A 56,941-nucleotide genomic window follows, 5' to 3' on the forward strand; every position below is an offset into this window, starting at 1 on the left:
ACCGGCAAGGAGAGCTTTCCAGGTAGACTCTACGGTATTGCCGACAGGAGACAACATGCCCAGTCCGGTCACAACTACACGACGCTTAGACACGGTTGTCCTCCAGGGAGGGAAAATAATTCAAGTGGGATAAAAAGATAAAACTCAGGCGGTCGAATGACCGCCTGGAGATGTTCACTTACGCCTGGTGGCCGTTGATGTAATCAATGGCAGCCTGAACGGTAGTGATTTTCTCAGCTTCTTCGTCCGGAATCTCAGTATCAAACTCTTCTTCCAGAGCCATTACCAGCTCAACGGTGTCAAGAGAATCTGCGCCCAGGTCTTCAACGAAGGAAGCATTGTTGGTTACTTCTTCCTGCTTAACGCCCAGCTGTTCGCCGATAATTTTCTTAACGCGTTCTTCGATAGTGCTCATACTCTTAAATTTCCTATCAAAACTCGCTTTCGCGATGGTTTTCGTAGTGTATAAAATGTTGAAAAATTTGCAACTAAATCCCGGCAGGTCTTACCACGATTTTACGTTATTTTGAGGCCAAGACCTACAATAACGCAAATATTTTTCATCGTGGTTAAACCATGTACATCCCGCCGTTGACGTGCAAAGTCTCACCTGTGATGTAACTTGCTTCGTCAGAAGCTAAAAATGCAACCGCACTGGCGATTTCCTGAGCGCCACCGAGGCGACCCGCAGGAACCTGCGCCAGAATACCCGCACGCTGATCATCAGACAGCGCACGCGTCATGTCCGTTTCAATAAAGCCCGGAGCAACAACGTTTACAGTAATGCCACGAGACGCAACTTCGCGCGCCAGTGATTTACTGAAGCCGATCAGACCCGCTTTCGCCGCAGCGTAGTTAGCCTGACCCGCATTTCCCATGGTACCAACCACAGAACCGATAGTGATAATACGCCCATGACGCTTTTTCATCATAGCTCGCATTACCGCTTTTGACAGACGGAAAACAGATGACAGGTTGGTTTCGATGATATCGTTCCACTCGTCATCTTTCATGCGCATTAACAGGTTATCACGAGTAATCCCGGCATTATTGACCAGGATATCGACTTCACCAAATTCTGCGCGAATATTTTCCAGAACAGATTCGATAGATGCCGGATCGGTCACATTCAACATCAGACCTTTACCATTTGCACCTAAGTAATCGCTAATGGCCTGCGCGCCGCTTTCGCTGGTAGCAGTACCGATAACTTTCGCGCCACGGGCAACAAGTGTCTCAGCAATTGCGCGGCCAATGCCACGGCTTGCACCGGTAACCAGCGCGATTTTTCCTTCAAAACTCATGGTCTTCCTCTTTTATTGCTCTAGCGCCGCAGACAATGCCGCCGGCTCATTCAGTGCCGAAGCAGTCAGGGTGTCAACAATACGTTTCGTCAGACCGGTCAGAACTTTACCCGGACCGACTTCATACAGGTGCTCTACGCCCTGGGATGCCATAAATTCAACGGTTTTAGTCCACTGAACCGGGCTATACAGCTGACGAACCAGCGCATCGCGAATTGCGTCTGCCGTGGTCTCGCACTTCACGTCGACGTTGTTCACAACCGGAACAGTCGGCGCGTTAAAGGTGATTTTCTGCAGCTCAACGGCCAGTTTCTCAGCGGCAGGCTTCATCAGCGCGCAGTGAGAAGGAACGCTGACCGGCAGCGGCAGCGCACGCTTAGCGCCCGCGGCTTTACAGGCAGCACCAGCACGTTCTACGGCTTCTTTATGCCCGGCAATAACCACCTGACCCGGTGAGTTAAAGTTTACCGGTGAAACCACCTGGCCTTCGGCAGACTCTTCGCACGCTTTAGCGATAGCAGCATCGTCCAGACCGATAATAGCAGACATGCCGCCAGTGCCTTCCGGAACCGCTTCCTGCATGAATTTGCCACGCAGTTCAACCAGACGTACGGCATCGGCAAAACTGATAACACCCGCACATACCAGCGCAGAATATTCGCCCAGGCTGTGACCCGCCATCATCGCAGGTGTTTTACCCCCCTGCTGCTGCCATACGCGATAAAGCGCAACGGATGCGGTCAACAGCGCGGGCTGCGTCTGCCAGGTTTTATTCAGTTCTTCAGCCGGACCTTGCTGAGTCAACGCCCACAGATCATAGCCCAGTGCAGCTGATGCTTCAGCAAATGTTTCTTCAACAATTGGGTAGTTTGCTGCCATTTCAGACAACATCCCAACGGTCTGGGAACCCTGCCCCGGAAACACAAATGCAAATTGCGTCATGTTTAAATCCTTATACTAGAAACGAACCAGCGCGGAGCCCCAGGTGAATCCACCCCCGAAGGCTTCAAGCAATATCAACTGCCCAGCTTTAATACGCCCGTCGCGGACGGCTTCGTCCAGCGCGCACGGTACGGAGGCAGCAGAGGTATTACCATGTCTGTCGAGCGTCACGACAACATTATCCATCGACATACCCAGCTTTTTAGCTGTCGCGCTGATAATGCGCAGGTTAGCCTGATGCGGCACCAGCCAGTCCAGCGCAGAACGGTCGAGATTATTGGCTTCCAGCGTTTCATCAACGATGTGCGCAAGCTCGGTCACCGCGACTTTAAATACTTCGTTACCCGCCATCGTCAGGTGGATCGGGTTTTCCGGGTTCACGCGATCGGCGTTAGGCAGCGTCAACAGTTCGCCGTAGCGACCGTCAGCGTGCAGATGCGTGGAGAGAATGCCTGGCTCTTCTGATGCGCTCAATACAACCGCACCAGCCCCATCACCGAAAATGATGATCGTTCCGCGATCGGTTGGATCGCAGGTACGGGCCAGGACATCGGAGCCAACGACCAGAGCATGCTTAACTGCGCCAGATTTAACGTACTGGTCGGCAACGCTCAGGGCGTAAGTGAAGCCAGCACAAGCGGCTGCAACGTCAAACGCCGGACAGCCTTTGATCCCCAGCATACTTTGGATCTGGCACGCCGCGCTTGGAAATGCGTGAGTGGATGATGTGGTAGCAACCACAATCAGACCAATTTGTTCTTTGTCGATGCCCGCCATTTCAATCGCACGGTTTGCGGCGGCAAAGCCCATCGTCGCAACTGTTTCATTTGGCGCTGCAATATGGCGTTCACGGATACCTGTACGAGTGACGATCCACTCATCAGACGTCTCAACCATTTTTTCCAAATCGGCGTTAGTACGCACTTGTTCAGGCAGATAGCTGCCAGTACCAATAATCTTCGTATACATGTACGCTCAGTCACTTTTTGGTTATATACCGCTACGAGCAAATCGCTGATACGGTGGCCACATTCACAAACGCACCGTTATCTGTGTGCTCGTGATTTTGCGCTTTCGCCACCGTCCAGCAGTTCGAATCCAGCTGGGTATACAGATTCCAGGCGAGCGGCAATTCGCTGAGGAACTTGTCGCTGCACCGCCTGCACTGCCTGTTCAATCGCGACTTCAAATGCTCGCTGATTGGCCGCACCATGACTCTTAATCACCGTGCCGCGCAATCCTAACAGACAGGCGCCATTATACTGGTCGGGGTTGAGGTGACTAAATCGCCTTGTCAGGCTTTTTTGTAACCAACGTTTTAATAACAGAAGCCACCACGACCGTTTTTTGCCCTCACCCTGAGATTTCAGCAGTGAAAGGAACATTCTGACAACACCTTCCATCGTCTTTAATGTGACATTACCTGTAAAACCGTCACAGACCAACACATCGGTTTTGCCAGTCAGTAACTCATTGGCTTCAAGATAGCCGATATAATTAATGGAAGGGATTGTTTTTAGCACAGCTGAAGCATCTCGAATACTGTCGAGACCTTTCGTTTCTTCTTCGCCGATGTTGAGTAACGCTACGCGAGGATTGGCAATGCCAACAACCTCTTCTGCCAGCACGGAACCCATGACGGCAAATTGCACCAACATCGTGCTATCACAATCTACGTTGGCGCCCAAATCCAGCACCACCGTTTTGCCCTTTTGCTGATGGGGTAACACCGTCACCAACGCAGGACGCTCAATCCCCTCAAGAGGTTTGAGCAATAACTTCGCAAGTCCCATGAGTGCGCCCGTATTACCGGCGCTGACACAAGCTTGTGCCTGACCTTCTTTCACGAGCTCCAGGGCAACACGCATTGAGCTTCCACGACTGGCGCGAATAGCTTGCGAGGGCCGGGCATCACTGGCAATAACTGACTGAGCAGGGATAATCTGCAGACGCGAACGTTGTTCGAAGTCAGCTTTGGCAAGTAATGGCGTGATTGTATCGGGATCCCCGACTAAAAGAAGTGTGAGTTGCGAATTAGAATTCAGTGCCTGCAATGCTGCAGGCACTGTCACGGTAGGGCCAAAATCTCCCCCCATGACATCTAACGCCAGGGTTAGACGTGTCAAGGTATCGTCGCTGCCCGGTTAGGTGTTTCCCCAGTCACCCGGGGAAAGCCTCACTAAGCTTCATCACGCGTTCACTCTTTGTCTTTCTCACCAGAAGTGGGAAAGCCATTGAGTCATGCGTGATTACTTAGCGATTACCTTACGGCCACGGTAGAAACCGTCGGCAGTGATGTGGTGACGCAGGTGTTGTTCACCAGAAGTTTTGTCTACAGACAGGCTGGTGACTGCGGTCAGAGCGTCATGAGAACGACGCATGCCACGTTTGGAACGGGTTGGTTTATTCTGTTGTACGGCCATGGACCTTACTCCTCAATTACTTACGCTTTAAGCTGGCTAATACGGCAAATGGGTTTGGTTTTTGCGCTTCATCAGGCAATTCGCCAAAGACCATGTCCGCCTCGGACACTTCACAGTGTTCAGAATCATGCACCGGAACTACCGGCAAGGAGAGGATAATCTCATCTTCAACCATTGCAAGCAGATCGATTTCACCGAATTCGTTAACCTCAATCGGCTCATACGCTTCCGGGAGTGCTTCAGCCTGCTCGTCAGAACGGACAGGACTAAAACAATATGTTGTGTGAACATGAAGTGGGAACGGTTTCCCGCAACGCTGACATTCGAGCGTAACCGATACCTTCGCATCACCGGTTATAACGGCGAGACGCTGGTTATCGATAGCGAACGACATGGAGCATTCCACATCACTGTCCACACTGACTACAGAATCGGCGACGCGCTCAACCAGATCAGAAGTATAGATACCTTCATAATCGAGGCGTTTTTGAGCCGTACGAACCGGATCAAGAGTCAGGGGTAATTTTACCTTTTGCATAGGGCGCGCATATTAACTTTGTAACGTCATATAGTCAAAGAAAAAGGCAGCCTGTGGTTGCCTTTTGCCAATAATTCGCACACATTGCGGGTCATCGACTTAAAATCGCTCAAGACAAGCCACTACAGCCAGCTTGTAGGTCGAAGTCCATAGTTTAAAATGGCTCTCATCAATACGCTATATGCGAGGGAAAAAATATGCCTCAACTTATTCTTGCTTCTACCTCCCCCTGGCGTCGCGCTTTACTCGAAAAACTGGCAATCCCGTTTGAATGCGCTGCGCCAGAGGTTGATGAAACGCCGTTGCCCGGCGAGACACCACGCCATTTAGTCTTGCGACTGGCGCAGAAAAAAGCGCAATCTCTCGCCCACCGTTACCCATCGCATCTGATTATTGGCTCCGATCAAATTTGTGTTCTTGATGGTGAAATAACCGGCAAACCATTAACTGAAGAAAATGCCCGCCAACAATTACTCAAAGCCCGTGGCAATATTGTGACGTTTTACACCGGACTGGCGCTGTATAATTCTGCGACCGGACATTTACAAACTGAAGTAGAACCTTTTGACGTCCATTTCCGTCATTTAAGCGAGGCGGAAATTGATGATTATCTGCGTAAAGAGCGCCCGCTCCATTGTGCAGGTAGCTTCAAAAGTGAAGGGTTAGGTATTGCACTCTTTGAACGCCTGGAGGGTCGTGACCCAAATACCCTGATCGGTTTGCCGCTTATCGCGTTGTGTCAAATGCTGCGGCGGGAAGAGATGAACCCGTTGAATGCCTGATTGATCTGCCTGATGGCGACGCGATGCGTCTTATCAGGCCTACGGTGCATCACACGATTGTAGGCCTGATAAGCAACGCGCATCAGGCTTTACTGCGTAAAACCTCGAGGCAGCGCTTCAATTGCTTATCCATCGGCGCCTCAATACGCATCACTTCACCCGTTCCCGGATGGGTAAATTTCAACGCTGCGGCGTGCAGGAAAAGTCGATTCAACCCCGTATCCGCCAGTTGCTTATCGAACTCACGGTCACCGTAGCGATCGTCAAAAGCAATTGGATGACCGGCATACTGGGTATGCACACGAATCTGGTGCGTACGTCCAGTCACCGGGCTACAGCGCACAAGCGTGGCAAACGCATAGCGCTCTTCCACTTTAAAACGTGTTTCTGACGGTTTGCCTTCCTGGTTCACCCGCACGATACGCTCGCCACTTTGCAGAATGTTCTTTAACAGCGGCGCCTGCACGGTTTTGACATGCGACTGCCATTGGCCTCGAACCAGCGCGAGATAGTCTTTCTGCATGCCTTTTTCACGCAGTTGTTCATGCAATGAACGCAAGGCTGAGCGTTTTTTAGCAACCAGCAGCACGCCGGAGGTATCCCGGTCGAGGCGATGCACCAGTTCAAGGAAACGCGCTTCCGGGCGCAGTGCTCGTAATCCTTCAATGACGCCAAAGCTTAACCCGCTTCCGCCATGTACGGCCGTACCTGAAGGTTTGTTAAGCACCAGAATGTGGTCATCTTCATATAAAATGACGTCGGTCAGCGCCGCGACCTTTTGCAGGTTCGGTGAAATGGCCTCTTCTTCACGTTCAGCGACACGCACAGGTGGAATACGCACAATATCCCCGTCTTCGAGTTTGTACTCGGGTTTAATGCGTTTTTTATTCACCCGCACTTCGCCTTTACGCAAAATGCGATAAATCATACTTTTCGGCACGCCCTTAAGCTGGGTGCGCAAAAAGTTATCGATGCGTTGCCCTGCTTCGTCGGCAGTAATGGCAACTGTTTTTACGGCTGGAGTCTCTGTTTTCATGGGGGCCGATTTTAAATAGCCATCAAGATTCGCGCCACACATTTTTCTATGCTTATATTAACTGCTATACCCTATTACTTAAGTTTGACATGGCCGATTTGGTGGTTATTAAAGCAATCACTACGCGGAAGTGAAAAAACTGTGAGTAACCGGGTGATAAATGGCAAAAGTCATCTTGCTATAACAAGGTTAGCAGTGGAATAATGAGGTTGTTTCCGTGTTGAATCTTGTTAAAACAAGAACTTTTCCGGAATGACCCAATTTTGCCCGACCGATCATCAACGCAGCAATGGCGTAAGACGTATTGATCTTTCAGGCAGTTAGCGGGCTGCGGGTTGCAGTCCTTACCGGTAATATGGAAGCTTTTCTGGAGAGTAACACCCAGACTGTTCCCCTGATAATTGCGCTGTGTTTCCGTATGAAATGCAGGCAACCGACACTCTGCGCCTCTTTGAGCTGACGATAACCGTGAGGTTGGCGACGCGAATAGACACGAGGCCATCGGTTCACACCCGGAAAGGCATTACTCTGCCCGCAGCTTAGTCGTCAATGTAAGAATAATGAGTAAGTTACGATGAAAAGAATGTTAATTAACGCAACTCAGCAGGAAGAGTTGCGTGTCGCCCTTGTAGATGGGCAACGTCTGTACGATCTGGATATCGAAAGTCCTGGACACGAACAGAAAAAAGCCAACATCTATAAAGGCAAAATTACCCGTATTGAACCGAGTCTGGAAGCTGCTTTTGTTGATTACGGCGCTGAACGTCACGGTTTCCTCCCGTTAAAAGAAATTGCCCGCGAATACTTCCCCGCTAACTACAACTCCCATGGTCGTCCCAACATTAAAGACGTGTTGCGCGAAGGTCAGGAAGTCATCGTTCAGATCGATAAAGAAGAACGCGGCAATAAAGGCGCTGCGCTGACTACCTTTATCAGCCTGGCGGGTAGTTATCTGGTTCTGATGCCGAACAACCCGCGCGCGGGCGGTATCTCCCGCCGCATTGAAGGCGACGACCGTACCGAATTAAAAGAAGCGCTGGCAAGCCTGGAACTGCCTGATGGCATGGGCCTTATCGTGCGTACCGCAGGGGTCGGCAAATCCGCCGAAGCGCTGCAGTGGGACCTGAGCTTCCGCCTGAAGCACTGGGAAGCGATTCAAAAAGCCGCTGACAGCCGCCCTGCTCCGTTCCTGATCCACCAGGAAAGCAACGTTATCGTTCGCGCTTTCCGTGACTACTTACGTCAGGACATCGGCGAAATCCTTATCGATAATCCGAAAGTGATGGAGATGGCGCGTCAGCACATCGCCGCGCTGGGTCGTCCGGATTTCAGCAGCAAAATCAAACTGTACACCGGCGAAATCCCGCTGTTCAGCCACTATCAGATCGAGTCTCAGATTGAATCCGCGTTCCAGCGCGAAGTGCGCCTGCCGTCCGGCGGCTCAATCGTTATTGACAGCACAGAGGCCCTGACCGCTATCGATATCAACTCCGCGCGTGCAACTCGCGGCGGCGACATCGAAGAAACTGCGTTCAACACTAACCTTGAAGCAGCCGATGAAATTGCCCGTCAGCTACGTCTGCGCGACCTCGGCGGTCTGATTGTAATCGACTTCATTGATATGACGCCGGTTCGCCACCAGCGCGCGGTTGAAAACCGTCTGCGCGAGGCCGTACGCCAGGACAGAGCGCGTATTCAGATCAGCCATATTTCTCGCTTCGGTCTGCTTGAGATGTCTCGTCAGCGTCTGAGCCCGTCTCTGGGTGAATCCAGCCATCACGTGTGCCCGCGCTGTTCCGGCACCGGTACCGTACGTGATAACGAATCACTGTCGCTGTCTATTCTGCGTCTGATCGAAGAAGAAGCACTGAAAGAAAATACGCAAGAAGTTCATGCTATTGTTCCTGTGCCAATCGCCTCTTACCTGCTTAACGAAAAACGTACCGCGGTTAATGCTATCGAAACGCGTCAGAATGGCGTGCGCTGTGTGATCGTGCCAAACGATCAGATGGAAACCCCGCACTATTCTGTGCTGCGCGTACGTAAAGGGGAAGAAACACCGACCCTGAGCTACCTGCTGCCGAAACTGCATGAAGAGGCAATGGCATTGCCGACGGAAGAAGAGTACGTCGAGCGTAAACAGCCTGAGCAACCGGCGCTGGCCACCTTCGCCATGCCAGACGTTCCGCCAGCCCCTGCTCTGCAGGAACCTGCCGCGAAAGCCACCGCGCCTAAAGCTGCAGCAGCAACCGCAGCCGTTGCCGCACAACCCGGTTTGATTAGCCGTTTCTTTGGCGCACTGAAGTCCATCTTCGGTGGTAGCGAAGAAGTGAAACCGGTTGAACAACCTGCGCCGAAAGCTGAAGAGAAAACCGAACGCCAGCAGGATCGTCGTAAACCGCGTCAGAACAATCGTCGCGACCGTAACGATCGTCGTGATAACCGTGATAATCGCGGTGACCGCGACAACCGTAGCGAACGTTCAGAAAACGGCGAAAACCGTGAAGATAACCGCCGTAACCGTCGTCAGTCCCAGCAGCAAAATGCGGAAGCTCGCGATAACCGCCAGCAAACCACTGATGTTGCAGACAAAGCGAAATCCGGTGATGAACAGCAGGCGCCGCGTCGCGAACGCAACCGCCGTCGTAACGATGACAAGCGTCAGGCTCAGCAGGAAGTTAAAGAGCTGAACCAGGCTGAACAACCTGTGCAGGATACTGAGCAGGAAGAGCGAGTACGTCAGCCTCAAACCCGCCGCAAACAGCGTCAGTTGACTCAGAAAGTTCGTTTCACAGACAGCCCGGCGGTTGAAGCCGAAGTGGCTACTGTTGCTGCAATCGCTGAAACTGCTGTTGCTCAACCAACAGAACAGCCGGTACCGTCACAGCGCACCGAACTGGCGAAAGTTGATCTGCCAGCCGTCGTTGCGACTGAGCAGGAAGACAACAGCGAAGCTCGTGACTCCAACGGTATGCCGCGTCGTTCTCGCCGCTCTCCTCGCCATCTGCGCGTTAGTGGACAGCGTCGTCGTCGTTACCGTGACGAGCGTTATCCGGTTCAGTCGCCGATGCCGTTAACGGTCGCCTGCGCATCTCCTGAATTAGCGTCCGGTAAAGTTTGGATCCGCTACCCTGTCGCACGTCCTCAGGATCAGCAGGTTGAAGAACAGCGTGAACAGGAAATGGTCCAGCAGCAAGCTGCACCTGTCGCCGTAGAGCCTCAGGTTGCTGCCGCTGCCGTTGAACACATTGTGGATACCCCTGCGCCGGTTGAAGCCGTGCAACCAGAGGTTGTCGTAGCTGAGCCTCAGGCCGCCGTTGTTGAAACCACACAGGTTGAAACCACGCATCCGGAAGTGATTGCGACCCCTGTCGAGGAACAACCGCAAATTATCGCTGCATCTGATGCGCCCGTAGCAGAAGAAATCGCCGCTGAAGCCGAACCTGTGGCTGACGTTGTGACTGCACCGGTTACCGAAGAGCCTGCAGAGGTGGTTATTCCCCAGCCAGAAGTGGTTGAAGAGATTGCTGAAGTTGTGGAAACAGCGCCAGCTGTTGAAGAGGTTGCAGCGCCGAAAGTCGTTGTTGCCGCGCCTGTCGTCGAAACTGAAGTCGTTAAGGCTGAAGTTGTCGCAGCCAGCGCTGATGCTGAACACCTGCATAGCCATGCAACCGCGCCAATGACCCGCGCTCCGGCACCGGAATATGTGCCAGAAGCGCCGCGTCATAGCGACTGGCAGCGTCCGGCATTCGCCTTTGAAGGCAAAGGTGCCGCAGGTGGACATAGCGCAACGCATCAAGCGACTGCGCCAGCAACACGTCCACAGCCTGTTGAGTAAGCCATAATCAATATCACAGCCGGCCTTCGGGTCGGCTTTTTTATATCTGATCTACGCCTTTCATCCCCGTCAGCTGCGGCATAACATCCTTCATTAGGGCCAGAAACTTGCGTAAGCGGGTCGGATAGTAACGCGCCCACGGATAAACCAAATGTACAGGCAACGGCGCCGCATGCCACTCAGGTAGCAACGCAACCAGACGTCCGTCGGCAATATCCTCCGCCACCATCCAGCTTGAAACAATAGTCACTCCCAACCCCGCCAGCGCGGCATTTCTTGCGACATAAATACTGTCTGTGCTTAATCTGGGTGAAATATTCAGCGTGACTGGCTCATTACGCAATTGGTGCAACAACGAAACGCTATGCTGATAAAACGTGTTCACTGCAATCCAGGGCAGCGCTGATAACTGCTCAGGATGAGAAAGCTCGCCATATTGCTCCAGCAGTCCTGGACTCACCACCATACTACGGGGAACTTCAGCCAGTAAGACGGAAACCGTGGCCGGATCCACCTCAGCACCAACCCTGATCGCGCAATCAATATTATCGCTCAGAAAATCAACGGTTTTATCGTTGAGCATCCACTCTACTGCCAACTGGGGATAGCGCGAAAGAAACTGCAAAAGCGGCTCAAGTAGTTGTTGTTGCCCGAAGGCATGCGGTGCGCGGACTCGCAACGTCCCCACCGGTTCATCTTCTGTGACATTAAGTCCATCTTCCAGCGCCAGCCAGGCATCAATAATCTTCTTAGCATGCTGATAGCCTCTTTCGCCGTCGTCGGTCAATTTCATCGCATGCGTGGTACGCATAAGCAGTTTCACACCCAGCAGCGTCTCCAGCGATTGCAGCCGTCGGCTTACGGTCGCCTGCGTCGTCCCTATCTGTTTTGCCGCTGCCGAAAGCGATCCTGCTTCTACGATACGCACAAACGTGCGCATCAGCTCCACCCTGTCTATACGTTCAGTTTTTATCATTATCAGTTTCTTCATACGTCTGGCGTATAACTGTTTTACCACTGCGCTCGCTACCGCACCACCCGCAGAAGGATAAAAATAGCCGCACATCCTGTGATTGAGGAATCATTTGTGAACACACATACCGCACTTTCCCGTTGGGTCATTTTTGTTCTGGCAATGGGCGCCGGATTCAGCGTGGCCGCTATCTACTACGCCCAGCCTCTTCTGCCTTTAATGGGTCAGGATCTGGCCTTAAGTCTCACCGGTATGGGGTTGGTCCCGACGCTGACCCAGGCGGGATATGCGTTAGGTATATTGTTTTTATTGCCATTAGGCGATCGTTATGACCGCCGGACATTAATCCTGCTGAAAAGCATCTCTCTTGCCGCGCTGCTGCTGGCCTGTAGCTTTACCGGTCAGTTGCATTCGCTATTACTGGTGAGCCTGCTGATGGGAATGGCGGCAACCATGGCACAAGATATCGTTCCCGCGGCGGCTATTCTGGCGCCGGAAGGCAAGCAGGGAAAAACGGTGGGCACTGTGATGACGGGCCTTCTGCTGGGGATTTTACTCTCACGTACCGTCAGTGGAGTGGTGGGCGAAGCGTTTGGCTGGCGCGAGATGTATCAACTCGCTGCCGTCAGCATTGCCATAATTACCGCGATTATGTGGAAAGTACTGCCTCGCTTTACGGTCCATTCCACGTTGAGCTATCCATCATTAATGTTCTCAATGGCGCAACTTTGGCAACGATATTCCACCTTGCGCCGCGCAGCACTGGCACAAGGCTTTCTGTCCATTGCTTTTAGCGCCTTCTGGTCTACGCTGGCGGTAATGTTATCTGAGCATTACCACATGGGTAGCGCTATAGCGGGTGCTTTTGGTATCGCGGGGGCAGCCGGAGCGCTTGCCGCACCGTTGGCGGGTCATCTTGCCGATAAAGTGGGTGCGGCAAAAGTAACGCAATTGGGTGCTTTGCTGGTAACGGCATCTTTCGCTCTGATGTTTTTGTTACCCGCCCTGCCCGTTCAGGGGCAATGGCTGCTCATCGCCCTTTCGGCGGTAGGTTTTGATCTCGGATTGCAATCCAGCCTGGTTGCCCACCAGAATCTGGTCTATAGCCTGGAGCCTCTGGCACGAGGACGATTGAACGCTCTGCTGTTTACGATGGTGTTCATTGGTATGGCGCTGGGTTCGGTTCTCGGAAGTCAGGTCTACGCCCTGGCAAATTGGGAAGGTGTTGTTGCGTTGGCTACCTTCAGCAGTGCAATTGCGTTGGTCATAAGACTGACGGGGACCCCGTCGCTTAGTAAGACGTCGGTTGCCTAAAAAAATGCCCGCTCCGGGGTGTTAAAGGAGCGGGCAGACAAACATACCCAGTTTCAAGATATGTTTCAAAACGAGGCGTTAACGATTGAGCTGGAACAACGACATTCCCTGCATATCGGTAAACGCTTTATAGGATGCCTGTAGCGCAGCCTGCTGCATGACATAAGACGAGATCGCGGCGTTCCAGTCGACATCCACCAGATTACTCATCTGCTGAGTTTGGCCTAATGCACGATCGGCACCCAGTGAATCCAGCGAGCTTAATTCACTCAGCTGCGTACCTAATTCTGCACGGACGCTCAAAACATTATTGAGTGAATTCTTTAAACCACGGTTGGTTTTATCAATGGCAGCAGCGGCGGTAGCTTTTGCAACGTCATCACCCTCAATAGGGGTTTTGAGCGCATCAATAGCAGTATCCAGCATTTTAAACAGGTTCTTTTCCTGAGTACCGCCACCAGGTTCCGGTACGGCGTTGCTTGTCAGGTTGGCGAATACTTTATCGCCAGTATGACCAATCACCATGGTTCGGGAGGCATCGACCTGTTGGGTAACGTTTGTTGTACCACCGCTGTAAGCGCCATCTGCCTGGGCAAACGGTGCAGATTCTGTTTTATATCCACCGAAAATATAGCGACCATTACCGTCGGTACTGTTTGCCAGGTTCATCAGCTGATCGCGGATCCCCTGTAGGTCGGTGGCCAGCGATGCACGGTCATCATCACTTAACGTTCCGTTCCCGGCATAAACGATTTTTTCCTGTGCAGCCTGAATTGCCGTCGTCACCTGGCTCAGAACATTCTCTTCCAGCGACACCTTTTGCGTCGCGAATGAGCGTGCCAGCGTATATTGGCTGTTCTGCGCCTGAGCCTGAGAAAGTACCACGGCCTGCGAGGCGGCAATCGGATCGTCTGATGGGTTGATCACGCGTTTGCCCGTTGACATCTGCTCGCCGAACTTCATCCATTCAGCCTGAGAGTTAGTGATGCCACGCATATTCTGCTGGTACATCATCTGGGTGCTGATACGCATTGTGTCCCTCTCCCTTAGCGGATATTAATCAGTGCATCAAACAACGCATTCGCGGTCTGCAGCACTTGCGCGTTAGCCAGGTAATACTGCTGAAAACGCTGTAAATTACCGTACTCTTCGTCGAGGTTTACGCCGGAAATAGATTGTTGCTGCCGGTAAAGCTGTGTCACCACGTTGTTCTGGGTGGTGGCACTGGTTTTCAGCGTAGCGGTTTTGTTCCCGACATCGCTTACCAGCGTGGCATATGCATCGTTGAAGGTCTTATTGCCGACAGTCGCTTTGGTTTGCAGATCTAACAGTTTCTGACCGTTACGGTTGTCGCTCTTGCCTTTATCGATGGTGGGGTCCGTATCATTTTTAGACACTTGAGCCATGGCGATTTTCGACTCATCGGTCACCTTGACTTTCATATCAACGATGACGTTCTCTACCGGCTTCAGAATAAAACTGTCATTTTCTTGAGGCCCGGGCTTGGTGGGATCAATAGTCACCGTCACTTTCAGACCATCAATATCCAGTTTTCCGTCCTTATCAGGTTTAGCTTCAAACGTTGTGTTATCTGCCAGACGCGTCACCTGCCACTTACCGCCACTGAACACAACCTTATAGTCGGTAGCCTGTACTTTCGAACTGTCACCAACTTCTGCAGTTAATTCCGCTTTGCCAATGTTATTCTTATTACTCAAAACTGACGGGCTGCCGATATCGAAGAAATTCTCACCTTTAACGCCGTTGGCATCAAAACCTTCTTTATGCTGGGCGTTAAATGCACTGGCAAATGCAAGCGCCAGTTGACCGAGGGTATTACGCGTCTGATCCAGCTCCTGAGAACGGAAGGTGAGCAGTCCGCCCAGTGAACCGGTATTCAGCAGTTTCTCCGGAATTTCAACAGCTCCGGCAACGCCATCAACGTAGGCCACGGTTGTACGATTAGGATCATCGCTGGAAGGCACTGCCGCCAGTTGACGTGCATTGCTGCCCTGTACCAGCGAATAGCCGTTGGCCATGGTCAGGTTGTAAGTGCCACCATCCTGAACGCTGACTTCAACACCGACAATCTGATTCAATTCACTGACCAGCTGATCGCGCTGGTCAAGCAGGTCGTTAGGAGACGCACCTGCGCCGACGCCTGTCATACGAGAAATCTGGTCGTTGAGGCTGGCAATTTGTTTCGAATAGTTGTTGATCTGATCAACGCTGGCTTTAATCGCGGTATTGACCTGCTTATCCTGATCGCGCAGATACTGGTCGGTCGTTTTAAACTGATTTACCAATCCATCAGCTTTACCGATTAGCGCCTGGCGTGCCGCCGGATCTTCGGCGTTGCTGACCAGCGTTTGCAGGCTGGTAAAAAAGTCCTGCATGGAGGTCGAAATAGAACTGGTTTTGCTGGAGAGCAGATTGTCGATTTTTGACATTTGCTCATAACGTGTCGTCAGACCGCTGCTCTGGTTCTGCGCTGCTCGCAACTGGTTAGTGATAAAGGAGTCATATTCACGTTGTACACCAGAAACATAGACACCATTGCCTACCCAGCCCCCCGCACCCAGCGTGCTGTTCGCTTGCGCCATAATTGTCGTCTGTCGGGTATATCCGGCAACGTTATAGCTGGAGATGTTGTTACTGGCAGTATTCAACGCGGCCTGCGCTGCGCTGAGTCCACTCATCGCGTTATTAATCAAGCTGGACATGGAGGTTCCTTGTAATCCTTCAATACTCGTTATTATCGGCAGCAGGTCGGTAGACTTGAGCTATTTAAAAGAGATTATCGATGTTCGTGCTGTAGGTTTTGCTCACTTTTTCACTCATCGATTTCAACTGCTGGATCATGCTGGTTAATTTTCGCGCATAGTTAGGGTCCGTGGCGTAACCCGCATTTTGCAATGCCTGCGCCCCTTGCTCGGCGGTCGAGGCAGCGGTCACTGCTGCATAGCGCGGGTTACGGGATATCAGACCGACATAATCCGACAACGCCTCAAGGTAAGAGCTATAGACGCGGAATCTGGCTTTCACCTTTTTCGCCTCACCGTTTTCATATTCAGTCGTGGTGATTTCAGTGGTTGGACCTTTCCAGCTTCCCGAAGCCTTCACGCCAAAAATGTTGAAGCTCGGTTCACCGTTCTCACGGCGAATTTGTCGCTGCCCCCATCCGGATTCCAGCGCCGCCTGTGCCAGAATCAGATGATGCGGGACGCCGCTTTGCTGGCTGGCCAGCTTAGCCGGCAGCGATAGCTGGGCGAGGAAGTCTTTACTGTCACCTGACAGCGGCTCATCATTGCTTTCTGTCGCCCGGGGGATGGCTTTGCGGACCAGTTGCGTCAATGCCTGATTTTGATAGCTGGTCACCGTTTCCAGTGAAAACTTCATCGGCACCTGCGGCGCGTCATCCGCAGGTTGCGCTTGCCCTTCAGTCATCTGCTTGACCATCATTTCAGCCAACCCCAGACCTTTGCCTGCGGTCATTTGCTGCGCAATTTGTTGGTCATACATACTGGTATACAAGCGCGTTGAATCGCTGCTAAACACGCCATCTTTCGGCAGCGCTTCACGCATGCTTTTCAGCATCATCTGCACGAACATCCCTTCAACCTGACGGGCGACCGGACGGATATTCGCCGCCGGGTCCTGGCCCGCTTTCGCTTTCAGTTCGTTCAGTGATTGCGCATCCCAGGCAGCGCTGGTCAACAGTTTGCTGTCACCAATCATTAGATGATTTCCAGTTTGGCGCGTAAGCAACCCGCGCTCTGCATCGATTGCAGAATGGACATCAGATCCATCGGCGTTGCCCCCAGCGCATTCAGCGCACGTACCACATTGTTCAGGTTGGCGCTGGAACGCACGCTTTGCAACGAACCACCGCTCTGGCGCAGGTCAATCTGGGTTTGTGGCGTCACCACGGTTTGTCCACCGCCAAATGGTGTGTCCGGCTGGCTGACGTTCGCCTGGCGGTTTACCGTAATCGACAAGTTGCCTTGTGCCACAGCACAGCTATCCAGCGTCACTTCGCGGTTCATGACGACAGATCCGGTGCGCGAGTTGATAATCACTTTCGCATCCTGCGGCGTGACGTTCACCTCAATATTCTGGATATCAGCGAGGAAACGCACCTGCGAGCTGTTACCGCTTGGCACGCGCACCTGAATGGTTCGGGCATCCAATGCTGTTGCGCTACCAAAGCCACGCGAGCGGTTGATGGTGTCGGTAATCTGCTGCGCCATCGTGAAATCTTCATTATTGAGCTGCAGATTAATGGTGTTACCACCGCCGAACTGGCTGGGTAATTCACGTTCGATAATCGCGCCGTTGGTAATGCGTCCACCATTGAGCTGGTTAACCTGCACGCTACTGCCACCTGCAGCCGCACCCGCACCGCCCACCAAAATATTCCCCTGAGCCAGCGCATATACCTGACTATCAACCCCTTTTAACGGGGTCATCAGCAGCGTACCGCCGCGCAGGCTTTTGGCATTCCCCATAGAGGAAACCACTACGTCGATGGTTTGTCCCTGACGACCGAATGCAGGAAACGACGCGGTAACCATCACCGCCGCCACATTTTTCAGCTGCATATTGGTACCAGTTGGCACGGTTATCCCCAACTGCGAAAGCATGTTATTGAGCGTTTGCGTCGTAAACGGCGTCTGTGTGGTCTGGTCACCCGTTCCATCCAGACCGACTACCAGCCCATAACCTATCAACGAGTTTTCCCGCACCCCCTGAACGCTGGTCAGGTCACGAATACGGTCAGCATGCGCAAAGGTGGTTATCAGCACCAGTACCATTCCAACAAAAGATTTAAACACTGGGTACCTCGCTTACATCGGCGACAAGTTAAGGAAGAAACGCTGCAACCAGCCCATATTCTGCGCTTCATTGATGTAGCCGTTGCCGACGTACTCAATACGCGCATCCGCAACCTGGGTTGACGGTACGGAGTTGCTGCCACTGATGGTGCGCGGGTTAACAACCCCGGAGAAGCGGATGAATTCAGTGCCCTGATTTATAGCGATCTGTTTTTCACCCACGACATGTAAGTTGCCATTCACCAGTACCTGATCGACCGTTACGGTCAGCGTACCGCTGAAGGTATTTCTGGCGTTCGCGCCGCCTTTACCGTTAAAGGAGTTACCGCCGGAGGCTTCTACGTCTGCACGTTCGTTACCGAACAATCCTTCCAGATAGCGCGGTACGGTATCAAAGCCAAAGTTTGTCTTGCCGTCGCGACTGGCGTTCGCCGAAGAGCTTTTGCTCGCGCTGACGTTTTCCTGCAATACGATGGTCAGCGTATCGCCAATATTGCGTGGACGACGATCTTCAAAGAGTGGCTGATAACCATAGTTAATCGGTTGTGCCGACTGGAAGATTGAGCCATTCGCCACCGGCGTTGGACCTGGAACTGGCTGGGCAGACGTTGCGCCCTGCACGAGCGGCGTGGCCGGGATCCAGGCACATCCTGTTAGTGAAACCACCAGCAGGGCTAAAATTGGGTATGGGTGAAGCGCGTATTTTCGCATTGCGGTCATCTTCAAAATCAGTGTGCCGGTGAGGTTTTCACCCCACCGGGCTCCACTTTAGAGTTGCGTCAGTTTTTGCAGCATCTGATCGGTGGTCGATACCGCTTTACTGTTGATTTCGTAAGCGCGCTGAACCTGGATCATGTTTACCAGCTCTTCCGCCACGTTGACGTTAGAGGTTTCAACATAGCCCTGATACAGCAGACCCGCGCCGTTCAGCCCTGGCGTGCTCTCATTCGGCGCACCGGATGACTGCGTTTCGGTGTACAGATTCTCACCAATGCTTTCCAGACCGGTATCGTTCATGAAGGTTGTCAGGTTAAGCTGCCCGACCTGAACAGGCGCCGCCTGCCCCTGTTGGGTCACGCTGACAATACCGTCACGTCCAATGGTGATACTGAGCGAGTTAGCCGGAATGGTGATGGCAGGCTGAACCTGAAAACCACCCGCCGTCACCAACTGACCGTTCTGATCCACCTGGAAAGAACCGTCGCGGGTATAAGCGGACGTACCATCGGGCAACATGACCTGGAAAAAGCCCTGGCCTTTAATCGCCACATCTTTACTGTTGTTGGTCTGCGACAGGTTACCCTGGCTGTGTAAACGCTCGGTCGCAACCGGACGTACGCCGGTACCAATCTGCAAACCAGACGGCAGTGTGGTCTGTTCAGAAGACTGTGCGCCAGGCTGACGAATCGTCTGGTACAACAGATCTTCAAATACGGCACGTTGGCGCTTAAATCCGTTGGTGCTGACGTTTGCCAGGTTGTTGGCAATCACATCCATGTTGGTTTGCTGCGCATCCAGGCCGGTTTTGGCGATCCATAATGAACTGATCATAAAATGTCCTGTATTAACTCATCGACAGCAGTTGGTTGGCGCGGCCCGCGTTATCATCCACGCTACTGATAATTTTCATCTGCATTTCAAAGCGGCGGGCGTTGGCGATCATGTCGCTCATCGCAGCAACCGGTTTAACGTTACTGCCTTCCAGCACGCCCGACATCACGCGAATGCTGGGGTCAGCCTGTAACGTCGCACCACGGGTGGCCTGTGCGGCCTGGGTCAGACGGAACATACCGTCATCGCCACGTTGCACTTCAAGCCCTGTAGCCTTCACCAGCTTCAACCGCCCCACTGGCGCGACCGTATTAGCCGGATCGCCAGGGTTAAGTGCAGAAATGGTCCCGTCCGCCGCAATGGTGACTTCCGAGCCTTCTGGTACGGCGATCGGTCCGGCTTCGCCAATTACCGGGTGTCCCTGAATAGTCAGTTCACCCGTTGGGCTCACCTGAATAGCACCGTTACGGGTATATCCTTCGCTACCGTCAGCGGTCTGCACAGCCAACCAGCCATCCTGTTGCAGCGCCACATCCAGCGGGCGGGAGGTATAGTCCATCTGACCGGGCGTCATATCGGCCCCCGGCGTGGAGGCCACGACCAGCGTACGCGTCGGTAAAGACAATCCTTCTACAGGAACCGCGCGCAGTGCATTGAGCTGCGCACGAAACCCTGGCGTGGAGGCGTTTGCCAGGTTGCTGGCCGTCACCGCCTGTTGATTCAGCGTCTGACTGGCCGCGCCCATGGCGGTATAAATTGCGTGATCCATTAAGCCATCCCGTCAGGCGCTTAGCGCAGGTTGACCAGCGTGTTGAGGATCTGATCCTGGGTTTTGATGGTCTGCGCGTTCGACTGATAGTTACGCTGGGCGACAATCATATTCACCAGTTCTTTACTCAAATCCACGTTTGACGCTTCCAGCGCGCCGTTGGTCAGCTTGCCGAAGTTACCTTCGCCTGCGGTACCCAGCAGCGCCACGCCAGAAGACTGAGTCGCCGCCCAGACGTTGTCGCCCTGAGACGCCAGACCTTCGTTGTTGGCAAAGTTTGCCAGCACGATCTGCCCCAGAACCTGTTGCTGTTCGTTGGAGTAGTTACCGACCACGGTACCGTCATTGTTAATCTGGTAGCTCACCAGATCGCCCGGCTTGTAGCCGTTCTGATTCGTGGCGACGATGTTGTTGGCACCGGTGTTCTGCTGCATGGAGTTCAGGAAGCTCAGGGAGAAGTTCGCCGGAACTGCGCCATTGATCGGACCGGTTGTAATTTTGATATCCTTTGGCCAGACGGCTGGAGCCGTCGGTGGTACTTCGGCTGCCGTGGCGCTAATACCTAAAAACAAACCATTATTATCAAAACGCATAAACCCTGCCGATTTCTCAGCATCCCCAGTAGAAGCATCTTGAGTGAAGACTTCCCAGGTGTTGCTCTGCGCGTTTTTGACATAAAAAATGTTCATGTCATGAGCGTTACCCTGGCTATCGAAAACGGTAACGCTGCCTTTTTTGTTGTAGGAATCGGCATCGCTTGGGTTAAACGGGGTCTTGGTAGGAACCTTGTCAGTGGAGTTCAGGTTGACCTGCATTGACGCAGTGGTGGTTGATTTAGCCGCCATCAGCGTATTCGGGATAGTGATCGGTGCCGGGTTCGCACCCTGCTGAACTGTTGGCGGTGTACCGGTAGCCGGATAGCCCGTCAGCTGCAGCCCCTGCATGTTAACGATATTGCGGTTTTCATCGAGCTTGAACTGACCGTTACGGCTGTAGAAAACGGAACCGTTGCTGTCTACCATACGGAAAAAACCGTTCTGGCTGATAGCAACATCCAGCCCACGTCCGGTGTTTGTGGTAGTACCGTCGGTAAAGTCCTGAGTAATACCCGCAACTTTAACGCCCAAACCGACTTTCGAACCGGCAAACATATCGGCAAAAGATGCCGTGCCAGATTTAAAACCGTAGGTGGCGGAGTTGGCGATGTTGTTACCAATGACATCGAGGTTGGTCGCTGCAGCGTTCAGACCGCTGACCGCTTGAGAAAAGGCCATGACTTACTCCTGATAAGTGTGAAGGCTTAAATTATCTGCCGTACTTCGTCGAGGGTGGTGGTTCCATAAGTGCCCAGATCCAGCGTATTACCGCCGTTACTGCGAATAACGCCCTGCACCAGCGCAAACTGAAGCGGCTGTGCCACCAGTTGCGTTCCGCCATTACTGGCAGCAATTGACACGTTGTAAGAACCGCTTGGTGCATCCGTGCCATCGGTCATGGTGCCGTCCCAGGTAAAGGTATGAACGCCCGCTTTCAATCCACCAATGTCAATGGTGCGTACCACTTTGCCGTCTTTATCGGTAATGGTTGCGGTAACCTTATCTGCCGGTTGCTGCAGCTCAATTCCAAATGGTGTTGTCGTGGTTTTGGCACCCTCTTCTGTCCCTTTACCGGTCAGGATGGTGGTACCCGGGATCATGACCCCGTGGCCAATCAGCGTACTGGCCTGCAGCGACTGACTGTTGTCGATCTGCCCGGAGATCGACCCTAACGTGGTGTTCAGCTTCTCAATCCCGCTCACGGTACTGATTTGCGCCAACTGGGTAGTCAGTTCGTTGTTTTGCAGCGGGTTGGTAGGGTCCTGGTTTTTCAGTTGTGCAACCAGCAGCGTAAGAAAGCTGCTTTGCAGGTCAGCGGCGTTGCTGCCCGTCAGGGAGCTGTTCCCCGTGGCGGCATTAACCCCCGTCGTGCTCGGGTCATTCATTTTTACAGCAATAGACATGTGCGCCTCCTTTACTGGCCTAGCGTCAGCGTTTTAAGCATCAAGCTTTTCACGGTGTTGAGCACTTCGACGTTTGCCTGATAGCTACGTGAGGCAGACATGGTGTTGACCATCTCGCCAACAACGTCCACATTCGGCATTTTTACGTAGCCGTTCGCATCGGCCAGCGGATTACCGGGTTCATAAACCAGCTTATCCGGCGCCTGACTCTCAATGACGTCAGCGACTTTTACGCCACCGGTTGCCGCACCTGGCGCAGCATCTACCTGAAAAACAACCTGCTTCGCGCGATACGGCTGACCGTCGGGTCCGCTGACGCTATCCGCATTCGCCATGTTGCTGGCCGCGACGTTCAGGCGTTTAGACTGAGCCGTCAGCGCAGAACCTGCGATATCAAAAATATTTAACAGCGCCACGAATTAGTTCCCTCCTTGCAGTACGTTCATCATGCCTTTGATTTGTCCACCCAGCGCCGTCAGCCCCATTTGATATTTGAGGCTGTTGTCTGCAAATTGCGTGCGCTCCCGGTCCATATCTACCGTGTTGCCATCAAGAGATGGCTGGTCAGGAATACGGTAGAGCAGCTCCGTAGACGGCGCAGAAACGGTCTGGGCCGGAATGTGTTGTGCAGAGGTCAGCGTCAACGAAACGCCGCCGGTTTCTTCCCGTCCTCGCACCATGACTTTTTTTAATTCACTGGCGAAATCCAGATCGCGCGCCTGGTACCCCGGCGTGTCGGCATTGGCAATGTTGGCCGCCAATATTTCCTGGCGTTGGGCGCGCAAATTCAGCGCTTCCTGTTGAAAACGTAAGGCGGCGTCGAGCTTATCGAGCATATCTCCTCCGCAAATGACAAAATTCAGCCGACAGCTTAAATCCCATTACGCGCGCGTTATCGCCGGAATAAACGCAAAATGCGTCGCTATTTGTTGCGTTGATGACTGCGTCACACAGGTAAAATCCTGCCACTACCTGAAAAAGCGCGAGGTTTTGATGCAAACGTTTAAACGTGGAATAGTCGTGGCAGCACTGCTGTTCAGCCCTATGACGCTGGCACAAGACCTGAATTCGCAGCTAACGGCATGGTTTTCCCAGCGCCTGGCCGGATTTAGCGATGAGGTGGTAGTCACTATCCGAACGTCACCAAACTTATTGCCCAACTGCGAACAACCGGCATTAAGCGTGTCAGGTAGCGCAAAACTGTGGGGCAATGTGAATGTGCTGGCCCGCTGTGCCAACGAAAAACGTTATCTGCAAGTGAACGTGCAGGCGACGGGAAACTACGTTGTTGCCGCTGCATCCGTAGCGCGAGGTAGCCCCCTGACCCCAGCCAGCGTAACGCTGAAACGTGGTCGACTGGACCAACTACCGCCGCGCGCGGTGCTGGATATGAGTCAGGTGCAGGATGCAGTGAGCCTGCGCGATCTGGTGCCGGGCCAACCGATACAGCTTTCGATGTTGCGCCAGGCATGGCGGATCAAGGCCGGTCAGCGCGTACTGGTTATTGCCAACGGAGATGGCTTTCGGGTCAATGCCGAAGGTAAAGCGCTGAACAACGCCGCTGTCGCACAGAATGCGCGAGTGCGGATGATTTCAGGCCAGGTGGTGAGCGGCGTCGTCGATTCTGATGGGAATATTCTTATTAACCTATAATAGGTTAAAGATTTTTTAGCGTGTGCCGATAGATAAACAACCAATGATTACAGCGGGCCGCTATAGCGTAACCCCTCGATGAGGAAAAATAAAATGAGCATTGATCGTACCTCACCATTGAAGCCAGTAAGCACCGTTCAGCCGCGTGAAACCAGCGATGCGCCGGTACAAAAAGCGCGGAAGGAAAAAACCACCGCGACCACCAGCACCAGCGTCATGCTGAGCGACGCCCAGGCCAAACTGATGCAGCCCGGCAGCAATGACATCAATATGGAACGCGTGGAAGCACTGAAAACCGCAATCCGTAACGGTGAATTGAAAATGGATACCGGAAAAATTGCCGACTCGCTGATTCGCGAGGCGCAGAGCTACCTACAGAGTAAATAAAGTATGACTCGTTTGTCAGAAATACTTGACCAGATGACGACCGTCCTCAATGACCTGAAAACGGTAATGGATGCTGAACAGCAGCAGCTTTCCGCAGGGCATATCAACGGCAGCCAGCTACAGCGTATTACAGAAGAAAAAAGCTCCTTGCTGGCAACCCTTGATTATCTTGAGCAGCAGCGCCGCCTGGAACATGACGCCACGCGCAGCGCCAATGATGAGATTGCTGAACGCTGGCAGACTATCACCAAGAAAACACAGCATTTACGCGACCTCAACCAGCACAACGGTTGGCTGCTGGAAGGGCAGATCGAGCGTAATCAACAAGCAATACAAGTGCTGAAACCGCACCAGGAACCAGCGTTGTATGGCGCAAACGGTCAAACCTCTGCTGCGCACCGCGGCGGGAAAAAATTCTCTATTTGATGTCAGCCTGATAACGTTTTGCTTATCAGGCCTACGCCTTTTGTAGGCCGGATACGGCGTTATGCCGCCATCCGGCATTGATCCTTTACGCCGTCCGACGCACAAACTCTTTTACTTTAAAGCCCAGTACGGCGAGTGCTGCGAAGTAAGCGGCAATACCTGCCACCACGACCGCCATCAGACGCAGCAGACGCCACAACATCGTTCCCTGCGACCAATCCGGCATGATGTAGAGCATCCCAACCAGCACCGCAGACATCACCAGCACGGAAATCACCAGACGCGCCAGGAACCAGCTCCAGCCCGGTTGTGGGGTAAAGATTTTCTGTTTCCGCAGTTGCCAGTACAGCAGTGAAGCGTTCAGACATGCCGCCAGACCAATCGACAGCGACAATCCGGCATGCTTTAACGGCCCGATAAACGCCAGGTTCATCACCTGGGTCATAATCAGCGTCACAATGGCAATCTTCACTGGCGTTTTAATATCCTGGCGCGAGTAAAAGCCCGGAGCCAACACTTTCACCACGATCAAGCCAATCAAACCTACCGAGTACGCCACCAGCGCACGCTGGGTCATCGCGGCATCAAAGGCGGTAAATTTACCGTACTGGAACAGAGACACCGTCAGCGGTTTGGCCAGAATACCCAACGCTACGGCACTCGGTAATGCCAACAGGAAACACAAGCGCAGGCCCCAGTCCATCAGGCGACAATATTCATCATGATTACCGCTGGAAAAGCTTTTGGACAGCGATGGCAGCAGGATAGTCCCCAGCGCCACGCCCAGAACACCGGACGGAAACTCCATCAGACGGTCGGCATAATACATCCATGAAACTGAGCCAGAGGCCAGAAACGAGGCGAAAATCGTATTGATGATCAGTGAAATCTGGCTGACAGATACCCCCAGGATCGCCGGGCCCATTTGCTTGACGACACGCATCGCCCCCGCATCACGGAAGTTCACGCGCGGCAGCACCAGCATGCCAATTTTCTTCAAGTGCGGAAGCTGATAAATCAGCTGTAGCACGCCGCCAACCGTAACGGCCCACGCCAGCGCCAGCACCGGCGGGTTAAAATAGGGTGCCGCAAATAGCGCGAAGCCGATCATGCTGATATTCAGAAAGGTCGGGGCAAACGCAGGAATGGAAAAGCGGTTCCAGGTATTAAGGATCGCACCAACCAGTGAGGCCAGTGAAATCAGTAGAATATAGGGAAAAGTGATCCGCAGCAGTTGAGTGGTCAGCGCAAATTTATCCGCTGTGTCGGCAAATCCCGGCGCGGTGACTAATATCACCCATGGCGCAGCCAACATCCCGGCTACCGTCACCACGGCCAGCGCCAACGTCAACAGTCCGGAAACGTAGGCAACAAACACGCGGGTAGCATCTTCCCCCTGCTTGCTTTTGTACTCAGCAAGAATCGGCACAAATGCCTGCGAAAATGCGCCTTCGGCAAAAATTCGGCGCAACAGGTTAGGAAGTTTGAATGCCACAAAAAAGGCATCTGTCGCCATCCCTGCACCAAAGATTCTGGCGACAATCGCATCACGCGCAAAACCCAGCACACGTGAAAACATCGTCATCGAGCTGACGGCTGCCAGCGACTTTAATAAATTCATCTATGTTGTATTCCAGACTCTGAGGCAAAACCCCGACAAACCTGCCCGTAGGTCGGATAAGGCATTCTCGCCGCCATCCGACACTTTTGCTGTGCCTGATGGCGACACCCTGGCACCTTATCAGGCCGACAAACCAGCCTATGGTTGAAAAGAGGTGTTATTTTGAGTGGGCATATAGTACCTGGATTACAATGAATTACTACCGCCAGATGTTACAGGGGGTTATTCAGCCATCGCCTCCCGCCACAGCTTTTCAACAACACGCTGGGCCAGTAGCGCCTGCTCGCCTGCCGTCTGGGGAACCGTCTGATTTTGCACGCACTCAATGAAATGACGCGCACATCCGGCAAAACCACGCTGTTCTAAGGTCGTTTGCCAGCCCGCTATCGGCTTATGAACAACACCTTGCCCACGCTCCTCCCGCCATTCCCGCATATCAGTGACGTCAATCAGGCCGCCGTCCGTCACCGCCTGCACGCTCTCGCGCTGGCTACCGGCACGGCGATGCATACTGGTCGTTATCTGCATTTGACCGACAGAAAAATGATGCTCGGCGTAGAGCATCGCACCAGATTCATTGGTCAGCAGCGTGCCGTTATTTAACTGCGCCTGCCCTCCCGCCAGCCACAAAGCGGTATCGACCACGTGCAGATAGTCGTCCAGCAGAGTGAAGCGCAGATCGTGCGGCCCAACGCTATCCGTACGGTGCTTATCCATACGTACTGACGCTGCGGTGCCCAACTGGGTTTTGAGATCCTGGTACAGCGGTGCAAATCGACGGTTAAACCCGACCATCAGCGTGAGTTTTTTCCGCGCGGCCAGCTCGACCAGTTGCTCAGCCTCGTGCAGGTTTTCCGCCAACGGTTTATCCACACACACGTGAACTCCGGCATTCAGCAATTCACTGACTACCGCATAGTGCGTCGCGGTACTGGAGTGGACGAAAACCGCGTCGCAGGTTTGCGCCAGATTCTTCAATGAATCCACGTAGGGTATTCGCCAGGTGTCACAGATACGCTGTGCTTTATCGCGTGAAGGTGAAAAGGCGCCTTGCAGCGTCCAGTCCGCGGAGGTGCCTAGCACGGGTAGCCAGGCCTTTTGCGCAATACCGCCCAGGCCGACTACGCCGATACGTAATTTATTCACGTTAGTCTCCCAGGTGCGCCAGCAAGGAATCAAGTCGCTGCTTAAGCTCTGCGACTTCCGTTTCCAGCGCTTCCACGCGCGCCTGCAGATCACCGGAGGCTACAGGGAGTTCATCTGCCGCGGCAATGGCTTCATCAACCTCACCACAAAACAGGTGCATATAGCGACTTTCACGTTTGCCCGGCTCACGCGACAGGCGGATCACATAAGGCCCATCTTCCCGGTTCGCCAGATTTTCCAGCGTCGACTCCACTTCGGCCATATCGCTGAATTCGTACATACGGGATGCGCGGCTACGCAGTTCACCAGGCGTCTGAGCGCCCCGCAGCAGCAGTGTGGTGATTATGGCCACCTCTGCGGCACTAAGCTTCAGATTGCCAAATTCAGAGTTGCAGAAACGCTGCTCATATTTCGTGACGCGATTGCCAAAACCGCTCACCGTGCGCAGAAAATGTCGCTTAACCAGGTTATCCAACTGCTCCTGCACGTCCGATTCCGACAGGTTCATCACCGGTTCACGATTCGTTTTTTGATTGCAGGCTGTTACGACTCCATTAACGGAGAGTGGGTACTGTTCCGGCGTGGTCACTTGTTTTTCTAATAAACAGCCAATCACTCGTGCTTCGGTGGCGGTTAATTCGTATTTCATCGTCTTCTCCATTAATCATGGCTGCATCTGAAACTTAGCGGCCGGGGGTCCATTCTGATGTGGTCAACGCCGTCAGCACGTGATCGCGCCACTGCCCGTCAATCAGCAGGTAGTCTTTGGCATACCCTTCTTTTTCAAAACCCAGTCGCGCCAGCAGGTCACCGCTGCGCTTATTATGTGGCATGTAGTTAGCCATAATGCGGTGAATATGCTGCGTGCGCTGCATATAACGGATGGCCGAGGTTAAGGCTTCATACATTAGCCCCTGCCCCTGCCATTTCTGCGCAATGGAGTAGCCGAGATAACAGGCATGGAAGGATCCCCGCACCACGTTTGAAAAGTTCGCAACGCCGATAATTTCTTTTTCGTCCGGATCGAGCAGCGCAAAATAATAGGCGGTGCCCTGTTTATGAAACTCAGAAATCATGCTCAGACGCGCCTGCCAGCCGGACGGATAGCAGTGGCTTTCATCGCGAATAGGTTCCCAGGGTTTTAAGAAATGACGATTTTCTGCGTAATAATCTGCCAGACGCCAGGCATCACGCTCATGCACTAAACGCACGACCAGGCGGTCGGTGGTTAAGCGCACTTTTGGCACGTTACTGCGATAGCCAAACATTCTATACCTACTCCTTCCCGTAACGTCTTCAATACGCTATTCGCATTACTATACCTGTGCGAATACGCCCTGTGAAAAGAGCAAAATGCCATTTTTTGAATTATTCACACATTTTGATGAAAACTCTCTATCAAGACGGACTTTTGATAAAAAAATATTGTCCCGCGAAGGGTGGGAAAAGCGATGACGACACCGCAGAATAGGAGGTGCTTATCTTTTAAACTCTATCCAGAGTGACGAGTTTTTCCCTGGAGGGGAAATGTCGCAAGTCTCGCAGGCAAGGAACCTGGGTAAATACTTCCTTCTCATCGATAATATGCTGGTCGTGCTGGGTTTCTTCGTCGTTTTCCCGCTGATCTCAATTCGTTTCGTCGACCAAATGGGCTGGGCCGCCGTGATGGTCGGTATTGCACTAGGATTACGTCAATTTATCCAGCAGGGGTTGGGTATTTTCGGCGGTGCTATTGCGGACCGTTTCGGTGCAAAACCGATGATCGTCACCGGCATGCTGATGCGCGCTGCCGGGTTCGCCACCATGGGCATTGCCCATGAGCCGTGGCTGCTGTGGTTTTCCTGCTTTCTCTCCGGACTGGGCGGTACACTATTCGACCCACCCCGCTCGGCGCTGGTGGTTAAACTGATCCGCCCGGAAAAGCGCGGGCGCTTTTTCTCTATTCTGATGATGCAGGATAGCGCCGGGGCCGTGGTTGGCGCGTTGCTTGGCAGTTGGTTATTGCAATACGATTTCCGTCTTGTCTGTGCCACCGGCGCAATTTTGTTCGTTCTGTGCGCGGCGTTTAACGCCTGGCTGCTCCCGGCATGGAAGCTGTCGACGGTGAAAATTCCAGTGCGCGAAGGGATGAGCCACGTGATGCATGACAAGCGCTTTGTCACCTATGTGCTGACGCTGGCGGGCTATTACATGCTGGCGGTACAGGTGATGCTGATGCTGCCAATCATGGTGAACGACATCGCAGGTTCACCGGCCGCCGTGAAATGGATGTATGCCATCGAGGCGTGCCTCTCCTTGACGCTGCTCTACCCAATTGCCCGCTGGAGTGAAAAACGTTTTCGCCTTGAACATCGTCTGATGGCCGGTCTGCTGGTGATGTCTCTGAGCATGATGCCGATCGGTCTGGTGGGGAATTTGCAGCAGTTGTTCACCCTGATCTGTACGTTCTATATTGGCTCGATCATCGCCGAACCAGCGCGTGAAACCCTTAGCGCCTCACTGGCGAATGCACGTGCCCGAGGAAGCTATATGGGCTTCAGTCGACTGGGGCTCGCTATCGGCGGCGCAATTGGATATATCGGCGGCGGCTGGCTGTTTGACATGGGCAAAGCCCTGGCACAGCCTGAGTTGCCCTGGATGATGCTCGGTATTATCGGCCTCATCACCTTCCTGGCGCTGGGCTGGCAATTCAGTCTCAAACGCCCAACGAGAGGCATGCTGGAGCCAGACGCCTGATAGCCGAACCTGCGTCCCGGCGCTTTTCAGTTTTTTCTGCTGGCGTCCGGGGCGCTGGTACTCGATGATGCTTTGTGTCACGATTACGCCACATGCATCATGTTGAGGAACCCCATGAAAAAGTTTTTTTTTGCCGCTGCACTGATTGTCAGCGGCCTGTTGGTTGGTTGTAATCAACTCACGCAATACACGGTTAGCGAGCAAGAAATTAATCAGGCCCTGGCAAAGCATAATAACTTTTCTAAAGATATCGGCTTGCCCGGCGTTGCTGAAGCACACATCGTACTAAATAATCTCGCCAGTCAGATTGGCCGTGAAGAACCCAATAAAGTGACGCTGACCGGTGATGCCAACCTGGACATGAATTCCCTGTTTGGCAGCCAAAAAGCGACCATGAAGCTGAAGTTAAAAGCCTTACCGGTATTCAACAAAGAGAAAGGCGCAATTTATCTGCAAGAGATGGAAGTCGTGGATGCGACCGTGACACCAGAAAAAATGCAGTCGGTACTGCAAACGCTGATGCCTTATTTAAACCAGTCGCTGCGTAACTATTTCAACCAGCAGCCAGCCTACATTCTGCAGGATGACAGTAGCCAGGGTGAAGCACTGGCGAAAAAACTGGCGAAGGGAATTGAGGTGAAACCGGGGGAAATCATCATCCCGTTCACCGACTAATAAAACTGAGGGCGCCGATGCGCCCTTTTTTTTCGTGCAAACGAAAACGTTTCCGCTTATCCTTTGTTTCCGGCAAAAAAGACTATCCTCAGCCGGAGCATATTAATGACTGCACCATCCCAGGTTTTAAAGATCCGCCGCCCAGACGACTGGCATCTTCACTTTCGCGATGGCGACATGTTAAAAACTGTCGTGCCCTACACCAGTGAAATTTATGGTCGCGCCATTGTCATGCCGAACCTGGCACCGCCCGTCACCACGGTTGACGCGGCTATCGCTTATCGCCAGCGCATTCTTGACGCGGTACCTGCTGGACACGACTTCACACCATTAATGACCTGCTACTTAACGGATACGCTGGATCCCAACGAGCTGGAACGTGGATTTAACGAAGGCGTATTCACCGCAGCAAAACTCTATCCGGCCAATGCCACCACCAACTCGACGCATGGCGTAACCTCTATTGACGCCATCATGCCGGTGCTGGAGAGGATGGAAAAATTGGGTATGCCGCTGCTGGTGCACGGCGAAGTGACGCATGCAGATATCGATATTTTCGATCGCGAAGCGCGCTTTATTGAAACGGTGATGGAACCGCTGCGCCAGCGTTTGACCTCGCTGAAAGTAGTGTTCGAGCATATCACTACCAAAGATGCTGCCGAATACGTGCGCGACGGTAACGAGCTTCTGGCAGCGACTATTACGCCACAGCACCTGATGTTTAACCGCAACCACATGCTGGTTGGCGGGATTCGTCCTCACCTGTACTGCCTGCCGATCCTCAAACGTAACGTCCACCAACAGGCGCTGCGTGAACTGGTTGCCAGCGGGTTTACGCGCGCCTTCCTCGGTACCGACTCAGCGCCGCACGCACGTCATCGCAAAGAGTCAAGCTGTGGCTGTGCTGGATGCTTTAATGCACCGACCGCACTAGGCAGCTATACCACCGTGTTTGAAGAGATGAATGCGCTGGACCATTTCGAAGCCTTCTGCTCACTCAACGGCCCACAGTTCTATGGTTTGCCCGTAAATGAGACCTTTATTGAGCTGGAACGCGTGGAGCACCTGGTTCCTGAGAGCATAGCGTTGGAAGACGATACGCTGGTGCCTTTCCTGGGTGGCGAAACGGTACGCTGGTCAGTAAAAAGCTAAAAAAAGTGTAGCCAACCGATTCGAATAACTGTATAAATAAACAGTATATTCCACAGGGGGCTACTATGCGTATTGAAGTCACTATTGCTAAAACTTCACCTTTACCTGCCGGTGCAATTGACGCACTGGCAGGTGAACTCTCCCGCCGTATTCAGCACCATTTTCCGGATAACGAAGGTAACGTTACCGTCCGTTATGCCGGCGCAAACAATCTGTCGGTTATTGGCGCGACCAAAGAGGACAAAGAACGCATCAGCGAAATCCTACAGGAAACCTGGGAAAGCGCGGATGACTGGTTCATCAACGAATAAATAATGATATGCAGTGATGTTTGTTTGCCGGGTCGCCCCGGCTTTTTTATACACGCTATCTTGTAATCAATCGCACATTTCTTCTGACGAGCATTTAATTTAATATTAACCCACCGATTATCTTTTAACCAAAACAACAAAATAATTGTGCAACATACTAAAAAAAAATGAATAACATGTCGGTTTCTTAGTCAGATAACGCTGAAAACAAAAAATTTATGCCCTTCCCTCTTTAAATTTTCAATGAATACCCTTATTTATTGATATACTGAAGTTGCTTCAGAAAAAAACGCATTGAACCTCGAAAACCGTTGTCTAGTAACACGAATTAGGGGGCATGATGGAAAAGAATAATGAAGTCATTCAGACTCATCCGCTTGTAGGGTGGGACATCAGCACTGTTGATAGCTACGATGCGCTGATGCTGCGTTTGCACTACCAAACCCCGAACCGCCCTGACCCGGATGGGACTGAAGTTGGTCAAACGCTCTGGTTAACCACTGATGTTGCCAGGCAATTTATTTCGATATTAGAAGCAGGAATCGCCAAAATTGAATCTGGCGATTACCAGGTAAATGAGTATCAGCGACATTAAACCTGATACATCCAACCATCAAAAGGCACCTTAGCGGTGCCTTTCTTATTTCCAGGTTGAATATTCCAGGTCAGTTATTTACCCTTCTACTATCGCGATTGCAGAGAGAAGCGGATGAAATACGACTTAATCATTATTGGCAGCGGTTCGGTAGGCGCCGCAGCTGGATACTATGCCACTCGTGCAGGTCTGAAGGTTCTGATGATCGATGCGCATATGCCACCACATCAACAGGGCAGCCACCACGGCGATACTCGATTAATTCGTCATGCTTATGGCGAAGGCGAAAAATACGTTCCGCTGGTGCTACGTGCGCAAACATTGTGGGATGAACTGTCCACCCATAATGAAGAACCGATTTTTGTTCGCTCCGGAGTTATCAACCTCGGTCCGGCAGAGTCAACCTTCTTAGCAACTGCAGCGCAAAGCGCAAAACAGTGGCAACTTAACGTTGAACAATTAGATGCAGCGGCCATCATGGCTCGCTGGCCGGAAATTCGCGTACCTGACAACTATATCGGTCTGTTTGAAGCGGAGTCCGGTTTTTTACGCAGTGAGTTAGCAATTAAAACCTGGATCCGTCTGGCGGAAGAAGCAGGCTGTGCGCAACTGTTTAAATGCCCGGTCAGCGCAATTCATCACGGTGATGATGGCATCACGGTAGAAACGGTTGACGGTGACTACCACGCGAAGAAAGCAGTGATCAGCGCCGGTACCTGGGTGCAGGCTTTAGTCCCTGAACTACCGATACAACCTGTGCGCAAAGTGTTCGCCTGGTATCAGGCCGATGGGCGCTACAGCGTTAAGAATAACTTCCCGGCCTTCACCGGCGAACTGCCAAATGGCGATCAATACTACGGTTTCCCGGCTGAAAACGACGAGCTGAAAATTGGTAAGCACAATGGAGGACAGGTAATTCACTCTGCAGAAGAGCGTAAGCCATTTGCCGCTGTAGCCAGCGACGGTTCTGAAGCCTTCCCATTCCTGCGCACAATTCTGCCTGGCGTTGGCTGTTGCCTGCACGGCGCATCCTGCACTTACGATAATTCACCGGATGAGGACTTTATAATTGATACTCTGCCGGAACATGACAATACGCTGATCATTACCGGGCTGAGCGGACATGGCTTTAAGTTTGCTTCTGTACTGGGAGAGATTGCGGCAGACTTCGCTCAGGACAAACCGTCTGAATTTGACCTGACCCCCTTCAGGCTAAGCCGTTTTAAGTGATAATAAATGAATGGCCTCGTTGGTGAGGCCATTTTTAATGACAGGAATAACGTCAATGCGCCGTATCTTTCACTATCTGGTTAATAATATTCGCGAGCACCTTATGCTCTACATTATTTTATGGTCGCTGCTGGCCATTATGGATGTAATATATATTATGTTTTTCTAATTCCTGCGCGCTGACAATAGTTGACAAAAATTGAGATTAGCTTAATTTTCATTGCAATAAACTGAACAATAACAAAAACCATAACATCCCATAGACTAAGCCCCACCACATATTTTCGCACTAATCTCTTGATGATTACCTCAACAATCAGTCAACTTTATTGAACAAAAAATAAATATCATCACAATTGTTATTTATTAGTTGCATTAATGTCTTTTACACGCCATTTTCATTCACTTCTGAAATATCAATCGGTGTACTTATGCAATTCAATAATACTCCACAGCGCTATGGCGTAGTGTCAGCCACATTACATTGGCTGATTGCGATTGCTGTATATGGCATGTTTGCGTTGGGGTTATGGATGGTCACGCTCAGCTATTACGACGGCTGGTATCACCAGGCCCCCGAACTGCATAAAAGCATCGGCATCCTACTCATGATGGGACTGGTTATCCGCGTTGTCTGGCGGTTGTTCTCCCCTCCGCCTGCTGCGTTGGCAAGCTACTCCCGTTTGACCCGTATCGCAGCGGCACTGGGTCACCTCGCACTTTATTTGCTGCTCTTTTCGATTGTCATCAGTGGATATCTGATTTCCACCGCAGATGGCAAAGCGATAAGCGTCTTTGGCTGGTTTGACATTCCTGCCACCCTGGCCAATGCGGGTACCCAGGCCGACCTCGCCGGTAGCTTGCACCTGTGGCTTGCGTGGACCGTGGTGATTTTATCCCTACTACACGGACTGATGGCCCTGAAACATCACTTTATTGATAACGACGATACCCTCAATCGCATGTTGGGAAAATCGTCATCTGACTATGGAGCTTAAAATGAAAAAAAACCTGCTGGGACTTACACTCGCTTCTCTGTTATTCACCACCGGGTCGGCCGTGGCGGCAGATTACAAAATTGACAAGGAAGGACAGCATGCCTTTGTTAATTTCCGTATTCAGCATCTGGGTTACAGCTGGCTGTACGGCACTTTCAAAGATTTCGACGGTACGTTTACCTTTGATGAGAAAAATCCCGCAGCCGATAAGGTTAACGTAACCATCAACACCAACAGCGTTGACACTAATCACGCCGAACGCGACAAGCATCTGCGCAGTGCAGATTTCCTTAACGTGGCAAAATTCCCGCAGGCGACCTTCAGCTCCACCAGCGTGAAAAAAGAGGGGAATGACCTGGATATCACCGGTAATTTGACCCTGAACGGCGTTACCAAACCGGTTACGCTGGACGCGAAGCTCATCGGTCAGGGTGGTGATCCCTGGGGCGGTACGCGCGCTGGTTTTGAAGCGCAAGGTAAGATTAAGCTGAAGGATTTCAACATCACCACCGATCTCGGCCCTGCATCGCAGGAAGTCGATTTGATCATCTCAGTGGAAGGTGTTCAGCAGAAGTAACGCATGAATTACCGGATGAGGTACTACCCCTCATCCGGCATCATGTTATTGCGCAGGGTCTGGAATACCCAGTTTGGTATTCAGGTGACCGCGTGATTTATTGAAGATTTTATTGCCATTTTCACGCCCCGCACGACGACGCCGTTGTTCCTCTTCCGGCAACTCACTCTCTTCGCTACACAGCTCGCTACAGCAGCCTTTATATTTCTGCGCACAAGCCGGGCACTGAATAAACAACAGATGGCAGCCATCATTTTTGCAATTAGTATGGCTATCGCACGCCGTGCCGCACTGATGGCAATGCGCGATAACATCTTCAGAGATCCTTTCGCCCATACGCTCATCAAAGACAAAGTTTTTACCGACAAAACGTACCGGAAGCCCCTGTTCACGCGCCTTGCGGGCATACTCAATAATACCGCCCTCAATGTGCCAGACTTTGCTAAATCCATTGTGTTTCATCCAGGCGCTGGCTTTCTCACAGCGGATCCCACCCGTGCAGTACATCACGATTTTTTTATCTTTATGCGCCTGCATCATTTCAACCGCTTTCGGCAACTGGTCGCGGAACGTGTCTGCCGGGATCTCCAGCGCATTCTCGAAATGACCCACCTCATATTCATAGTGGTTGCGCATATCAATGAATACCGCTTCAGGATCGTCCAGCATGGCGTTCACTTCTGCTGCCTTGAGATAATCCCCCACGTTGCTGGCGTCAAAGTCTGGATCGTCAATACCATCCGCCACGATACGTTCGCGGACTTTCATACGCAGTACCCAGAACGATTTACCGTCATCATCCAGCGCAATATTCAGACGTAAATCCTTCAATGCAGCATCAAACGCATAGAGCTGCTGGCGAAATGCTTCGACGTTGCTTTGCGGTACGCTGATTTGCGCGTTAATTCCTTCATGGGCAAGATATACTCGCCCAAAGACGTTCAATGCGGTGAACATCTGGTACAGCGCATCACGCGTGTGCTGAGGATTGGCAATGGTGAAATATTTATAGAATGAGATCGTCGTGCGCGGCTCGGTCTCGGCCAGCATTTTGGCTTTGAGGGCGTCGTTCGAAATGCGGTTGTGTAACACTGGCATGGTGTACGTATCCTGCAAATAAGGAATAAATGAAAATCGGCGGCATAATAAAGCAAACATCGCCAATTTACATCCACACATTTTACGCTACATTTCATACTTCACGATAAAACCGCAACAACAATTGCAGAATTAATCACCGTTCTCCCGTCACAAATTTTTGATACGCGCGAAAAAATGCGACAATACAGGGAATTGGTCGTTTGAAGACAGGATAGACATGACGAATTTACCCAAGTTTTCGGCTGCGTTACTGCATCCACGCTATTGGTTAACCTGGCTGGGTATTGGCATCCTTTGGTTAATCGTGCAGTTACCCTACCCCATCCTCTTTAAGTTGGGCTGTGCATTAGGTCGACTGGCGCTACGTTTGATGAAACGTCGGGCAAAAATTGTTTCCCGAAATCTGGAACTGTGCTTCCCGCAGATGAGTGAGCAGGAACGCCAGCAGATGGTCGTCAAGAACTTTGAATCCGTAGGTATGGGCGTAATGGAAACCGGGATGGCCTGGTTTTGGTCCGATAAGCGTATTTCGCGCTGGACGGAAGTGATCGGAATGGAACATATCCGTGATGTTCAGGCGCAAAAACGCGGGATTCTGTTAGTGGGTCTGCACTTTCTGACTCTGGAACTGGGTGCGCGCCAGTTTGGCTTGCAGGAGCCGGGTATTGGTGTGTATCGGCCTAACGACAATCCGCTGCTGGACTGGCTACAAACCTGGGGCCGCATGCGCTCGAATAAATCAATGCTCGATCGTAAAGACCTGAAAGGGATGATTAAAGCCTTGAAAAAGGGCGAAGTGGTCTGGTACGCGCCGGATCATGATTACGGCCCTCGCGCCAGCGTGTTTGTACCACTTTTTGCCGTTGAACAAGCCGCAACAACCTCAGGGACCTGGATGCTTTCGCGCATGTCCAATGCCTGCCTGGTACCGTTTGTTCCCCGCCGCAAACCTGACGGTAAAGGGTATCAATTGATTATGTTGCCTCCAGAATGCTCACCACCGTTGGACGACGCAGAAACCACTGCTGCGTGGATGAACAAAATTGTTGAGCAATGCATAATGATGGCGCCAGAGCAGTATATGTGGTTGCATCGTCGCTTCAAGACGCGTCCTGAAGGCTCCCCTTCTCTGTACTGACGCAGAGTTGCAGCCCAGTGGGCTGCAACCCGCTCCCTACCCGTTTTAGGTTTAACTGCTATCCGCATTGCAGCAACTATCAACCAGGCGCATAATTAGCCTGCTTACTTATATTCAATCGATAGCGCAAACAGCGCATCACACTGCGGATCGCTATGTCACCCTCAGATGCCCCCATAAACTGGAAACGCAACCTCACCGTTGCCTGGTTAGGTTGTTTTTTAACCGGAGCAGCATTTAGCCTGGTCATGCCCTTTTTGCCTCTTTACGTCGAGAGTCTCGGCGTCACGGGTCATAGCGCCCTGAATATGTGGTCAGGCCTGGTCTTCAGCATCACCTTTCTCTTTTCAGCCATTGCCTCTCCTTTCTGGGGTGGCCTTGCCGATCGCAAAGGACGAAAAATCATGCTACTGCGTTCCGCGTTGGGCATGGCAATTGTGATGCTGCTGATGGGACTGGCGCAAAATATCTGGCAGTTCTTAATCCTGCGCGCCTTGTTAGGGCTGCTTGGTGGATTCATTCCCAATGCGAATGCACTGATCGCCACCCAGGTTCCACGCAATAAAAGCGGCTGGGCACTGGGAACGCTTTCAACCGGTGGCGTTAGTGGCGCACTGCTCGGGCCGCTAGCTGGCGGGCTGCTCGCGGATCAGTACGGATTACGCCCGGTATTTTTCATCACCGCCAGCGTGCTGCTGGTCTGCTTCATCCTGACGCTATTTTTTATCCGCGAGCGTTTCCAGCCGGTGAGCAAGAAGGAGATGCTGCACATTCGTGAAGTCGTGGCCTCTTTAAAGAACCCCAAACTGGTGCTGAGCCTGTTTATCACCACTTTGATCATTCAGGTAGCCACCGGTTCTATCGCGCCAATACTGACCCTGTACGTTCGAGAGTTGGCTGGCAACGTCAGCAATATTGCGTTTATCAGTGGGATGATAGCCTCTGTCCCCGGCGTTGCGGCATTAATCAGCGCTCCGAAACTTGGCAAATTAGGCGATCGAATTGGCCCGGAGAAGATCCTGATCGTCGCGCTGATCGTTTCTGTGTTACTGCTTATTCCAATGTCATTTGTCCATACGCCCTGGCAGCTTGGTGTTCTGCGCTTTTTATTGGGTGCAGCCGACGGCGCTCTGCTCCCGGCGGTACAAACGCTGCTGGTTTACAACTCGACCAATCAAATAGCTGGACGTATTTTCAGTTATAACCAGTCATTTCGCGATATCGGTAACGTAACAGGACCTCTAATGGGGGCAGCGATATCCGCCAACTACGGTTTTCGTGCCGTTTTCTGTGTGACCGCGGGCATCGTACTGTTTAACGCCCTGTACTCGTGGAATAGCCTGCGCCGTCGTCGGAGTACAGAGGTCGTGGGATGATTTGTGTATTTGTATTCGCCGGTTCGGAATAATAAACTTATCTTACACGGCGTATATTTCAACCTTAATGATAATAGTAACACACCTTATTTCTGCCAGAATTTTTGGCTTCATACAAAGCGGTATCGGCGTATGAAACAACTTTATCCGCTGATTCATCATCAATTTTGCTGCAATATACACCGATACTGATCGTCATTTTTTCTTTTAAATTATATGAATTTGGTATTGTCGTACCATTCTCTACATTTCGCCTAATTCGCTCTGCAACAACAATTGCCTCATCTTTATCGTTACACTTAAGAAGGATCGCAAATTCTTCGCCACCTACTCTGGCAAAAATATCCGTATCTCTGATTGATTTATTGACAATGTCGACAATGCTGATTATCACTCTGTCACCTTCCTGATGACCGTAAGTATCATTAATCCGTTTGAATTTATCAATATCCAGAACCATTACACATACTGTGCCTTTTGCTAATGATGATTTTAATGACTTATAGAATAGTTTACGATTATATATTTTAGTCATTGCGTCTTTAATAGCTGAATCCGTTTCTTTTTTTAAGATGATGAAGGTGTTGTACATCAGTATTGAGATTATACACAGGGCACTTATCACCTCAATCCCCCGGCTTACATACCAAATATACATGCTATATTCATCCAGGCTCAGAAGTAGTACATTGGTCAATATTGCTGAGCAACACAGTAGCCCTATACTTTTCCACAAGATGTTATGCGTTCTGGTTTTAATGATTAAATACAACAGGACCAGTCCCCAGGATACAATAAGCGAATAAATGTACCCAATATGCCAGTGCACGGTGACATTATCAGGCTTCAGGCTTGTGATCTCGAGTGTAAAATTAGGGTTGTAACTGGCCAGAGCGTGCGCCACCACCGCGATAACAAGCATGATTAAAAAAGACAGAACGATATAGCAAGGTTCTCTTTCTTTGGTTTCAATAACTGTCGAGGATACTTTATAAGATTTTAATGAAACAAATAGCAGAGCAATGAAACTAATCTGCCGAAAGTAATAGAATATGGCTATATCGTTAGTTCTTTTTTCGATTGAGGCATAATCATTAATCAAGTCCTGAACGATGTAGATAGTCTCGATGAAAAATATGTTATTCCCAAGAAACGCCATACCTAATATCATAAGGCAGGTGAGATCTTTTCTACAAAGATACTGGAATAACATAAACAGGAAGATTATCCCATATAAAAAGAATAACCCTACAATTATAATCAGATATACTGTTTGCGGCACACTTTGTATCGTTAATTTAAATTGTGTAAGACACACTCCACCAAGAACATAGCTAGCCAAACAGATTATATAGAAAGCCATTAACCTTCTATTATTTGAATTGCCGTTATCCATAACAACCTTAAGGGCTCTCTTAATTTTGCATTTTATATAATAAAGCATAAGATTTTGCAAACTATTATATCTGCACAGATTCAATGACACTAATTCATTTCTTATTTAATGGTTTCTTATAGATTTATAACCTTTGTCATTAATAACATTTTATTATGTATACTATTTTAGTATCACCCACACCATTCACAGCCCCCATACACAAAAGATACTTTGTCACTATCAGAGACACCACTAAGTTTAGCCACTTTCATTGATTGCACCTGCGACACTTCCGTATTGGGCATTAATTTTCTTCTTTGTTTTTATTAAGTTATGAAATATTACGTCATAAGCGATCGGATTCCCTCTCTAAAACACATAAAAGATAACGTTTAACCCTGAAGATTTCCTTATATAACGTCATTTTTTAATTTTTCGATTTTCATTACTACATTGCAAACCACATACATTACTATTTTTTCTTGAATTTTTTTCCTGATATTACGTCGGCTTCAGTATCTGCCAATGTAAATTTTTCATAAACAACCGAAGTTACTTTCCCCCAGTCTCGTAGGCATTGCAGGCAGTAATCATCTGATTGAGTGAGCCATGCAGCTAACGGGTTTGACGCTCTGCGGATCGCCGTCTATAGATTGAATCATCCCCCTTTATTGTTCGCCTTAGGAGAAGAAATATGGCAAAGAATGACATGAATTTTTATGCCACGTTGGAAGAGGCTATTGATGCAGCTCGTGAAGTGTTTCTGGCTGATAACCCTGACCTTGAGTCAGACGACGCCAGCGTTCAACAGCTAAGCGTCCAAAAATACGTGCTACAGGATGGCGACATTATGTGGCAGGCGGAATTCTTTGCTGACGAGGATGATGTAGATGGTGAATGTCTTCCAATTCTGAGCGGAGAAGCGGCCCAGAGCGTTTTTGATGGCGACTATGATGAAATTGAAATCCGCCAGGAGTGGCAGGAAGAAAATACGCTTCACGAATGGGATGAAGGTGAATTCCAGCTGGAACCTCCCCTTGATACTGAAGAGGGACAGACCGCAGCCGATGAATGGGATGAGCGATAATTACTCGTAAGGTCCATGATGTATGTCGAGCGGCAGCAGCAACGTATCAAACACCAGCGAAAATGGCAGATCGAGGATAGTGACGTAGCGCCATGCGGAGTCCCTAACATCCCATTGCACGCCAGGATAGTATTGGTTTCCGTGTCCTTGCCCTGGGATGGTACGACTAATAATGCTGCCGCATCCGCTCAGGAAGAAGATCATTATTCCTACAGCCAATATTCGCACCTGCTACCTCACGACTCATTCTATTCAATATAAAAAAATACCGGCACCAGGCCGGTATTTTCACGTTACAGAACGCTTATTTTTTCCTGAGCGCCAGCGGGTTCAGTGTCAGTCCCTGATAGTAGTTCACCCACGAAGAATACTTATCAGGTGAATTCCAGACACGGTAATGTAAACGCGCCATGGTCACAGGATCGCTCAACAACACCAGGCGGCGATCGCGATTCAGTTTCTCCGGCGTTTCGTTCAGTGCCTGTTCCACATGACGATCGCGTGCAATCTCCAGCACGTTGCTGGCGCGGTGGCGTGCAGTCGCCATGGCCGTGGCCAGTGCGTTAAACGACGGATTAAACACCGCATGCATAAAGCCATCGTCCAGCGTACGTTTACGGTTCATCACCAGATAGGTATCGGTATCCACCAGCACCTGCGGCGGAGAATACTCTTCCGGGATCAGGAACAGCTTCCAGCGCTTGGTACGTAACCCCACCGTGGAACGGCTGGAAATCACGGAAACAAACGGTGACAGGATCAGCGAGAAGACAATCGGTGCCAGCCAGAACAGGAAACGCAGATCCAGCCAGGCCATACCCACAGCCCACACCAGCCCCAGCAGTAACTGAGAACCGTGACGCATAAACGCTTCACCCCACGGGGTCGAATCGTCATCGCGCTGCGGTGAATTCCACACAACTTCCCAACCGAGGAAGGCACTCACGACGAAGACGGTGTGGAACAGCATACGCACCGGCGCCAGCAGCACGGAGAACAGAACTTCCAACAGTAGCGACAGCGTGACGCGGATAAACCCGCCGTACTCTTTCGTCCCTTTACACCAGATGAGCAAAATACTCAGCAGCTTCGGCAGGAACAGCAGCACCATTGTTGAAGCAAACAGCGCGATCGCCAGTTCAGGTCGCCATTGCGGCCATACCGGGAATAGCTGGCGCGGTTGCAGGAAGTACTGCGGCTCCGTCAACGCATGCACCACCTGCAATGCGGTAGAGAGCGCGAGGAACATAAACCAAAGCGGCGCAGACAGATAGGACATTACACCGGTCAGGAATACCGCACGGTGAACCGGGTGCATCCCTTTCACCAGGAACAAACGGAAGTTCATCAGGTTACCGTGGCACCAGCGGCGGTCGCGCTTGAGTTCATCCAGCAGGTTCGGCGGCAGCTCTTCATAAGATCCCGGCAGATCGTAAGCAATCCACACACCCCAGCCAGCACGACGCATCAATGCCGCTTCCACGAAGTCATGGGAGAGGATCGATCCCGCAAACGAGCCTTCGCCCGGTAACGGCGCGAGCGCACAGTGCTCGATAAATGGCTTCACGCGGATAATTGCGTTGTGGCCCCAATAGTGTGATTCCCCTAACTGCCAGAAGTGAAGCCCGGCGGTAAACAGCGGTCCGTAAACACGGGTCGCAAACTGCTGGCAGCGCGCATACAGCGTATCCATACCGGAAGCCTTCGGTGAAGACTGGATAATCCCGGCATTCGGATTCGCTTCCATCAGACGCACCAGGCCGCTCAGACAGTCACCACTCATCACTGAGTCAGCGTCCAGCACTACCATGTAGCTGTACTGATTTCCCCAGCGACGACAAAAGTCATCAATGTTGCCGCTTTTACGCTTCACGCGACGACGGCGACGGCGGTAGAAAATCTGCCCTTCGCCCTGCACCTCAGCAATCAGCTCCATCCACGCTTTTTGTTCTGCCACGCAGATATCAGGGTTGTAGCTGTCGCTCAGGATATAAACATCGAAATGTTCGGCGTTGCCCGTTGCTTTGACCGATTCCCACGTAGCGCGCAGTCCCGCAAATACGCGGTCAACGTCCTCGTTACAGATAGGCATAATCAGCGCGGTACGGTGTTCAGGATTCAGCGGTTCATCCCCAACCGTTGAGGCCGAGATACTGTACTTATCTCGTCCAATCAACAGTTGCAGGAAGCCCATCAGCGCGGTCCAGAATCCCGCAGACACCCAACAGAAAAGCACGGCAAACAAAATGAGAATTCCGGTTTGCAGCATGTAGGGCAGCAGTTGCATAAAGGAGACCCACAAGTTCTGTCCCATCATGTCTACCGGATTAATAAATGCCCACCCCTGATACGGGAGGATCGTCTTCATATACCAGGTTGCTACGACCGTTTGCGCCAGCGTTAGAATCAACAGCGTATAGCGGCGGATGGTGCCTACGGTACGCCATTTTTGCTCGCTTTCTTGTTCTTCTTTCGTCAAACGCGAAAGATAACGCGGCGTCACATCGCGCCCACGCAAGCGATCCCAAAAACGACCAACCGGGTTGGTACGCCAGGGATCGGGGAACATAGAGGTACGCGTTGCTTTTGGCATCGCCTGCAGCTGATCGCGGCCCTCATCGTCCTTAACCAACTGCTCTTTAGCCAAAGAATCCGGCCATGCTTGCTCAAGGCGAGCTTTCACAGAACCCTGCGGTGAATCATCTTCGCGCGAGTAAGTACGATGCTCGGCATCCAACGCCTGATGAACGGCGCGGATGTCAGTTTTCGGCAGTGCCGCTTTCTCGATATCCGAAAGCGGCATTGCGTCAATATACTCAGTTGTCTTATTCATTGGCAGGTAACTGGTAGCTCCAGGTTTCACTCAGCGTCTGATCGGCATTGACCAAGGCAGCACGCATTTCAGTGGTTTTCTTCACGTCTTTCACTTTCACGCGCAGCATCAAACGCCAACCCTTAGATACCGGGTTATAGCGCACAGTGCTTTCAACGATTTCACCGTTGTCGCCAATACTGGTTTGTGCGGTAACCGGGGTATCCTGCGGCAGCTTTTTCATATCTGTGCCGGTAAAGTCCACCACAAACGCGATGGTACCGTCAGGCTGACGAATCAGGTTGGACTGTTTTACATCACCGGTAGAACGACGAGTCTGCTGTACCCAGGCGCTTTCCGGCGCATGAAGCTTGTCTTCATCACGCGTGAACGTCAAAGTGTACTTGAAGTTCATCTCTTTGCCCGCTTCAGGCAGTTGATCCGGCGTCCAGTACGCAACGATGTTATCGTTCGTTTCATCGTTAGTTGGGATTTCAACTAACTCAATCTTACCTTTACCCCATTCACCTTTTGGCGTGATCCAGGCGCTTGGGCGCAGATCGTAACGATCGTCGATATCTTCAAAACGCGAGAACTGACGCCCACGCTGCAACAGTCCGAATCCTTGCGGGTTTTCCATTGCGAAGCTGCTCACCGCGAGATGTTTCGGGTTATTCAGCGGACGCCAAATCCACTCCCCATTGCCCGCGTGGATAGACAAACCGTTAGAATCATGCAGTTCCGGACGATAGTTTGTCGCCGGAGACGGCTGGTTCGGTCCAAACAGGAACATACTGGTTAACGGTGCCACACCCAGTTTGCCCACTTTGTCGCGCAGGTAAACTTTGGACTGAACATCCACGACCGTGTCACGGCCTGGAATAATGACAAAACGATACGCTCCGGTTGCACGCGGAGAATCCAACAAAGCATAAATGGTTAAACGTTTATCAGTCGGTTTCGGACGCTCGATCCAAAACTCACGGAAGCGGGGAAATTCTTCACCAGAAGGCAGAGCGGTATCAATCGCGAGACCACGCGCTGACAGGCCGTAGACCTGACCTGCACCCAGAACGCGAAAATAGCTGGCACCGAGCATGCTGACGATTTCATCGTTTTTATCTTTGCTGTTGATCGGATACAGCACTTTGAACCCGGCGAAGCCGAGATCTTTTACCGTGTCTTTATCATGCTGAACATCGCCAAAATTAAAATAATCCGGGCTGTATTTGATTCTTTTCACCGCCGTGGCGGTAACTTCGTTGATTTTGACCGGCGTGTCGAAGTACATACCCTGGTGGTAGAACTCGAGCTTAAATGGGGTCTTGAGATTGCTCCAGTACGCTTTATCGCGATTGAACTGGATCTGTTGATAATCCGCATATTTCATGTCGCGGAAAACGGAGGGCAAGTTACTTTTTGGCGCCTCATAGCCTTTCCCGGCTAAGGATTGAGCTTGTTTTGCAACATCATCAATACTGAACGCCCAGCTCGATGATGTATACAGCGTTAACATGACTGCTGCACCCAACCAACGCATTTTCATCATTTGTAGTTTATGTTTCATAATTAGTAAGCACTTCCCCCTTTGTGTGCTTATATTGATCCGATCCATTTTAATGGATAATCGGGTACTCCGACAACTGAATCCCTGTATTGTTCGCGCGCTGGCTCATGGTTTAAGCAGGTTCATCTGCCTGTTTTCACTTTGCGTGCTTATCCTGGAGACAGGTTGTTGGACTTCGTGTAGGGTTGCCCTCGAATGTAACCATTATTCGTCTTAGGGATAAGACGAAAAGTCTGAGAATACGTAACTGTCTATGAGCTCTGTATCACCACCACGTGAATATTTTCTTGACTCCATCCGTGCCTGGCTAATGTTGTTAGGGATCCCATTCCATATTTCATTGATCTACTCCACCCACACCTGGCACGTGAACAGCGCAGAACCGTCATGGTGGTTAACCCTTTTTAACGACTTTATCCATGCATTTCGCATGCAGGTCTTCTTTGTCATTTCAGGTTATTTTTCCTACATGCTTTTTTTGCGCTATCCGTTAAAACGCTGGTGGAAGGTGCGTGTAGAACGCGTGGGGATCCCCATGCTGACCGCGATTCCGCTGCTTACGCTGCCGCAATTTATCATGCTGCAATACGTGAAAGGGAAAGCAGACAGCTGGCATACCCTCAGCGGCTATGACAAATACAATGCGCTGGCCTGGGAGCTGATTTCCCATCTGTGGTTTTTACTGGTTCTGGTGGTGTTAACGACCCTGAGCATGTGGGTGTTTACCCAGATGAAAAATAGACTATCGCGTGGAGACGGTACCCCTGCATCGGGGGTGTCAATGACCAAATTAACGCTGATTTTCATATTGTTGGGTGTCGGCTATGCCGCCGTCAGAAGAACGATTTTCATCCTCTACCCTTCGATTCTCAGCGATGGCATGTTTAATTTTATCGTTATGCAAACGTTGTTCTATGTGCCTTTCTTTATGCTCGGTGCGCTGGCGTTTATCAATCCGAATCTGAAAGCACTGTTTACCACGCCATCGCGCGGCTGCACGCTAGGCGCCGCATTCGCATTTGTCGCATACCTGCTCAATCAACGTTACGGCAACGGCGATGCCTGGATGTATGAAACCGAATATGTCATTACCATGGCCATGGGGCTATGGATGGTGAATGTCGTCTTTTCGCTTGGCCACCGTTTACTGAATTTCCAGTCGGCTCGCGTGACCTATTTTGTCAACGCGTCGCTGTTCATCTATTTGGTGCACCACCCGTTAACGCTGTTTTTTGGCGCGTATATCACACCGCATATCAAGTCGAATCTGCTGGGTTTTCTCTGCGGTCTGCTTTTTGTGGTTGGAATTGCGGTCATACTGTACGAAATCCATTTACGGATCCCGGTGCTGAAGTTTCTCTTTTCGGGTAAACCGCCCATTAAGCAGGATAAAAACAAGGCGGTAGCCGGTTAGTTTTCTTGCATTGAATGGTTCAGAGCAGCCATTCAATGGGCAACACGGATGCAAGCCTCACCAGAACCCGCTTCCAGAATCCTGTAGCGGGTTCTTTTTTCAGTACCTGTTCGCTGCCAGAAAGCCGATCAACCCAGTTGATTCTGCCCCAACGGTCAAGACGTAGTTGCCAAGCCATGTCACGCTGGCTTTGCATAAAACGTTTATGAATCAACTCGGCCAGTACTTCACTCTCAATCACAAACCCCATTTCCGTATTGAGCAACGTTGAACGGGGATCAAAATTAAGCGATCCTATAAACACTTTACGACCGTCAATACTGAAGGTTTTCGCATGCAGGCTGGAGCCTGAATTACCGGTTAATCCCCGGTCGTGTACTGCTGAAACGCGATCGCGGGTTGGTTTAAGCTCGTATAACTCCACGCCGTAGCGCAGGAGTTTTTTTCGCCAACGCGCATAGCCCGCGTGAACGACTGCGACATCATTCGCTGCCAGAGAATTAGTTAAAATTGCGATCTTAACGCCTTTTCTCACCAGTCTCAGGAGCTGCGCCACACCGGCGCGGGTTGGTACAAAGTAGGCAGAAATAATATCAATACGCTCGGTGGGAGATCCCATCACGTCAAACAAACGCTGCGGTAATAGTGAGTGGCGCGGCGCTTTCCCCTCTCCTTTTGCAGGATCATCACTCAACAAGCGCGTTTTCGCCCAAATTAGCGGAAGCGACCTCTGATCGAGATGGGTCATAAACTGGCTGGTTTCCAGCTTATGTAGATAGCGACGCGTGATGTCATCATTATACCAGGATTCCGGAAGTTCGATTTTTTGCGTAGAAGCTGGTTCAGCCACCTCAAGTACGTTTTGCAATGTTGAAACCGAGCGGCAGTGCCAGTAACGGTCAAAGTCGTCTGCAACATCCTGGACAACCGGTCCAATAGCCATAACGTCCAGATCGGAAAATAGTGGTTGTTCGCCTGCGCCAAAATAGGCATCGCCTATATTTCGCCCCCCCACAAGAGTTACGACGCCGTCAGCGGTATAACTTTTGTTGTGCATACGCCGATTCAACCGGGCAAAATCGGTTAAATAGCCCAGGGCACGCAGGATGCGAAAGGAAAAGGGATTAAACAGACGAACTTCAATATTAGGGTGATTGTCCAGCAAACGCAGCGTGTCATCCAGACCTGGTGTGTTGTTATCATCCAGCAACAAACGCACCCGGACGCCCCTCTTCGCTGCGGCCAGCAAAACGGAAAATAATAATAGCCCGGACATGTCGCTTTCCCAGATGTAATACTGAACATCCAGGGTACGTTCCGCCATTTCCGTCAACCGATAGCGAGCAGCAAACGCATCCAGGCTGTCATCCAACGTCAGAATGCCGCATTCTCCCGGGTGGTTTACGCATAGCGGCGTGATGGCACGCTCAAGTCGCGTCATATCAGTCCGTGCGTTCATCGCCTTGTTGGGTAAGTAATCTCTTGTATAGTCGAGCGTTTTCTTCATCAAAGCACACGAAGTATATTTGATCGGGTAGCGTACGTCGGGTGATAAATTTCAACACCGTTTTCACCGCGATCTCTGCCGCTGCAGCACGTGGGTAACCATAAGCTCCGGTGCTTATAGCTGGAAAAGCAATGGATTGATAACCATTGGCTAAGGCCAGTTGTAATGTATTTAAATAGGCCTCTTCAAGTCGTTCAGCCTCGTGGTGATCACCGCCTTGCCAGACGGGTCCGACGGTGTGAATAACTGCTTTTGCCGGAAGCGCGCCAGCCAGCGTGATAACGGCATGCCCGGTCGGGCATTCTCCCTGTTGTTGTATAACCTGTTTGCAGGCCTCCAACAACGCAGGCCCGGCAGCACGATGAATCGCGCCATCGACTCCACCTCCTCCCAGTAACGAGGAGTTGGCCGCATTGACGATCACATCTACCGCGATCGTCGTAATGTCGCCCTGTAACACATGAACACGCGATTGCATAAGTTCCCCCTGACAAAACACTCTCCGTTAAGTGTACAGCAGGGTTTTCCTTGAAATCTCACTTTTTAGCCATAAGCGTGCATACCTACGCCAGAATGATTCATTTATATTCAATATTCAGAATAGCCATGCTTTTCTGTTCATTGAGGTAATGCATTTTCACCGTGGCAATTTGTTGCACACTCTGAGGCGCTGTCGTGACCTGTTGCAGGTCGTAGAGACTATTACTCATCGTGCCATCACGCATACATGACAATTCAATCTGTTGTTGTCGAGTGTTAACGTCGCAAGGTGCTTCAACTATTGCACCACGAAAATGAATAACCCCGCCGGGTGAGATTTGCGTCGCCATTGCGGGGAGGGTTAAAAGAGAAAAACCCCACAAACCGGTATTTAAAATACGCTTTAATAATGTACACATAAGGGTTCCTCAATGATTAATCATCCTTGAGGGATCGCAATGATCCTTCACCGCTGCGAGTTACGATCAAATAAAACGTTTGTTCGTTTCTATATTCATAGAACAGCACTGCACTCCCAGCCACACCCTTAATGCAAATCCGGCAAAAAATTATGGGTGACTGTTTGAGTCAGGCCATTGTTGCGACAGATGCAGAGACTGCCCGTCAGAAACGGTAACGATAATTTTGACCGAATCCTCCGGTGAAATATTAAAGCTCATTTTTGTTAATTCAATTGGCCGATTAGCAGGGACCGAAAGGCTTGTTTTCTGCTGTGACTGACTTTGTCCGCCCTTTCCTTTACGTACGGCAAGGACTTGCACTTCACATACGCACGGTTGAGCTAATGTCACCTGAGGAATAATGGTGTACATGTCACCTTGCTGAGTTGTATTGAATGTTATTTGATTTGCCAACGCGGCAATGAGTAATAGCGTGTGCATAATATTCTCCCGAAAAAAAACAGGGCTTTCGCCCTGTTTATTATCAGTCAGAAAACTGAATTAGTGCTGGTTAGCTGTAGCATTGTTGCCATAACCAACCTGCTGAATCAGCACATTGGAGTCAGACGCTGTCTGATTAACCACAGCACCGTTACGACCACCGAACTGAGTTACGCTGATATCAGCATTTTTTGCATTCCACTGATTGATATCAGCACTGTTCTGGAAGCCGGTCTGTTTCAGGCTAATGGTACTGTCATCAGCACCTTGGCCGACAGTCGCACCGTTACCATGTCCGTGTTGTGTGATAGTCACGTCTGATTTACGTGCATCACTTTGCAGCGCATTCGCAACGTTACTAGAGCCAAATTGGTAAATACTCATTGAAGAGTCTGGGCCATAGTTGCTACCGCCACCATGATGATTACCGCCCCATTGCGGAACAACACCTGCCAGAGCACTGCCAGAAACTACGATTGCTGCGAATGCTGCCACTTTTAAAAGTTTCATGGTAAACCCCCATCGGATTGATTTAAACGTCGTTTATGGATTAGCGTTGAGTAACGCGAATTGCCATTTGCGACTGTCTCTGCACCACAACTGCTGTTTTTTGTGTACCGTACTGGGTAATATTGGCTTTATTACCAGAGCCTTTCTGGATAATCATCGCCGTATTACCGTAAGAGCTTTGTTTAATACTCGCATCATTAGAGCTACCCGTTTGATCAATATATGCAAAGTTATTTGATCCCGTCTGGTCTGTTTTCGCCCGGTTACCTGAACCTTCTTGCGAAATGACCGACAATAACTTGGTGCCCTCCTGGCGAGTATTTGCACTATTAGCAGTACCAACCTGACCAATAATGGCTGCCTGATTAAATGAAGACTTACTTAATTCATTTACCGCAAAGTTATATTCTGAATTAGCTAAATCATAACTGGTTGCGGATGCAATCCCAGGCACTCCCAGTATTGTAAACATCATAAATAACAACTTGTTTTTCATGTTGTCACCCTGGACCTGGTCGTACATGAAGTTAAATTAATTACCACTCAAATTGTTGTTAACATGACTTACATTTGTTAACGCCACGTTACGATGAAGAGTATGTCCGTGGAAACATTTTAAATAACTCACCCGCGAGTGGTATTTTTATATCCGGATTCACACCAAAGTACTAATTAACAGTGAATAACACCGCTTCTGGTCTGGCTTTTATTTTTATTTTGCTATCAGTAATGAATTTCTATGCAGTCACTGAGAAAGTGCATTTTGCACGATATCAGGGCCTCTCAGTACAACGTCGAGATAGACATCGGTACAAGTCGTGACAAAGGTCATTTTTTTCCATCTAAAATTGACCAACGTAAATTGAGACAAGGATTTTAGAATTCATTAGAAATCTAAAACTCAACAACCATTAATTAACTAATTTAAAATCAATGCGTTAGTATAATTTGTATGATTTTTTAAATCTATGCAGCAAAGGTAAAATGTACAACTTTCCTATCAAATCTAAACTCTAATAAAACCATAAAATCACATTTTAATATATAATTTTACAAGTTGTTACATGTTTAACACTTGCTTTAAGATTTGTAATAGCTAGATTGAAATCAGTTGAAGTCCATTTGTTTTAATATTTTCACCCCTTTGGGTCGATATTTTATATCTACACAGCAGTGCAACATCTGTCAGTACTTCTGGTGCCTCTATTTTAGTAGAGACAGCTGTCAGGTGTGCGACTAAAAAGTGGAGTTTCATCATGTTTAATGAAGTCCATAGTATTCATGGTCATACATTATTGTTGATCACAAAACCTTCTTTGCAGGCAACTGCATTATTACAGCATTTAAAACAATCACTGGCACTCACCGGAAAACTACATAATATTCAACGTTCTCTGGATGATATATCCTCCAGCTGCATTGTTTTACTGGATATGATGGAGGCAGATAAAAAACTGATCCATTACTGGCAAGATAATTTGAGTAGAAAAAACAACAATATAAAGACGTTATTGTTGAATACTCCTGATGATTACCCTTATCGGGATATCGAAAACTGGCCGCATATCAATGGTGTTTTTTACGCAACTGAAGACGAGCAGCGTGTCGTAAGCGGCTTGCAGGGTATCTTGCGCGGTGAATGTTACTTCACGCAAAAACTTGCCAGTTATCTGATCACGCACTCTGGAAATTATCGTTATAACAGCACGGAGTCGGCACTGCTGACGCACCGTGAAAAAGAGATCCTTAATAAATTGCGTATCGGCGCCTCAAATATTGAAATCGCTCGCTCACTGTTTATCAGTGAAAATACGGTAAAAACACATCTTTATAATCTTTTCAAAAAGATAGCTGTCAAAAACCGTACGCAGGCGGTCTCATGGGCCAATGATAACCTCAGGCGATAAAGCCATGAAACGGTATTTGACCTGGATTGTGGCAGCAAATTTATTCTTTGCTGCCGGGAGTCTGCACGCAGCGACAACCGTAGAGGTGGAGGTTCCCGGGCTGTTAACTGACCACACTGTCTCTTCAATCGGGCATGATTTTTATCGGGCCTTTAGTGATAAGTGGGAAAGCGAGTACACAGGAAACTTAACCATTAATGAAAGACCCAGTGCGCGTTGGGGAAGTTGGATCACCATAACGGTCAATCAGGACGTTATCTTCCAGACTTTTTTATTTCCGACGAAAAAAGACTTCGACAAAATTGTAGTCTTCGCATTGGCACAAACTGAGGAAGCATTAAATCGCCGGCAAATAGATCAAACACTATTAAGCACTAGCGATTTAGCGCGTGATGAATTCTAAAACATGATTTTGTCCGGAGGCTTTCATGCGTGTTAAACATGCAGTGGTTTTGCTCATGCTAATTTCACCATTAAGTTGGGCCGGAAACATGACGTTCCAGTTTCGCAACCCAAACTTTGGTGGCAACCCGAATAATGGTGCTTTTCTGTTGAACAGCGCCCAGGCCCAGAACTCATATAAAGATCCAAGCTATGACGATTACGGTATTGAAACCCCGTCAGCTCTGGATAACTTTACTCAGGCGATTCAGTCACAAATTCTCGGTGGCCTACTCACCAACATTAATACCGGTAAACCAGGAAGAATGGTGACCAATGATTTTATCATTGATATCGCCAACCGGGACGGACAACTGCAATTGAATGTCACCGACAGGAAATCGGGGAAAACTTCGACAATTGAAGTGTCGGGTTTACAAACACAGTCGACCGACTTCTAAGTTATAGCCACGAAAGGAAATAATCATGCAGCGTTTACTTATCATGGTGGCAGTAATTTTACTCAGCGGATGTTTAACAGCTCCGCCTCAAGAAGCCGCTAAGCCGACATTAATGCCCCGAGCCCAAAGCTATAAAGACTTGACGCATCTGCCTATGCCTACAGGTAAGATCTTTGTGTCGGTATACAACATTCAGGATGAGACTGGCCAATTTAAACCTTACCCGGCAAGTAACTTCTCAACCGCCGTCCCGCAAAGCGCCACGGCTATGCTTGTCACCGCATTGAAAGATTCTCGTTGGTTCATCCCACTGGAACGTCAGGGGTTACAGAACTTGCTTAACGAACGCAAAATCATTCGTGCAGCTCAGGAAAACGGTACGGTTGCGATTAATAACCGGATCCCGCTACAGTCCCTGACCGCGGCAAACGTCATGGTGGAAGGATCAATTATCGGTTATGAAAGCAACGTTAAATCGGGTGGTGTCGGTGCACGTTATTTTGGTATTGGCGCCGATACGCAATACCAGCTCGACCAGATAGCGGTAAACCTGCGCGTAGTTAACGTCAGCACCGGTGAGATCCTGTCGTCAGTGAATACCAGTAAAACCATTCTGTCTTATGAAGTACAGGCTGGGGTGTTCCGCTTTATTGACTACCAGCGTCTGTTGGAAGGTGAAATTGGCTACACCTCTAACGAACCGGTTATGCTTTGTCTGATGTCAGCGATTGAAACGGGCGTTATCTTCCTGATTAATGACGGCATCGATCGCGGATTGTGGGATTTGCAGGATAAGAAACAAGTTGATAATGACATCCTGGTTAAATACCGTCATATGTCGGTACCGCCAGAATCCTGATGGGTCTATACAGCATAAAAAGCGTGAGGAAAACCCTCACGCTTTTTTATTTACTGGTCAGCGTCGACGATATTCTATTTTCACGGCGAGATGCCAGCCACAGACCACTGTTTTTCATTGCATAGCCGAATACGAGGCCCAGTGCCAGTGACGGTACAACCAGTCGCCAGTCGCCCTGCCCTGCAAATGTTGCACATGCGCCAATGAACGTGCCCGGTACAAATGAAAGCAGCCATTGCTTTGCCTGGATACACATCAGAAACGCGACAATTCCTGTCATGACATAACCAATAATGTCCATATGCGGAGCAAGCGCACTACCGTTAATAATCACCAACGCCCACACCACACCGCTTAGCAGCGTACACGCCGAGATCCACAGTCCTTTTAACCCACCTTGCGGGCAGGCGAAATAAGCCGTGCACCCCAGAAAGCCAGCCCAACTGAGTAAACCAAGAGAAACGGCCACCCATCCCCAGATCCCGGAGAGAATGCCCGTTGTGATTGCAATTGAGAGAAGTATGTTCATGCCGCGCATCTTAGCAGAAAAACGGCATGGTAATGAGATCGCGCACACAATTTATGCAAGCTTATAAATTGAGTTGCACTTTTAAGTGACGTACGTCACATTTATTCGTCTGTATCTTCCTGCAATTCGTCCCACATCGCACCAATGGCATCACGCGTCAGCGGTGCTATCGTACGCCAGAAAGGCGTGTTCGCGTGCGCTTCAACTTTACCAAGGAACGTACCGCACCAGGGCAGCAAGTAGTCTACAAACAAGGTTTCAAGCGCCTCACTTTCATCTTCCGCAGACTGGTCCTCAAGCCATGAAGCCGCCAGCAACAGCGTACCAATGTGATCTGCCGGTGTATCAGCAAGCGGCATGCCCCGGGCTGAAAGAAATGCACGAACATCGGATTCTTTCGCCCCTTCTACCCAGGCACTACGATAAGGCGGCACTGCACACTCGTCACCGACAAACAGCGCGTTGTAATCTGCAGCCAACTGGGGCATATCGCAGCTCTTCTGTAAACGGGTGAGCAGTTCGTCCTGTTCCAGCGGCCAGTTGGCGGACAGTTTACCTTCACTAATCAGGGTAAACAGGGGAACCAGTAAAGGGTCCTGCGGTTGGCGGTAAAACAGCGAGCCCAGTACACGACACAGGATAGAAAACTCGTTCATTGATATATTCCAGTTAGTAACAATTACAGTTCAGCAAATTCCGCGATCGGCTCCATGCCTCGCGATTCCAGAAACGCCAATAGACGTTTAGGTGTGACGTTTAAAATTCTGTCTTCAGGGAAATTAACATCATCCAGGATTTTACGGCATTCGCCAAATTCTCCCAGCGTGAAAGCGGTATGTGAATCCGACCCTAACGCCACCCATCCACCAGCATCACGCACAGCCGCAGCAACCGCACGGCAATTATCCTCACTGCCCTTACGCGAATGCAAAAACGAAGAGTTATTGATTTCCAGTGCAACCTGGTACTTTGCCGCCGCCTGCGCAATTGCTTTAATATCAACAGGATATTTGGGATTTCCCGGATGACTTATGATGTGCACATTACCGCTGGCCATCGTAGCTATCATTGCCTGGGTATTGGTGTCTTTATCGTGAGGTGCAAAAACCGGCTCATGGAAGCCCGCAATAATGAGGTCCAGGGAGGTAAACATCGGACCTGAACAGTCAATTTCACCTTCAATATTCTTAATATTGGCTTCTATTCCGCGCAGGATCCCCACGCCATCCACGACACGTGGCCAAATACGCATATTGATAAAGTGCCAGTGGTGAGGCGCATCCGCCATGTCCGGTCCATGATCGGTAATGGCAAATAGCTTGATGCCTTTGCGACGAGCTTCCGCGATGTAATCACTTAAGGTGCTGTAGGCGTGGGTGCTGGCGACGGTATGCATATGCAGGTCAACGGGATACATAACTCTCTCCTGTAGTCATTTTCCGTCAAGGATAGCAGGTATCGCCGCCATTAATACCCTAAAATTCGAGTCGCAGGCAGGTGGCAAGGGAGTGATACCTGAATCACTTACTTACGTAGGTGATTCAGGTGAACAACCGTAGCCAACGCACATGCAGCTTGAAGTATGACGGGTATTTTAGCTGAAACCCGGTACTTGCCGGGTTACCATCAATATCCCCGAACGCGATTGACCTGACCTGTTACGACTTGCCCGCTCTCCAGGTTCATAATCGTGCGGGAGATATAGTCCACCGCTTCTGCCG

Annotated in this window: 63 protein-coding genes (2 of these 63 only partly in view); 23 read left to right on the top strand and 40 right to left on the bottom strand. The window is 50.6% G+C overall.

The features are described from left to right. The 8 genes from fabF to yceD form a co-directional block, all read right to left on the bottom strand. Positions 1–93, bottom strand: partial view of a beta-ketoacyl-ACP synthase II gene (gene fabF / locus BZK40_RS14755; RefSeq protein WP_079934889.1) — the beginning only. The gene continues 1,149 nt to the left of window position 1, outside the view; only the first 93 of its 1,242 coding nucleotides appear in the window; its start codon is at positions 91–93; its stop codon lies beyond the left edge, outside the window. An 85-nt stretch (positions 94–178) separates the two neighbouring features. Further along, positions 179–415: an acyl carrier protein gene (gene acpP / locus BZK40_RS14760; protein WP_000103754.1), complete on the bottom strand. Its 237-nt coding sequence runs from the start codon at positions 413–415 to the stop codon at positions 179–181. A gap of 154 nt (positions 416–569) precedes the next feature. Further along, a complete protein-coding gene (fabG, locus tag BZK40_RS14765) occupies positions 570–1,304 on the bottom strand; it encodes a 3-oxoacyl-ACP reductase FabG (RefSeq protein ID WP_003036255.1) in 735 nt (244 codons plus the stop codon). 12 nt (positions 1,305–1,316) lie between these two features. Continuing rightward, positions 1,317–2,246, bottom strand: a complete 930-nt coding sequence (gene fabD / locus BZK40_RS14770; protein WP_079934890.1) for an ACP S-malonyltransferase — start codon at positions 2,244–2,246, stop codon at positions 1,317–1,319. Positions 2,247–2,261: 15 nt separating this feature from the next. Then, entirely contained in the window at positions 2,262–3,215 is a 954-nt protein-coding gene (gene fabH, locus BZK40_RS14775) for a beta-ketoacyl-ACP synthase III (RefSeq protein WP_003832181.1), read from the bottom strand. Positions 3,216–3,292: 77 nt separating this feature from the next. Further along, on the bottom strand, positions 3,293–4,372 hold the full coding sequence (plsX, locus tag BZK40_RS14780; protein WP_071846967.1) for a phosphate acyltransferase PlsX: 1,080 nt from the start codon (positions 4,370–4,372) through the stop codon (positions 3,293–3,295). Between the two features lie 123 nt (positions 4,373–4,495). Then, on the bottom strand, positions 4,496–4,669 hold the full coding sequence (gene rpmF, locus BZK40_RS14785; RefSeq protein ID WP_003036242.1) for a 50S ribosomal protein L32: 174 nt from the start codon (positions 4,667–4,669) through the stop codon (positions 4,496–4,498). A gap of 16 nt (positions 4,670–4,685) precedes the next feature. Then, a complete protein-coding gene (gene yceD / locus BZK40_RS14790; RefSeq protein WP_003036239.1) occupies positions 4,686–5,207 on the bottom strand; it encodes a 23S rRNA accumulation protein YceD in 522 nt (173 codons plus the stop codon). A gap of 197 nt (positions 5,208–5,404) precedes the next feature. Between yceD and BZK40_RS14795 the strand changes: the two genes are divergently transcribed. Beyond that, positions 5,405–5,989, top strand: coding sequence for a Maf family protein (locus tag BZK40_RS14795; protein ID WP_079934891.1), 585 nt, complete (start codon positions 5,405–5,407; stop codon positions 5,987–5,989). An 82-nt stretch (positions 5,990–6,071) separates the two neighbouring features. Here the strand turns inward: BZK40_RS14795 and rluC are convergent, their stop codons facing one another. Then, positions 6,072–7,025, bottom strand: coding sequence for a 23S rRNA pseudouridine(955/2504/2580) synthase RluC (gene rluC, locus BZK40_RS14800; RefSeq protein WP_003036228.1), 954 nt, complete (start codon positions 7,023–7,025; stop codon positions 6,072–6,074). Positions 7,026–7,599: 574 nt separating this feature from the next. Here rluC and rne point away from each other — a divergent pair. After that, the gene (gene rne, locus BZK40_RS14810; RefSeq protein ID WP_079934892.1) at positions 7,600–10,863 is read left to right on the top strand and encodes a ribonuclease E; all 3,264 of its coding nucleotides are present in this window, start codon (positions 7,600–7,602) and stop codon (positions 10,861–10,863) included. Positions 10,864–10,903: 40 nt separating this feature from the next. On the opposite strand, the gene BZK40_RS14815 is transcribed toward rne, so the two are convergent. Beyond that, a complete protein-coding gene (locus BZK40_RS14815; RefSeq protein ID WP_048226963.1) occupies positions 10,904–11,929 on the bottom strand; it encodes a LysR family transcriptional regulator in 1,026 nt (341 codons plus the stop codon). A gap of 21 nt (positions 11,930–11,950) precedes the next feature. Between BZK40_RS14815 and BZK40_RS14820 the strand changes: the two genes are divergently transcribed. Next, complete coding sequence (locus tag BZK40_RS14820; RefSeq protein ID WP_079934893.1) at positions 11,951–13,150, top strand: MFS transporter; 1,200 nt, start codon at positions 11,951–11,953, stop codon at positions 13,148–13,150. A gap of 78 nt (positions 13,151–13,228) precedes the next feature. Here BZK40_RS14820 and flgL read toward each other — a convergent pair whose 3' ends face one another. From flgL to flgB, 11 genes are all read right to left on the bottom strand, one after another. Beyond that, the gene (flgL, locus tag BZK40_RS14825) at positions 13,229–14,182 is read right to left on the bottom strand and encodes a flagellar hook-associated protein FlgL (protein ID WP_079934894.1); all 954 of its coding nucleotides are present in this window, start codon (positions 14,180–14,182) and stop codon (positions 13,229–13,231) included. Positions 14,183–14,196: 14 nt separating this feature from the next. Next, the gene (gene flgK, locus BZK40_RS14830) at positions 14,197–15,873 is read right to left on the bottom strand and encodes a flagellar hook-associated protein FlgK (protein ID WP_079934895.1); all 1,677 of its coding nucleotides are present in this window, start codon (positions 15,871–15,873) and stop codon (positions 14,197–14,199) included. Between the two features lie 64 nt (positions 15,874–15,937). Next, entirely contained in the window at positions 15,938–16,888 is a 951-nt protein-coding gene (gene flgJ, locus BZK40_RS14835; RefSeq protein ID WP_079934896.1) for a flagellar assembly peptidoglycan hydrolase FlgJ, read from the bottom strand. After that, on the bottom strand, positions 16,888–17,964 hold the full coding sequence (locus BZK40_RS14840) for a flagellar basal body P-ring protein FlgI (RefSeq protein ID WP_032934416.1): 1,077 nt from the start codon (positions 17,962–17,964) through the stop codon (positions 16,888–16,890). The genes flgJ and BZK40_RS14840 overlap by 1 nt, the downstream gene beginning before the upstream one ends. A gap of 33 nt (positions 17,965–17,997) precedes the next feature. Continuing rightward, positions 17,998–18,696: a flagellar basal body L-ring protein FlgH gene (locus BZK40_RS14845; protein WP_032934415.1), complete on the bottom strand. Its 699-nt coding sequence runs from the start codon at positions 18,694–18,696 to the stop codon at positions 17,998–18,000. A gap of 57 nt (positions 18,697–18,753) precedes the next feature. Further along, complete coding sequence (gene flgG, locus BZK40_RS14850) at positions 18,754–19,536, bottom strand: flagellar basal-body rod protein FlgG (RefSeq protein ID WP_003036202.1); 783 nt, start codon at positions 19,534–19,536, stop codon at positions 18,754–18,756. Positions 19,537–19,549: 13 nt separating this feature from the next. Further along, on the bottom strand, positions 19,550–20,305 hold the full coding sequence (locus BZK40_RS14855; RefSeq protein WP_003832161.1) for a flagellar basal body rod protein FlgF: 756 nt from the start codon (positions 20,303–20,305) through the stop codon (positions 19,550–19,552). Between the two features lie 20 nt (positions 20,306–20,325). Beyond that, entirely contained in the window at positions 20,326–21,579 is a 1,254-nt protein-coding gene (gene flgE / locus BZK40_RS14860) for a flagellar hook protein FlgE (protein ID WP_048214467.1), read from the bottom strand. 26 nt (positions 21,580–21,605) lie between these two features. Continuing rightward, positions 21,606–22,304 carry a flagellar hook assembly protein FlgD gene (flgD, locus tag BZK40_RS14865; protein WP_008784359.1) on the bottom strand — a complete coding sequence of 233 codons (699 nt, stop codon included), beginning with the start codon at positions 22,302–22,304 and terminating at the stop codon, positions 21,606–21,608. A gap of 11 nt (positions 22,305–22,315) precedes the next feature. After that, complete coding sequence (flgC, locus tag BZK40_RS14870) at positions 22,316–22,720, bottom strand: flagellar basal body rod protein FlgC (RefSeq protein ID WP_003036191.1); 405 nt, start codon at positions 22,718–22,720, stop codon at positions 22,316–22,318. A gap of 3 nt (positions 22,721–22,723) precedes the next feature. Continuing rightward, the gene (flgB, locus tag BZK40_RS14875; RefSeq protein ID WP_003036189.1) at positions 22,724–23,140 is read right to left on the bottom strand and encodes a flagellar basal body rod protein FlgB; all 417 of its coding nucleotides are present in this window, start codon (positions 23,138–23,140) and stop codon (positions 22,724–22,726) included. Between the two features lie 157 nt (positions 23,141–23,297). Here flgB and flgA point away from each other — a divergent pair, with 157 nt between their 5' ends. The 3 genes from flgA (at position 23,298) to flgN (ending at position 24,770) form a co-directional block, all read left to right on the top strand. Then, positions 23,298–23,957, top strand: a complete 660-nt coding sequence (gene flgA, locus BZK40_RS14880; protein ID WP_079934930.1) for a flagellar basal body P-ring formation chaperone FlgA — start codon at positions 23,298–23,300, stop codon at positions 23,955–23,957. Positions 23,958–24,050: 93 nt separating this feature from the next. After that, complete coding sequence (gene flgM / locus BZK40_RS14885) at positions 24,051–24,344, top strand: flagellar biosynthesis anti-sigma factor FlgM (protein ID WP_032942956.1); 294 nt, start codon at positions 24,051–24,053, stop codon at positions 24,342–24,344. Positions 24,345–24,347: 3 nt separating this feature from the next. After that, positions 24,348–24,770 carry a flagella biosynthesis chaperone FlgN gene (flgN, locus tag BZK40_RS14890; protein WP_003036178.1) on the top strand — a complete coding sequence of 141 codons (423 nt, stop codon included), beginning with the start codon at positions 24,348–24,350 and terminating at the stop codon, positions 24,768–24,770. An 85-nt stretch (positions 24,771–24,855) separates the two neighbouring features. On the opposite strand, the gene murJ is transcribed toward flgN, so the two are convergent. The 4 genes from murJ to rimJ form a co-directional block, all read right to left on the bottom strand. Beyond that, positions 24,856–26,391: a murein biosynthesis integral membrane protein MurJ gene (gene murJ, locus BZK40_RS14895; RefSeq protein WP_003832150.1), complete on the bottom strand. Its 1,536-nt coding sequence runs from the start codon at positions 26,389–26,391 to the stop codon at positions 24,856–24,858. Between the two features lie 222 nt (positions 26,392–26,613). Further along, positions 26,614–27,537: a Gfo/Idh/MocA family protein gene (locus BZK40_RS14900; protein ID WP_079934897.1), complete on the bottom strand. Its 924-nt coding sequence runs from the start codon at positions 27,535–27,537 to the stop codon at positions 26,614–26,616. Between the two features lies 1 nt (position 27,538). Next, on the bottom strand, positions 27,539–28,186 hold the full coding sequence (locus tag BZK40_RS14905) for a YceH family protein (RefSeq protein ID WP_032942953.1): 648 nt from the start codon (positions 28,184–28,186) through the stop codon (positions 27,539–27,541). 34 nt (positions 28,187–28,220) lie between these two features. After that, positions 28,221–28,805 (bottom strand): ribosomal protein S5-alanine N-acetyltransferase, encoded by a 585-nt coding sequence (gene rimJ, locus BZK40_RS14910; RefSeq protein ID WP_003832145.1) that lies wholly within the window; start codon positions 28,803–28,805, stop codon positions 28,221–28,223. Positions 28,806–29,064: 259 nt separating this feature from the next. Here rimJ and mdtH point away from each other — a divergent pair, with 259 nt between their 5' ends. The 9 genes from mdtH (at position 29,065) to BZK40_RS14955 (ending at position 35,811) form a co-directional block, all read left to right on the top strand. Beyond that, positions 29,065–30,273, top strand: a complete 1,209-nt coding sequence (gene mdtH, locus BZK40_RS14915) for a multidrug efflux MFS transporter MdtH (RefSeq protein ID WP_003832142.1) — start codon at positions 29,065–29,067, stop codon at positions 30,271–30,273. Between the two features lie 114 nt (positions 30,274–30,387). Then, a complete protein-coding gene (locus tag BZK40_RS14920; RefSeq protein ID WP_020996498.1) occupies positions 30,388–30,948 on the top strand; it encodes a lipoprotein in 561 nt (186 codons plus the stop codon). A gap of 105 nt (positions 30,949–31,053) precedes the next feature. Then, positions 31,054–32,100 (top strand): dihydroorotase, encoded by a 1,047-nt coding sequence (gene pyrC / locus BZK40_RS14925; protein ID WP_079934898.1) that lies wholly within the window; start codon positions 31,054–31,056, stop codon positions 32,098–32,100. Positions 32,101–32,165: 65 nt separating this feature from the next. Next, positions 32,166–32,411, top strand: a complete 246-nt coding sequence (dinI, locus tag BZK40_RS14930) for a DNA damage-inducible protein I (protein WP_003036157.1) — start codon at positions 32,166–32,168, stop codon at positions 32,409–32,411. Positions 32,412–32,751: 340 nt separating this feature from the next. After that, positions 32,752–33,006, top strand: a complete 255-nt coding sequence (gene bssS / locus BZK40_RS14935; protein ID WP_003036154.1) for a biofilm formation regulator BssS — start codon at positions 32,752–32,754, stop codon at positions 33,004–33,006. A 114-nt stretch (positions 33,007–33,120) separates the two neighbouring features. After that, on the top strand, positions 33,121–34,236 hold the full coding sequence (solA, locus tag BZK40_RS14940) for an N-methyl-L-tryptophan oxidase (protein ID WP_079934899.1): 1,116 nt from the start codon (positions 33,121–33,123) through the stop codon (positions 34,234–34,236). A 55-nt stretch (positions 34,237–34,291) separates the two neighbouring features. Next, positions 34,292–34,405, top strand: coding sequence for a YceO family protein (locus BZK40_RS14945; protein WP_003036148.1), 114 nt, complete (start codon positions 34,292–34,294; stop codon positions 34,403–34,405). 262 nt (positions 34,406–34,667) lie between these two features. Next, a complete protein-coding gene (locus BZK40_RS14950) occupies positions 34,668–35,234 on the top strand; it encodes a cytochrome b (RefSeq protein ID WP_048214474.1) in 567 nt (188 codons plus the stop codon). Position 35,235: 1 nt separating this feature from the next. Further along, positions 35,236–35,811, top strand: a complete 576-nt coding sequence (locus BZK40_RS14955; RefSeq protein WP_003832130.1) for a YceI family protein — start codon at positions 35,236–35,238, stop codon at positions 35,809–35,811. Positions 35,812–35,856: 45 nt separating this feature from the next. Here the strand turns inward: BZK40_RS14955 and trhO are convergent, their stop codons facing one another. Then, a complete protein-coding gene (trhO, locus tag BZK40_RS14960) occupies positions 35,857–36,909 on the bottom strand; it encodes an oxygen-dependent tRNA uridine(34) hydroxylase TrhO (protein WP_003832128.1) in 1,053 nt (350 codons plus the stop codon). Between the two features lie 220 nt (positions 36,910–37,129). On the opposite strand from trhO, the gene BZK40_RS14965 reads away from it, so the two are divergent. Next, positions 37,130–38,050 carry a Kdo(2)-lipid IV(A) acyltransferase gene (locus tag BZK40_RS14965; protein WP_003036136.1) on the top strand — a complete coding sequence of 307 codons (921 nt, stop codon included), beginning with the start codon at positions 37,130–37,132 and terminating at the stop codon, positions 38,048–38,050. 155 nt (positions 38,051–38,205) lie between these two features. Next, complete coding sequence (mdtG, locus tag BZK40_RS14970) at positions 38,206–39,426, top strand: multidrug efflux MFS transporter MdtG (protein WP_079934900.1); 1,221 nt, start codon at positions 38,206–38,208, stop codon at positions 39,424–39,426. Between the two features lie 64 nt (positions 39,427–39,490). On the opposite strand, the gene BZK40_RS14975 is transcribed toward mdtG, so the two are convergent. After that, positions 39,491–40,822: a sensor domain-containing diguanylate cyclase gene (locus BZK40_RS14975; protein WP_079934931.1), complete on the bottom strand. Its 1,332-nt coding sequence runs from the start codon at positions 40,820–40,822 to the stop codon at positions 39,491–39,493. Between the two features lie 691 nt (positions 40,823–41,513). On the opposite strand from BZK40_RS14975, the gene BZK40_RS14980 reads away from it, so the two are divergent. Next, positions 41,514–41,891: a MysB family protein gene (locus tag BZK40_RS14980; protein ID WP_008784346.1), complete on the top strand. Its 378-nt coding sequence runs from the start codon at positions 41,514–41,516 to the stop codon at positions 41,889–41,891. On the opposite strand, the gene BZK40_RS14985 is transcribed toward BZK40_RS14980, so the two are convergent. The 3 genes from BZK40_RS14985 to mdoG form a co-directional block, all read right to left on the bottom strand. Further along, complete coding sequence (locus BZK40_RS14985; RefSeq protein WP_003832117.1) at positions 41,892–42,119, bottom strand: YceK/YidQ family lipoprotein; 228 nt, start codon at positions 42,117–42,119, stop codon at positions 41,892–41,894. It lies immediately after the preceding gene. Between the two features lie 76 nt (positions 42,120–42,195). Beyond that, positions 42,196–44,724 carry a glucans biosynthesis glucosyltransferase MdoH gene (gene mdoH / locus BZK40_RS14990; protein WP_048235662.1) on the bottom strand — a complete coding sequence of 843 codons (2,529 nt, stop codon included), beginning with the start codon at positions 44,722–44,724 and terminating at the stop codon, positions 42,196–42,198. Beyond that, complete coding sequence (mdoG, locus tag BZK40_RS14995) at positions 44,717–46,252, bottom strand: glucans biosynthesis protein MdoG (protein WP_095533147.1); 1,536 nt, start codon at positions 46,250–46,252, stop codon at positions 44,717–44,719. Before mdoG ends, mdoH begins: the two co-directional genes overlap by 8 nt. Positions 46,253–46,523: 271 nt before the next feature. Here mdoG and mdoC point away from each other — a divergent pair, with 271 nt between their 5' ends. Next, complete coding sequence (gene mdoC, locus BZK40_RS15005; RefSeq protein ID WP_079934901.1) at positions 46,524–47,684, top strand: glucans biosynthesis protein MdoC; 1,161 nt, start codon at positions 46,524–46,526, stop codon at positions 47,682–47,684. Positions 47,685–47,703: 19 nt separating this feature from the next. On the opposite strand, the gene BZK40_RS15010 is transcribed toward mdoC, so the two are convergent. The 6 genes from BZK40_RS15010 to csgB all read right to left on the bottom strand — a co-directional run bounded on the left by BZK40_RS15010 (position 47,704) and on the right by csgB (position 51,579). Next, a complete protein-coding gene (locus BZK40_RS15010) occupies positions 47,704–49,194 on the bottom strand; it encodes a phospholipase D family protein (RefSeq protein WP_204191349.1) in 1,491 nt (496 codons plus the stop codon). Next, a complete protein-coding gene (gene ymdB / locus BZK40_RS15015) occupies positions 49,127–49,669 on the bottom strand; it encodes an O-acetyl-ADP-ribose deacetylase (protein WP_003832103.1) in 543 nt (180 codons plus the stop codon). The genes BZK40_RS15010 and ymdB overlap by 68 nt, the downstream gene beginning before the upstream one ends. A 100-nt stretch (positions 49,670–49,769) precedes the next feature. Next, positions 49,770–50,090, bottom strand: a complete 321-nt coding sequence (locus tag BZK40_RS15020) for a YmdA family protein (RefSeq protein ID WP_008784340.1) — start codon at positions 50,088–50,090, stop codon at positions 49,770–49,772. A 150-nt stretch (positions 50,091–50,240) separates the two neighbouring features. Continuing rightward, positions 50,241–50,573: a curli assembly chaperone CsgC gene (gene csgC / locus BZK40_RS15025; protein WP_020996502.1), complete on the bottom strand. Its 333-nt coding sequence runs from the start codon at positions 50,571–50,573 to the stop codon at positions 50,241–50,243. Between the two features lie 60 nt (positions 50,574–50,633). Then, a complete protein-coding gene (csgA, locus tag BZK40_RS15030) occupies positions 50,634–51,083 on the bottom strand; it encodes a curli major subunit CsgA (protein WP_008784338.1) in 450 nt (149 codons plus the stop codon). Between the two features lie 40 nt (positions 51,084–51,123). Continuing rightward, the gene (gene csgB, locus BZK40_RS15035) at positions 51,124–51,579 is read right to left on the bottom strand and encodes a curli minor subunit CsgB (protein ID WP_032941802.1); all 456 of its coding nucleotides are present in this window, start codon (positions 51,577–51,579) and stop codon (positions 51,124–51,126) included. A 760-nt stretch (positions 51,580–52,339) separates the two neighbouring features. On the opposite strand from csgB, the gene csgD reads away from it, so the two are divergent. The 4 genes from csgD to csgG are packed head-to-tail and all read left to right on the top strand — an operon-like array spanning position 52,340 to position 54,691. Continuing rightward, positions 52,340–52,990, top strand: coding sequence for a biofilm master transcriptional regulator CsgD (csgD, locus tag BZK40_RS15040; protein ID WP_003832092.1), 651 nt, complete (start codon positions 52,340–52,342; stop codon positions 52,988–52,990). 4 nt (positions 52,991–52,994) lie between these two features. Further along, positions 52,995–53,393, top strand: a complete 399-nt coding sequence (gene csgE, locus BZK40_RS15045; RefSeq protein ID WP_008784336.1) for a curli production assembly/transport protein CsgE — start codon at positions 52,995–52,997, stop codon at positions 53,391–53,393. Positions 53,394–53,418: 25 nt separating this feature from the next. Further along, positions 53,419–53,832 (top strand): curli production assembly/transport protein CsgF, encoded by a 414-nt coding sequence (gene csgF / locus BZK40_RS15050; protein WP_003832089.1) that lies wholly within the window; start codon positions 53,419–53,421, stop codon positions 53,830–53,832. Between the two features lie 25 nt (positions 53,833–53,857). Next, positions 53,858–54,691, top strand: coding sequence for a curli production assembly/transport protein CsgG (csgG, locus tag BZK40_RS15055; protein ID WP_008784335.1), 834 nt, complete (start codon positions 53,858–53,860; stop codon positions 54,689–54,691). A 46-nt stretch (positions 54,692–54,737) separates the two neighbouring features. On the opposite strand, the gene BZK40_RS15060 is transcribed toward csgG, so the two are convergent. From BZK40_RS15060 to ghrA, 4 genes are all read right to left on the bottom strand, one after another. Continuing rightward, entirely contained in the window at positions 54,738–55,220 is a 483-nt protein-coding gene (locus BZK40_RS15060; RefSeq protein ID WP_032934412.1) for a DUF1097 domain-containing protein, read from the bottom strand. A 101-nt stretch (positions 55,221–55,321) separates the two neighbouring features. Continuing rightward, on the bottom strand, positions 55,322–55,876 hold the full coding sequence (locus tag BZK40_RS15065) for a TorD/DmsD family molecular chaperone (protein WP_003832084.1): 555 nt from the start codon (positions 55,874–55,876) through the stop codon (positions 55,322–55,324). 23 nt (positions 55,877–55,899) lie between these two features. Continuing rightward, positions 55,900–56,637 (bottom strand): phosphatase, encoded by a 738-nt coding sequence (locus BZK40_RS15070; RefSeq protein ID WP_008784332.1) that lies wholly within the window; start codon positions 56,635–56,637, stop codon positions 55,900–55,902. A gap of 209 nt (positions 56,638–56,846) precedes the next feature. Beyond that, a protein-coding gene (gene ghrA / locus BZK40_RS15075; RefSeq protein ID WP_057067489.1) for a glyoxylate/hydroxypyruvate reductase GhrA crosses the window boundary here: on the bottom strand, positions 56,847–56,941 show its end. Its footprint extends 844 nt past the window's final position; the window shows 95 of its 939 coding nt (coding positions 845–939); its start codon lies off the right edge, out of view; the stop codon is at positions 56,847–56,849.

The organism is Citrobacter portucalensis (assembly GCF_002042885.1).
Classification (GTDB): Bacteria; Pseudomonadota; Gammaproteobacteria; order Enterobacterales; family Enterobacteriaceae; genus Citrobacter; species Citrobacter portucalensis.

Coding starts and splice junctions, on each gene's coding strand:
- murJ (WP_003832150.1), bottom strand. CDS start 26,391: ATGAATTTATTAAAGTCGCTGGCAGCCGTCAGCTCGATGACGATGTTT.
- BZK40_RS14845 (WP_032934415.1), bottom strand. CDS start 18,696: ATGCGAAAATACGCGCTTCACCCATACCCAATTTTAGCCCTGCTGGTG.
- dinI (WP_003036157.1), top strand. CDS start 32,166: ATGCGTATTGAAGTCACTATTGCTAAAACTTCACCTTTACCTGCCGGT.
- csgE (WP_008784336.1), top strand. CDS start 52,995: ATGAAACGGTATTTGACCTGGATTGTGGCAGCAAATTTATTCTTTGCT.
- BZK40_RS14955 (WP_003832130.1), top strand. CDS start 35,236: ATGAAAAAAAACCTGCTGGGACTTACACTCGCTTCTCTGTTATTCACC.
- csgC (WP_020996502.1), bottom strand. CDS start 50,573: ATGCACACGCTATTACTCATTGCCGCGTTGGCAAATCAAATAACATTC.
- flgB (WP_003036189.1), bottom strand. CDS start 23,140: ATGCTCGATAAGCTCGACGCCGCCTTACGTTTTCAACAGGAAGCGCTG.
- mdoH (WP_048235662.1), bottom strand. CDS start 44,724: ATGAATAAGACAACTGAGTATATTGACGCAATGCCGCTTTCGGATATC.
- fabG (WP_003036255.1), bottom strand. CDS start 1,304: ATGAGTTTTGAAGGAAAAATCGCGCTGGTTACCGGTGCAAGCCGTGGC.
- BZK40_RS14795 (WP_079934891.1), top strand. CDS start 5,405: ATGCCTCAACTTATTCTTGCTTCTACCTCCCCCTGGCGTCGCGCTTTA.
- rne (WP_079934892.1), top strand. CDS start 7,600: ATGAAAAGAATGTTAATTAACGCAACTCAGCAGGAAGAGTTGCGTGTC.
- flgA (WP_079934930.1), top strand. CDS start 23,298: ATGCAAACGTTTAAACGTGGAATAGTCGTGGCAGCACTGCTGTTCAGC.
- csgF (WP_003832089.1), top strand. CDS start 53,419: ATGCGTGTTAAACATGCAGTGGTTTTGCTCATGCTAATTTCACCATTA.
- pyrC (WP_079934898.1), top strand. CDS start 31,054: ATGACTGCACCATCCCAGGTTTTAAAGATCCGCCGCCCAGACGACTGG.
- flgJ (WP_079934896.1), bottom strand. CDS start 16,888: ATGATTGGTGACAGCAAACTGTTGACCAGCGCTGCCTGGGATGCGCAA.
- csgG (WP_008784335.1), top strand. CDS start 53,858: ATGCAGCGTTTACTTATCATGGTGGCAGTAATTTTACTCAGCGGATGT.
- BZK40_RS14945 (WP_003036148.1), top strand. CDS start 34,292: ATGCGCCGTATCTTTCACTATCTGGTTAATAATATTCGCGAGCACCTT.
- csgD (WP_003832092.1), top strand. CDS start 52,340: ATGTTTAATGAAGTCCATAGTATTCATGGTCATACATTATTGTTGATC.
- BZK40_RS14855 (WP_003832161.1), bottom strand. CDS start 20,305: ATGGATCACGCAATTTATACCGCCATGGGCGCGGCCAGTCAGACGCTG.
- flgN (WP_003036178.1), top strand. CDS start 24,348: ATGACTCGTTTGTCAGAAATACTTGACCAGATGACGACCGTCCTCAAT.
- flgK (WP_079934895.1), bottom strand. CDS start 15,873: ATGTCCAGCTTGATTAATAACGCGATGAGTGGACTCAGCGCAGCGCAG.
- bssS (WP_003036154.1), top strand. CDS start 32,752: ATGGAAAAGAATAATGAAGTCATTCAGACTCATCCGCTTGTAGGGTGG.
- BZK40_RS15070 (WP_008784332.1), bottom strand. CDS start 56,637: ATGTATCCCGTTGACCTGCATATGCATACCGTCGCCAGCACCCACGCC.
- BZK40_RS15020 (WP_008784340.1), bottom strand. CDS start 50,090: ATGTGTACATTATTAAAGCGTATTTTAAATACCGGTTTGTGGGGTTTT.
- BZK40_RS14975 (WP_079934931.1), bottom strand. CDS start 40,822: ATGGATAACGGCAATTCAAATAATAGAAGGTTAATGGCTTTCTATATA.
- BZK40_RS14950 (WP_048214474.1), top strand. CDS start 34,668: ATGCAATTCAATAATACTCCACAGCGCTATGGCGTAGTGTCAGCCACA.
- solA (WP_079934899.1), top strand. CDS start 33,121: ATGAAATACGACTTAATCATTATTGGCAGCGGTTCGGTAGGCGCCGCA.
- BZK40_RS15060 (WP_032934412.1), bottom strand. CDS start 55,220: ATGAACATACTTCTCTCAATTGCAATCACAACGGGCATTCTCTCCGGG.
- mdtH (WP_003832142.1), top strand. CDS start 29,065: ATGTCGCAAGTCTCGCAGGCAAGGAACCTGGGTAAATACTTCCTTCTC.
- mdoC (WP_079934901.1), top strand. CDS start 46,524: ATGAGCTCTGTATCACCACCACGTGAATATTTTCTTGACTCCATCCGT.
- rluC (WP_003036228.1), bottom strand. CDS start 7,025: ATGAAAACAGAGACTCCAGCCGTAAAAACAGTTGCCATTACTGCCGAC.
- mdoG (WP_095533147.1), bottom strand. CDS start 46,252: ATGATGAAAATGCGTTGGTTGGGTGCAGCAGTCATGTTAACGCTGTAT.
- BZK40_RS14980 (WP_008784346.1), top strand. CDS start 41,514: ATGAATTTTTATGCCACGTTGGAAGAGGCTATTGATGCAGCTCGTGAA.
- fabD (WP_079934890.1), bottom strand. CDS start 2,246: ATGACGCAATTTGCATTTGTGTTTCCGGGGCAGGGTTCCCAGACCGTT.
- flgM (WP_032942956.1), top strand. CDS start 24,051: ATGAGCATTGATCGTACCTCACCATTGAAGCCAGTAAGCACCGTTCAG.
- yceD (WP_003036239.1), bottom strand. CDS start 5,207: ATGCAAAAGGTAAAATTACCCCTGACTCTTGATCCGGTTCGTACGGCT.
- flgL (WP_079934894.1), bottom strand. CDS start 14,182: ATGCGTATCAGCACCCAGATGATGTACCAGCAGAATATGCGTGGCATC.
- BZK40_RS14965 (WP_003036136.1), top strand. CDS start 37,130: ATGACGAATTTACCCAAGTTTTCGGCTGCGTTACTGCATCCACGCTAT.
- BZK40_RS15065 (WP_003832084.1), bottom strand. CDS start 55,876: ATGAACGAGTTTTCTATCCTGTGTCGTGTACTGGGCTCGCTGTTTTAC.
- BZK40_RS14840 (WP_032934416.1), bottom strand. CDS start 17,964: ATGGTACTGGTGCTGATAACCACCTTTGCGCATGCTGACCGTATTCGT.
- fabH (WP_003832181.1), bottom strand. CDS start 3,215: ATGTATACGAAGATTATTGGTACTGGCAGCTATCTGCCTGAACAAGTG.
- flgD (WP_008784359.1), bottom strand. CDS start 22,304: ATGTCTATTGCTGTAAAAATGAATGACCCGAGCACGACGGGGGTTAAT.
- flgE (WP_048214467.1), bottom strand. CDS start 21,579: ATGGCCTTTTCTCAAGCGGTCAGCGGTCTGAACGCTGCAGCGACCAAC.
- ymdB (WP_003832103.1), bottom strand. CDS start 49,669: ATGCAATCGCGTGTTCATGTGTTACAGGGCGACATTACGACGATCGCG.
- BZK40_RS14905 (WP_032942953.1), bottom strand. CDS start 28,186: ATGAAATACGAATTAACCGCCACCGAAGCACGAGTGATTGGCTGTTTA.
- trhO (WP_003832128.1), bottom strand. CDS start 36,909: ATGCCAGTGTTACACAACCGCATTTCGAACGACGCCCTCAAAGCCAAA.
- csgB (WP_032941802.1), bottom strand. CDS start 51,579: ATGAAAAACAAGTTGTTATTTATGATGTTTACAATACTGGGAGTGCCT.
- BZK40_RS14920 (WP_020996498.1), top strand. CDS start 30,388: ATGAAAAAGTTTTTTTTTGCCGCTGCACTGATTGTCAGCGGCCTGTTG.
- mdtG (WP_079934900.1), top strand. CDS start 38,206: ATGTCACCCTCAGATGCCCCCATAAACTGGAAACGCAACCTCACCGTT.
- rimJ (WP_003832145.1), bottom strand. CDS start 28,805: ATGTTTGGCTATCGCAGTAACGTGCCAAAAGTGCGCTTAACCACCGAC.
- flgG (WP_003036202.1), bottom strand. CDS start 19,536: ATGATCAGTTCATTATGGATCGCCAAAACCGGCCTGGATGCGCAGCAA.
- acpP (WP_000103754.1), bottom strand. CDS start 415: ATGAGCACTATCGAAGAACGCGTTAAGAAAATTATCGGCGAACAGCTG.
- rpmF (WP_003036242.1), bottom strand. CDS start 4,669: ATGGCCGTACAACAGAATAAACCAACCCGTTCCAAACGTGGCATGCGT.
- csgA (WP_008784338.1), bottom strand. CDS start 51,083: ATGAAACTTTTAAAAGTGGCAGCATTCGCAGCAATCGTAGTTTCTGGC.
- BZK40_RS14815 (WP_048226963.1), bottom strand. CDS start 11,929: ATGTGCGGCTATTTTTATCCTTCTGCGGGTGGTGCGGTAGCGAGCGCA.